Below are 44,050 nucleotides of genomic sequence, written 5' to 3'. Positions count from 1 at the left end.
AGATTGCATGGTCAAATTGTTAAAGAACAATACTGATTGGTTAGCGGCTTAAGTTGCCGTGCTCCGTGTCAGTGAGGCGGCATTATAGAGACTTGATTCATCCTGACAAGGGTTTTCTTTAAAAAAATTTCCACCTGCCGATTATTTCAACTAATGTGAGATAAACGGCTCTAATTTCAACATTAGAGGGCCGTCACACTCACAATCTAGCAATTCCAAGTCAATGAAAGTAATATCAATGTGACTTTGTTGTTAAAATAACCAATAACGCCTTCTTTCTTTTTTCTTATGACGATGTAGTTAACTTATGAAATTATCCAAACAATCTCTTATGCCGGTTCTCGCAATCGCCGTTGTTGGGGGCTTAGTATTTAGTTTTCTCCCCATCTATCCCGGAATAGCCTTCGCGCTTGGTGCTATTTGTACTGCTTATATCCTGCCGCTTATTCCTACCCAATCTTCTTCTGCAGAATCAAATACCGCGCAAGCCAGTAAAACCCTCTATGTTGGCAACCTGCCATATCGGGCTAATGAAAGTGAAGTAAAGAAACTATTTTCCGAACATGGTGAAGTCTTTGCTGTCCGCTTAATGAAAGATAAGCGAACAGGTAAGAGACGAGGATTTGGTTTTGTTGTAATGAGCAGCAACGATGCTGATAACGCTATTGCTCAATTAAATGACAAGGAATACGGCCAGCGCACATTGAAAGTCCGTGAAGCCAATGAACCTAAAGGCGGGGATAGTGAAGAGTCTTAACAGGCTCTAGCTGCATTGCTGCCAAACTACTATCAAGTGCCGCTGTGTTAATACCAGCGGCACTGTTGTATGTCAGGTTTGGTTCAGCACTGCTTGTTGTGACATCTCCCAGCAGATCTTTCACTCTATTGGCAATCGCACGCCCTGAATCGACAATCGTGACATCTCCATCCAGCGCTAAAGTGATTTCATCTTTAATTAATGGAAAGTGGGTACACCCCAAGACAATACAGTCAACCACGTTGCGCCATGGCTTTAATATCTTTTCAAGCTCTGCAATCGAAATAGCCTGACCGCGAAGTTTTTGCTCGGCCATTTCAACTAACCGTGTAGAGCCTATTCTCAGTACTTCGCAATGGCTAGCAAACTGACTAATAAGTAGCTCGGTATATTCACGCTGTACTGTTGCCGGTGTTGCCAATAAACCAATCACTTTTCGCTCACTAAGCATCGCAGCCGGTTTAATAGCAGGTACGACACCAACAACCGGAATAGCTAATACATCACGTAATGTTGGTAACACAATCGTGCTTGCGGTATTGCAAGCGACAACGACTAAGTCGATAGAGTGACGCTCGACTAACAGTGAAACAATATGACGGGTGCGCGCGATTAATTCATCCTCAGGTAATTCGCCATACGGAAAAGCTGCATCATCAAATGCATAGATATATTGAACGTTAGGCAGTTGCGCATATATTTCCTGATATACGGACAACCCACCCACTCCGGAATCAAAAATCAGTACCCGCTTCACTCTTATTCTCTGTCGTACCACCCTCAAGGAGCAACATCATACTGTGAATTGTGGACATCACCAAAACAACGGCGATATTTTTAAGTTAGACAATAGCGCTGGTAATGAAAACGGCTCTGCTTTTCTATTTCGGTTAATTTAAGTTTCAATGTGCCATCGAAACATGGCGCCTCGACAACGAGGGTATGGAATTCACCGTCCTCCCCGCAAGGATCCACCCCTTTGGGTAGCGCTCCAAGAAGAGCCTCGCTATACCACTGGCCACAGAAGCCTCCATCTAGCTGAAGGGTATCAATGGTTGTCAGTAGGGTTTTGATCCCGCGCTGGAGTATTTCATCTGCCAACGCACGGCTGTCTTGTCCCATTAGAGGAAATACACACTGCCAACCGGCCGGCTCTATATAGCTACGGCGGTAGTCAGCAACACCGTTACAAAACATATCCCCGAAGGCGACAGCCTCAACCTCCAACCCGCTAGTTCTCAAACCATCAATCACCAGTGATTGATAGACATCATTTGGCGGGAACACCTCTGGTAAGGGTATTGCTACCAAAGGTAAACCTGTCAACGCTGCCTGGGCACGGACAACATCCAAAGGAGTTGCCTGAAACGGAACTTCATTTTCCACATAGGTGGTATAGAGACCTACTACCTCATACCGGGGATCTTCCAAGAGTCGAATAAGGGTAAGGGTCGAGTCTTTACCGGAAGACCAGCTGACAATAGTTTTAAGGGGATGGGTTTTAAGTGGATACATCACTACGACTCCCAAAATGGCTCCAAGAAAAAAGCCACCAGCAGGTGGCTTTTTGCGAGATTAGAACTGGTAGGTAACGGTGGCGTAATAGCTACGCTCTTGGACGTTATAAGTTTCCTTAGCTACGTAGTCTTCATCAAACAAGTTTGCCACGCGCCCGCGTAGGATCAGGTTATCACTCCAGTAATAACTGGCGGCTAAATCCACCAAGGTAAATGCATCCAAGCTATTTGTATTGGCCGCATCTTCGTAACTCTTACCCTTGTACAAAGCACTGACATCGAACTGCCATTGATCAAGTAAATAAGAGACATTCCACTTGGCATTATGCTTAGAGCGGCGGATCAATTGCTTGTTAGTGCTGCTATCGACTGCATCTAAGTAATCATAACTAATATCGTGATAAAGCGGGCCGGTATTAAACCCTGCTGTAAACTCAACCCCTTTGATCTCGGCTTCGTCGACATTCATCGGTTTCCATACCGCACTGCCAGGCTCGATAGGTGCCCAAGCAATTAGCTGATCAATCTCAGACTGATAGGCCGTCACCCGCCAATCAACCAATTGGTGTGAGCCCGATAATGACACTTCGTAGTTGGTTGACTCCTCTGGCTCTAGATCCGGGTTACCGGAGTCTGGCCAGTAAAGATCATTAAATGTCGGTGCTTTGAAAGCGGTACCCACATTGGCAGAGATCTGATAGTTAGAAAGGAAAGAATAGGCAGCAGCTAACTGCCAAGTGTTATTGCGTCCATAACTATCGTTATCGTCTGTCCTCACACTACCTTCAAGCTGCAAGCCCATATCGTTACGGTAAATAGAAGTCAGGTACAGCGCTGTATTGTCACGTTCATCCTCGGACAGGACTGTCGTGCTGTTGGATACCGAATCGCGGTACCACTCAAAACCACCACCAAACTCCAGCTCTGAATTGAATTGGTAATGATTTTGCCAATTCACCACATCACGCTTGGTTTTAATCTTGCTACCGGCACTGATATCGCTGAAATTACGGGCTTCATCCTGGTTCTGAGCAATCGTCAATTCACTAATAAAGTCATTAGCTGTGTAACCTACTTTAGCTGCTACGTTATATAGGGAAGATTCACTTTGTGCATTTGGGGTTGAAATGAAATCACCAGTGACAAAGTCGAAGTACCCGTCATCGTAGTCGCTTTCACCATCATGGTAATAACCCTGAAGGCTTATCTTCCAGTTGTCATTTAACTGAGTGCCGATTTCTGCCACGACATTACGGTTCTTGAAACCATCATCGTCTTGCTCGTAGGGCTCCTTACGGGCAGAGAAACCATCCGCCTGCTCACCTTTAAGTGCAATTTTACCCCAGCTGTTTTGGCCTATCGCTCCGGCAACCGAGCCGCCCAACTGATAGTAGCCATCACTACCCGCTCCAGCACTGAGCTCAGCCAGTGTCTCTCCCGGCTGATAGGCAGTAATGATATTAAGCACACCACCGACCGCATCTGAGCCATACAATGCCGCCCTTGAGCCACGGATAAACTCGATTCTTTCAATGCCGGTCAATGGGATCTGGCTGAAGTCAGCGCTACCTAGCGTAGCACTACCAATACGCACACCATTAATCATCACCAATAGATGGCGAGATGTGGTGCCGCGAACATACACTTCCGTGTTCTGGCCATAACCGCCGGAGACAACCTGCACACCCGGCAGACGACGCAAGACCTCAGCCAAGGACTTGGCCTGGATAGCATCAATGTCTTCTTTGGTGACGACAGAGACAGGGGCAATGACATTTTTGACAGATTGCTCAAATCGGTTGGCGGTCACTACCATCACTTCTTCGGTTGAGGTGTTGGCATGGACCATAGACGGTAGGCACACTTGTGCCAACGCCACTGCTATAAGCGTTTTTTTCATTATTTAGATACCTTAAGTCGCGTTGATTACTGAGCTCTTGGGTGGCTCAATACACTGGTCGGTCTTCGGACTTAAGAGCGTGGCCGGACGGCCGCCTAGGCAACAACTTCCCACTTCAGGCACCTGCATTGCGCAGACTGTAGAAGCAGTGTTCGGAACTGAACGTCCATGTGCTTTCGTTCTCTTTCACCGCTGCGCGTCAGTCACGGAATTTCACCGTGTTCCCCAGCCTGCAAGCAGGCTAACCAGCGCAATTGCATGCTAATTATCCTACATTCGAATGTCTAGTGGTTATTGCCGCAGAGGCAAAATATAGAGGTATTCACTATTTTATCTGGCGCAACACTGGACATCGGTCAACAATGCAATAAAATCTGGCGCTCTTATTTTGAGCAGTTTGAGGCAACCGTTATGGCAACCACCACAGTCAATCCAGCTGAGTACCAACCACAGCTAGATGAAAAGGCAGCGCGTATTCAAAATATCTTTGCCGATTTTGATACACCTGAGCTTGAGGTGTTTGCCTCTCCTGCCGAACACTACCGTATGCGTGCTGAGTTCCGCGTATGGCATGAAGGTGAAGATCTTTACTACATCATGTTCAACCAAGAGACACGCGAAAAGTACCGCGTGGATCAGTTCCCGGCAGCCAGCCGTCTGATCAATGACCTGATGCCGCTATTGGTTGATGCACTGAAACCGGTAAAAGCCCTGCGCCACAAACTGTTCCAGGTAGACTTCTTGTCTACCCTCAGCGGTGAGATTCTGGTATCCCTGCTGTACCACCGCCAGCTAGATGCCGAGTGGGAAAAAGAAGCCAAAGCACTGAAGCAGCGTCTGAATGACGAAGGCTTTAACCTGAACTTCATTGGTCGTGCACGAAAGCAGAAAATTGTCTTGGACCAAGAATTCGTGATCGAGAAGCTGCAAGTAAACGATCGCGTGCTGACTTACAAGCAAGTAGAAAACAGCTTCACCCAGCCAAATGGCGAAGTTGCCCAGAAGATGCTGGAATGGGCAGTTGACTGCACCCAGGAAAGCCAAGGTGATCTCCTGGAGCTGTACTGTGGTAACGGTAACTTCTCACTGGCCCTTGCCCAGAACTTCGAGCGAGTCCTGGCAACAGAGCTGGCCAAACCATCGGTAGACTCTGCACAATACAACATTGCCGTGAACAACATCGACAATGTACAAATCATCCGCATGTCTGCGGAGGACTTTACCGATGCAATGGAAGGTCGCCGTGAGTTCCGCCGCCTAAAAGATCAGAACATCGATCTGCAAAGCTACAACTGCAACACGATTTTCGTTGATCCACCACGCGCCGGCATGGATGAAGGTACCTGCCGTATGGTTCAGGGCTATGACCGTATCATGTATATTTCATGCAACCCGGATACGCTGAAAGACAACCTAGAGATTTTGTCTGAAACGCACCGTATTACTCGCTTTGCTCTGTTTGATCAGTTCCCATATACCCACCACATGGAAGCAGGGGTACTGCTCGAGCGTAAGTAACGCAATACAAACAAAAAAGGCGCCAACCAGCGCCTTTTTTTATGTCTATGTCTAGGGCAATTAAGCTTCAGACTGTGATTTTGGAGACATGATACCAAGCTTGTACGCCACCCAGATAATCAAGCATAGCGATACGATCAACTGGAAGTAGTTCGACCCCATATCCGGTACCTGGGCACGGACAAAACCAGAGTAGCCAAATGCACCAACGAGGAAACAGGCAAATGCAATTGCAGGGGTACCTTCAGCCATTGGCTTACTCAGGTACTCCTGGTACAGGCAGTACAGAGCCAATGCGAATGCAATCACTGGGAAGATAGAAAACGCCACTGCGCTTGAAGTAAATACTGACAGTGTCGCACTACCACACAGGCCCGCTAGCAATGACAGTACCAGCGTTTTGCGTTCAGCTTTAGTTTGTTCCTTGTTCATATCCTTTCACCAACATTATAAAGTTAGAGTTTTTGCCTGAGCTCTCTGCGCTCACGCTCTTTACGGTACCAATAAGCACCTTTTGCAATCATTCTTAATTGCATAATCAATCTTTCTGCATGCTCACCGCGGGCTTGATTGTCCAAATCCAGTGCCTCTGCGCCTGAACTGAAAACCAGAGTCACCGAGGCTTCTGCCTGGGTAAACGCTTCTTCATGGGTCACGCCTGTTTTGGCCACGAGGTATTCCGTTAGTTCCGCGACAAAGTGCTGGATCTCTCGGGCTACAGCGGCACGAAATGCCGGTGAAGTACCGGAACGCTCACGCAGCAGCAAACGAAATACATTCGGGCTGCTATCGATGAACTCCATGAAAGTTTCGACCGATGTCCGGATCACACTGCCTTCTTTGGCAATGCGCTGACGGGCTTGGCGCATAAGCTGGCGTAGGATCAAGCCACCTTCATCAACCATTGTCAGACCAAGCTCATCCATATCTTTAAAGTGGCGGTAAAACGAGGTCGGCGCAATGCCTGCTTCTCTGGCCACTTCCCGCAAGCTTAAATTAGAAAAGCTGCGTTCAGCACTTAATTGATTGAAGGCAGCATCAATCAGTGAACGGCGGGTTTTTTCTTTCTGCTGAGCCCTGATTCCCATGGGGTTTTTGTTTCTCTTTGAGTTATCTTGCGTCAAATTGATAGTCACTATACGCGCTTTTTCACTGCCATCAAAACATAGTAAATCCTGACTGGCGCTTAATCAAAGCCGTTCTTACTAGTTTTTCTAGTCGCTCACAAACTCCACCACCAGCTGGCGGTAAACAAAACCTCCACCTACCTCCAACTTTTTCGGCAAAAATAATGCAGCAACGTGATCGTCCGCTCCCTATCGCAGCGCACTCATTCTACCTTGCTTTAGAAGAAGTTAAAATAACGCGGTAGCAATGTTGCAAGGATGATAAATAAGGCCAAGCATGACGAAAAGCAAACACTCTTCAACCCAACACTTTGATGCCATTATCATTGGCAGCGGTCCAGGTGGAGAAGGGGCGGCCATGGGGCTGACCAAAGCCGGGTTCAATGTGGCAATCATTGAGCGTGAAGACAGTGTTGGTGGCGGTTGTACCCACTGGGGAACCATTCCTTCCAAAGCACTGCGCCATGCTGTCAGCCGGATCATCGAATATAACCAGAACCCGCTCTACTGCAAGAATAACTCCACCCTGCACAGCACCTTCAGCCAAATCCTCGGCCATGCCCAAGACGTGGTCAACAAACAGACCCGGATGCGCCAGGGCTTTTATGACCGCAACCAATGTTCAATTATTTTCGGTGAAGCCAGCTTTACCGGCAGCCACAGTGTGGTCGTGAAAAAGCCCGATGGCAGCCGGGAGCACTACAGTGCCGACAAGTTTGTTATCGCCACCGGATCGCGTCCTTACCAGCCAAGTGATGTCGACTTTAGCCATAGCCGGGTTTATGACAGCGATTCGATTCTGCAGCTCAAACATGATCCCCGCCATATCATCATCTATGGAGCTGGCGTGATCGGCAGTGAGTATGCCTCGATATTCCGTGGTCTTGGGGTCAAGGTGGATTTGATCAATACCCGGGACCGCCTGCTGGAGTTCCTCGACAACGAAATCTCCGATTCTCTGTCCTACCATTTCTGGAACAGCGGGGTGATGATCCGCAACGGGGAAGTCTACGACCAAATTGAAGGGACCGAAGACGGGGTGATCCTGCACCTTAAATCCGGCAAGAAGATGCGTGCCGACTGCCTACTGTATGCCAACGGACGTACCGGTAATACCGATAAGCTTAGCTTGGACAAAGTCGGCCTGGCACCCGACTCCCGTGGCCAACTCAAGGTCAACCAGAACTACTGCACCGATGTTGAGCACATCTATGCCGTCGGTGATGTGATTGGCTACCCTAGTCTTGCCAGTGCCGCTTATGACCAAGGCCGTTTTGTGGCGCAGGCCATTGCCAGTGGTGCCGCCGAAGGCCAGCTCATAGACCATATCCCGACCGGGATCTACACCATTCCGGAAATCAGCTCAGTGGGTAAAACCGAACAAGAGCTCACAGCGGAAAAAGTCCCCTACGAGGTGGGTCGTTCGCAATTCAAGCACCTTGCCCGAGCCCAAATAGCGGGGACAGAAGTGGGCAGTTTGAAGATCCTTTTCCATCGTGAAACCCGAGAGATCCTCGGGATCCATTGCTTCGGTGAGCGTGCTGCAGAGATCATCCATATCGGACAGGCGATCATGGAGCAAAAAGGGGAAGGAAATAGTATCAACTACTTCGTCAATACCACCTTTAACTACCCGACGATGGCCGAAGCCTTCCGGGTCGCTGCGTTAAATGGCCTAAACCGACTGTTCTAGTTACCTTTCACTTGGCAGAGCAGCCTCAAATAAAAACGGAGCCACTTTGGCTCCGTTTTCTGTTTTCTGTTTTCTGTTTACTGTTCGCTGATTTCCATCAACCGATTATCCGGCGTCAATATCGATGACCACGGCAAGCTCTCATCACCCAAGGTGATAAAATTAGGATTCTCCAGTGTATCGCGCTCATTGTAGGACAAAGGCGCCAGGTGGGTATTGAGGATACGCCCTCCCGCTTCTTCAACAATACACTGGGTCGCAGCCGTATCCCACTCGCCTGTCGGTCCAAGGCGTAGATAGCAATCCACCGCCCCTTCAGCCACCAAACAAGACTTAAGCGCAGCAGAACCAAGTGGTACCAAGTCATAGTTAAGGGCAGGATCCAGCCGGTTGGTAATGGCGCTAATGTCCTGACGACGACTGATCGCAACAGCTATCGACTGGGTTGGCAGTTCATGTTTATGGGTAGAAATACGCACCGTCTCGCCTTCCGGCGTCGTTTTCCATGCGCCTTTACCGTTATAGGCGTAATACACCACACCGGATACCGGCGCATAAACCACGCCCATTGTCGGCGTATTGTTATCGACCAAGGCAATGATAGTCGCGAAGTCACCGCTTCCCGCAATGAACTCCTGGGTACCATCGAGCGGATCCACCAGCCAGTATCGCTGCCACTTGGCACGTTCGGTCAATGGCACATCGGCATCTTCTTCCGACAATACCGGAATATCTGGCGTTAATTCCGATAGACGCTGGACAACCAACTTGTGCGCAGCCAAATCAGCGCTGGTAACTGGGGTGTTATCATTTTTTACTTGTTTTTCAAACTGGCCGCGTTGGTAGATATCCAAAATCACTTGCCCAGAAGAGCGGGCAATATCGATAACTTGTGGTAACAAGTGTGATAAGTCCATATTCGCTCCTAATTTCCAAGTTGCTTCAGGGCCAGGAACAAGGCGGTGATGCTTCTTGCTTCGGCAAAATCCATATGGTGCAGTAACTCTTCCGCTTGGCTTAATGGCCAGCGCACGATTTGTAATGGCTCTGGCTCATCACCATCGAGTTGTTCCGGGTAGAGATCCTGCGCCAAGAACAAGGTCATTTTGCTCGAGAAATACGACGGTGCCAGCACGACTTCCTTTAGCGGTTGCAGCGCCTTGGCGCCAAAGCCGATTTCTTCCTTTAATTCACGGTTTGCCGCTTCGGCTGCCGATTCACCTTGGTCAATCAGCCCTTTGGGGAAGCCAAGTTCATAGCGCTCGGTCCCGGCAGAGTACTCTCGGATCAGTAGCAGATCGCCCTGCTCGGTCACCGGCACAACCAACACCGCATGGCGCCCCGATGGTTTCATCCGCTCATAGGTGCGCTCGACGCCATTGGAAAAGCGTAAGTCGAGCGACTCAATCTTGAACAGTCGGGATTGGGCAACGACTTCTGTTGCCAAGATTTCAGGTTTGTTGTGTTCCGCAGCCATGTAATGTCCTATTCCTGGGAAAGCGGGCTACCGCCATTGAAGCGGTAACCAAGACAATAACTGCTATTTAATGGCAAGCCGCAAAGGAAATAAAGTAGTTTGTGGGGAAAACGTTAACCCGACTAACAAAGTCGGGTATTACGATTATAGGCGTCCGTTGTACGAAATTTTGTACTGTCCTTTAGGATCGGGATTACCCAACCACTTGAGTTGCTCGCCGAGCTGAGGCGGGAACTGTGCCCCTGGTTTGAACCAACCCGACAACGAATAGGTATTGCCTGGTGCAAGGGAAGCCTGCCATTCACTGGCCACATCATCCGAAGACTGGGCAACATCGGCGAGCAACTTACCTTGGTCACAGGTCAAGTCAGCGATAACCGGCCCAGGCTCTAATGACCCAAGCGGTGAAGAGACTTGAGCGGCAGTCCACGCCATTGCGCCATCTAGTTGGGCACAATATGGTGCTGCAAATTGGTAGTTGCGAAGTGTCAGCTCCAGGTTTCCGTTTACGACAACCGGCAACGCCGTTGGAGAGTACTTGATGACTTCACTGGCTGGCATCGAAACCAGTAGGTTCTCGGCAAATGGCCCATTGCCGCTATAACCCACCAACCCGCGGCCTTGCAGGTTCATTTCACTGCCCTGACCAAAACGGATATCCATTTTCACTTTTCCGGTCAGCAACGAGAGGATTTGCATATCCCACTGCACCCGGCCAAAGTTCTTTCCCTGCCAGCGGATCTGGCTGGCTGTTCCCTGCCACGGGGTGCCGCGGATGCCAGAGATATCCAACCCTTGGATTGTCGGAGCCTGTTGCCATACCCAGCTTGCGGGAATATGAGCCACCAAGCTTCCTACCAACACCACGCCAAACGAGGCACCCAGTAATAACTTATATTTCACGCTTACCCCCGCCCTAACTGCAAGCGGTTAACTTCAACAACACCAGTACGATCGGCTTTCGACACATCCAAAAACTGGGCATCAATACCGTGCTCATCACGCAAAAAGGCCAGCCAGTTAATCAAGGTGTTAAACGGTAATGGCTGCACCCATACCTGAACGGCTTCACTACGCGGTTGCATACGGATCAATTCAATATTGAACTGGCGAGTGGTTTCATTGACCACCTGATTCAGCCCTTTATCACTGACCGAGCCCGTGGAACCCGTTGACGCTCGCAATGACAAGATTTCATCCGCTTTAGTCGATACCCAACTCAGCAACTGTCGTTCCGTCTGCAAACGGCGCTCGGCATTCTCGGCGTTGGTTGCCAGTGGCTGCCATATCCCCCAATACAATACGGCGATAATCAAGGCAATGCCGCCGCCCAGCACCAATCTCTGCTCGCGCTGGCTTAAGCCTTTCCACCACGCATTCATGATTTTCTCCTTAACACGATGGCACCGGTTACCTGATTCCCCTCGCGGTTCAACTGACCCAGCTCGACGTCAAAATCTTCATCTAACAAGGTTCTGAGCTGTTCAAAATGCTGGAACTCTGAGGCTACCGCCTGAAAGCGCATTTCATTGCGATTCTGATCATAACGGAAGTTCTGCACCGACAACTGCGTAACCTTCGCCAGTGATGGCTGCAACTCGGCCAGCCAATACAAAATACCTTCCGTGCTGCCGCCACCGCCCAAACGGGACAACTCACTTTCCATTTGTCGTCTGAGGTAGCTCTGCGACGGGACACGCTGGAACTGAGGCAGTACCTGGCGGAAAATACGCTCGCTTTCTGCCTTGTAAGCTAGTGCCTGCGCTTCCATCGCCTGTACGGAAATAACATGCTCTGCGACCAGCACCGACAACAATACCCCAGCAGCGATAGCCACCTTGCGCCAAGGCTTCAGGTATTTGCGCCATGCCGGCTGTTGCTTGTACTGACCCGACAGCAAATTCACCTTACTGTCTGCCGCTCCCTGTGCAAGAAGCTGCATCACCAGCTCTGGCGTTTCCGCCTGCCAGACGCCCGGCATTCCCTCAGGAGCCTGGGTGTAGTAATGCACCACGAGTTCATCACTTGCCGGCTCATCATCTTCCGGTGATTCCTGATCGTCAGTGGCTTCACTAACGTCTTCATCCACGGCTGCCGCGACCATCTGTGATTGCAGCCAAGGTGCTAACCAGGATCTATCCGCCCCGACCCCCAGAGATTCCGATTGACGGATCAGCCACATGCCATCGAGCTCTGCGGCAGTGAAGCCATTGTCAAATAGCGGTAGGCACAGGCAGTCCGGGATCAGCGCCTTGATTTCGATGCCGGCATCATCCAATGCCGTCAACCACAAGGCGACTTTTTGATGTTCAACCACCGCCACCTGCGCCATATCACCGCTTTTCTGTAGCAGGTGAACATGCAAATTATCGACATCCTGAGCCAGCTCTTCTTCCAATAAGAATGGCAATACTGCAGATAACTGCCGACTACTTCCAGCAGGGATAGCAACCTGTGTCATCAATACATCAGCAGCCGGTACCAGTGCGTACACAATACGTTGGCTAGCATAGTCCGCGATTTCGTTGAGCTGGCTGATGGCATCCAGCTGACCCGATGCGATAACTTCTTTTTGTTGTGGCGACCAGACAAGCCATTGCAGCGGCTGGTCAGCACGGCTACTTAGCCTGATTGTCAGAAATTCGCTCACTAATTCCTCCATAACGGCGACGTACAACCGTCACCGTGTCTTCACTATCTCGTTTGAGCAAGGCCACCAGCCTCACCCTAGATCGATCGACCAATACCTCGGTATCCATCTGAAAATAATCACTGCTGATCGCCAAAAACTCCTTGGCCTGATCTTTTATCGTGGCATCAATACTGCCTAGCTGAGACACCCCTAGGAAGTCATCCACACTATCCCAACCGTCATAAGGCCGGTCGGCAATCAGTTTCTGGGCATCTGACAATGACAATCGTGATGAAAACAGTGCCACCAATATTGGCGCTTGGTGCTCATAGAGCGTATTGACATTAATGGCTAATGTGGTAGATGGAATCGCACATACCTGATGACGGACCTTGTCAAAAATCGCAGCCGTAACCCCGTTGACTGCCCGCAGTTCACTGGCATCAGCCATCCAATCTCTTGGCGGCAAATAAGGCGGACGGAAACCCTCATAGGTACTGTCACCCGCGCCAAAGGCGGCATTGACTCTTTCGTCGGTATCGACATATTCCCATACCGAATCGGCCACTACCTCAGCATCGTAGCTATCGACACCGGTCTCTTCGATAAGAGTCTGCAAAACGGTCACGATATAAGGCTTGGTGCTACTTCCGGTTGTTGGCTGCACGCCCGATAAAGCATTCAAGTTAAAGCACGCCTGGCGATCGATGATATCGCCGATAGCCTCGCCGCCATCGAGTGGATAGCGCTGGCCCTGAGTCGCCCAGGCTTGGCTCAAGTTGACCGTGTCGCTGTCGTCGATCCCCTGCTTGATCGCCACCTTGGCCAACTCTTCCATCCCCTGGGCATACCAGTAGGCCTGCTGGTTCTGAATTTGGTTTTCGACCCGATAGAAATTGAGGTGCAACCTTTCGGTCATCTGCACTGCCAGCAAGGTCATCAGTGACAGCAGCAACAGCACCACAATCAAGGCTACTCCTCGCTGTTGTTTAGGCGGAGCACATTTACGTGTCATTGCTCGCCTCCAATGCCGAAGTTGGCAGCATGTAGACCCGTTCAATTTCACCGTAGTCTTCAAGCGTCAGTTTGATCATGACACCTTCCGGCAAGGCCGCTGGCTTATCCCAGGTCTCCAGCCATTTTTTCTCACTGTAGAAGCGGAACGACATTTCCTTGACCCCAGGCAAAATCGGCCTGATCAAGGCTTCGGTACCGACCACACTGTCAGGGTAGCGGAACCAAACCCGCTCTAGCTGCTCCTCGACAATCCGGTAGCCCACCTTGACGTTTTCGCCTCGCGGAAACATCTGCTGCGGATTCTGCCAACCGGTACGGGTGAACAAAATGCCATAGCTCGATGAGTCCAGCAGATACTCACTGCTCTGGAAAATGCGGTCGCTGACCGTCTCACCCTGATTGCGGACCCTACGAGCCACCACCTGACGGAAATCATTATCCATCATGACCATCGCCCGCTGGATATCCTTGAGCCGCTCACTGTGCTCGCGAGATTGTTCGTCACTGCGCTGCACGCCGTTCATCACCTGATAAGCCGACAGGCTCAGCATGGCAAACACCGCAATCGCGACCAACACTTCCAGCAAGGTAAAGCCCGCTTGCTTGGTCCTATTCAGGCGAGGGACTCGCTGGCCGGAAGTCGTTTTAATTCTCAACATAAGTTCTCAGCGTTACTACCGACTGCTTGCGTGCTTCATCTGTGGTTACCGTGACGTCCAATGCACGCAAAAAGCCATCTGCCGTCTGGGTGCTGGTTATCGACCAGTACCACTCGCGTCCAGCCAGCTCAGATTTGCCACGTTTGGCCGATGTCGGGATCTCTCCCGACAGCCTTAACTTGGCCATTTCGTTGTCGGCAACCATGGCTGCAAAGGTCTTTTCCTCAAGGTAACCCAAGGTATTTAGGTGCTGGCTGACCGCCTTCATCACACTCAATGCGGCTGTCGCAAACACGGCCAATGCCACCAACACTTCCAGTAAGGTCAGACCCCTAATACGCCTCGGTGAAGAAGATAGATGCCTCATAGTTGGGCCTTCTCCTGCACACTGGCAATGGTCTCGCCCGGTGGTAACAGGAACAATTGCCCCAGCTCATCGGCTTGTACCCGCCAAAACTGGTTTTCACCCGTCACTTCAAACTCCAAGGTAAAAGGGGTGTACTCACCACTGGCCATCACGACCACCTGAGGTGGTTTTATCTTGTCTTTGTCAGTTTGCTCAGCAAACAAGTCTTCATTAAACAGTGACCCCGGCTTGAACAAGCGATCCTTGTCCTGCCAGGAGTAACTGCCGATCTCGACCACCAAACGGACATCTTCCGGCATTTCCACCTCGGTGAAAAACTTGGAAGACTCCAGCGGTTGCCAATCCTGACTGGTTAGCTGAAGAAACTGGTACCGATTACGCTCAACCCGAACACCATAGTCGTACCCATTGAGCAAGGCATCCTCGCCCAGCAACTGGACGAGGTGGTGGAAGCGCGCAGCTTCTTCCCTGACTTTATCTTCCTTGCTCTCGGGCAAGGCAACAATGACTGCCACGGCGCTGGTTGCCAACAGCACCAGCACCAACAGTATTTCAATCAGGGTAAAACCCGCTGCACGCTTACTCATCATCACAGCTTAGAAGTCCAGCATATTCCAGTTACCGATATCGGTATTCACACCTTCACCACCTTCCTGGCCATCAGCACCCAGGCTGAAGATATCAACCGCACCATGCTCACCCGGCATCACGTACTGGTATGGGTTACCCCATGGGTCATTAGGCAGACGGCGGATGTAGCCACCATCACGGTAGTTACGTGGCTCAGGGCTTGAAGAAGGCTTGCTGACCAGTGCTTCAAGGCCCTGATCTGTGGTTGGGTAGACGCTGTTGTCCAGCCTGTACATATCCAGTGCCTGCTCCAGCGCACTGATATCGGTCACGACTTTCTGCTGGTCAGCTTTTTCCTTGTTACCTAGTAGGTTAGGTACGACCAAGCTGGCCAACACCCCAAGGATTACGATTACGACCATAACTTCCAGCAGCGTAAAGCCGCGTTGTTTGCGTTGCATTGAAAAAACCTCCAAAAATTACATTCCGACCATATTGTTCAAAGCAATGATCGGCATAAGGGTAGCAATAACAATAAACATCACGATGCCAGCCATCGCGACGATCAATAGGGGTTCAAAAATCCCCAGCGCCATATTGACCAAGGACTCAAAATCACGGTCCTGGTTATCGGCTGCACGGGTAAGCATCTGCTCCAATTCGCCACTGCGCTCGCCACTGGCAATCATGTGCAGCATCATAGGGGGAAAGAGTTTGGTTTGCTCGAGTGAGACCCGCAGGCTCGAGCCCTCACGCACTTTGTCTGCCGCTTCCCGGATCTGCTGATTGACCCAGGTATTGGTCATGACATCCGAGGCGACCTTCATCCCTTCCAACAGGGGAATGGCACTGGACGTACAGATAGACAGGGTGCGGGCAAAACGAGAGGTACTCAGGCCCCGAGCGACTTTACCGATCACCGGCAACCGCATAATCCAACGGTCCCATTTAAGCCGGAAATCAGGACGCTTGAGCGCCATCTTGATGATCATGAACAAGGCTGCAATTACCAGCAGGACCACCAGCCCCCAGTTCTGGACAAAGTCACTGGCCGCGAGCAAGACCTCAGTGATATTCGGTAACTGCTGGCCCATCTGGACGAACTGGTCGACAATCTTCGGTACCACCGTCGCCAGCAAGAAGGCCACTACCGCTATCGCAATAATGGTCAGCATGGTCGGGTAGATCATCGCCTGCATCAACTTGCTGCGCATTTTCTGGCGATTCTCGGTGTAGTCAGCCAAACGGTTCAATACCGTGTCCAAGTGACCGGATTTCTCACCGGCGGCCACCATGGCCCGGAACAGCTGATCGAAAATATGCGGATATTCAGCCATCGAATCCGACAGGGTATAGCCTTCCACCACCCGCGAGCGTACTGCCAGCAGCATGTTCTTCAGCCTTGGTTTTTCATTTTGCTCAGCTACCGCTTTCAGGCATTCCTCAAGCGGCATCGATGCCTGAACCAGCGTCGCCAGCTGTCGGGTGATAAGAGAGAGCTCTGTGGTACTGATCCCACGGCGCAGCTGAAAGCCGCCTTTGGCTTTTTTCTTCTCACGCTCGTGGGTTTGCACCACTTCGACCGGGATCATCCCCTGATCACGAAGCTGCTGGCGGATCTGCCGCGCGGTGTCCCCTTCGAGGACCCCTTTTTTCTGGCGCCCTTTGGCATCCAGGGCTTTGTATTCAAACGCCGCCATCGGTTAGCCCTCCTTGGTCACCCGCATCACTTCCTCAAGGGTAGTGATACCGGCCTTGACCTTGGCCAAGCCATCATCACGGATACTTGGGGTATGGGCTCGAACGGCTTTTTCAATCGCCATTTCACCAGCCTCACCGTGGATCAGCTCCTGCACCTGATCATCAATCAGCAACAGCTCATGAATACCAGTACGACCGCGATAGCCCTTGTTGTTACAGGCTTCACAGCCCTTGGCATGGTAGAGAGTCAGACTCTCTTCTGCCGAAGCCCCAAACAGTTTCTTCTGTTCAGTATCCGCTTCATACGGTTCACGGCAAGTCGGGCACAGGGTACGGACCAGACGCTGGGCCAATACGCCAAGCAAGGAGGAGGACACCAGGAAGGGCTCGATGCCCATATCACGCAAACGCGTGATGGCACCGACCGCGGTATTGGTGTGCAGGGTCGACATCACCATGTGACCGGTCAGGGATGCCTGTACCGCAATCGACGCCGTTTCGAGGTCACGGATCTCACCGACCATCACCACATCCGGGTCCTGACGCAAGATAGCACGCAGACCACGGGCGAAAGTCATGTCCACCTTCGGGTTGACCTGGGTCTGGCCAATACCGTCGATATCAAATTCAATCGGATCTTCAACGGTCAGGATATTACGCTCCTTGCCGTTGAGTTCCTGCAGACCGGCATACAAGGTGGTCGACTTACCCGAACCTGTCGGGCCGGTCACCAGGATAATCCCGTGCGGGCGCTCGATAATATGGCGGAAACTGGCATGGTTGGCTTCGGTCATCCCGAGGCTGTAGAGATCCAGGCGGGTCGCGTTCTTATCCAGAAGACGCAATACCACCCTCTCGCCATGAGAAGACGGCATGGTCGATACACGCACATCGACCGCACGACCACCGATACGCAGCGAGATACGGCCATCCTGCGGTACCCGTTTCTCGGCTATATCCAGCCTTGCCATTACCTTGATACGTGAGACCAGCAGCGGTGCCAGTTTACGGCTCGGCTGCAGTACCTCACGCAACACACCATCGACCCGGAAACGGATCGACAGCACTTTCTCGAAAGTTTCGATATGAATATCCGATGCCGCCTCTTTGATGGCCTCGGCCAACATGGCGTTGATCAATTTGATGATCGGCGCATCGTCTTCCGATTCAAGCAAGTCTTCAGTTTCCGGCAGCTCTTCGGCTAACGAGAAAAAGTCATCGCTATCCGAGCCCAAGTCCTCCATCAACTGACGGGCTTCAGACGAGTCACGCTGGTAGGCTTCGGTCAACTTAAGCTCGAATGCCTTGTCTTCCAGTGCATGCGGGACAAAACTGCTCCCCGCGACCCGGCGGATTTCCGCCAGTACCGCACCTGACAGCTGGCCGCTGTAATACAAGGCGACATCTTGTTCCAATGCCTCAAGCACCACCCGGTGGCGCTTAGCAAAAGAGAAAGGCAGCCGGAACAGCGGCTGCTTATCCTGTTCCTGGCTTACATCATGCATTACTGATCGTTCTCCAGCTGGGCGACAAAGGCACGTACCTCTGGTGGCAACGAAATATCTTCACCGTATTTCGGCAATACCGGGATTTCTGTTTCCGGCATCAGGCGTAACCCTTTATCAGCTTTATACAACTGTTCGGCACGAATGTAATTGTACTTACGCTGGGTGATGCCATCTGCCGTCACCCCATCACGGATAATGGTCGGCTTTATGAAGACCATCAGGTTGGTCTTACCCGTGGTGGTGTTGGTTGACTTGAACAAGTGGCCCAGTACCGGGATATCACCCAGAATCGGGATTTTCTGCTCACTTTCGTTGGTCTGCTCCTGGATCAAGCCACCTAGTGCCAGCATTTGGCCGTCCTGGATCAGAACATTGGTGGTCAACTGACGCTTGGAGAAGCGAACATCGACCGCACCATCGGCACCCAGTACGTTGGAGACTTCCTGCTCGATTTTGAGCTGGACCGAGTCACCTTCGTTGATTTGCGGGGTTACGTTGAGCTTGATACCTACTTCCTTACGCTCAACGGTCTGGAATGGGTTGTCGTTGTTCGAACTCGAGGTCGAGCCGGTTACGACAGGGACCTCTTCACCGACGATAAACGAGGCTTCACCGTTATCCATCACGGTAATACTTGGCGATGACAGGATATTGGAGTTTCGATCCGAGGCAACCGCATTGACCAGCATGGTCCAGTCGCCCATCACGATACCCAACGCAGCACCGTTTACGCCCCCGAGCACGGAAGCCAGAGTGCTGAAATCACCATCTTCCTCGATAGTACGGGTCTGCTCGATACCATTGGCATCGAGGTATGTTTCGGTTCGGGTTGAGCTTTGCGCTTCTTCCAAGCCGATTGCGTACTGGGAGATCGGGACGCCGGAGTTACCGAACTGGATCACCCCGCCGTCAGTGGTTCCCCACTGGACACCGAAGTTGACGCCATCACCCTCAGCTAGTTCAACAATCATGGCCTCGATAAGCACCTGGGCTCGACGGATATCCAGCTGGGCAATGATATTTTCCAGTGCGCGCATGATATCTGGCGGCGCCGTCAGGATCAGCGAGTTGGTATCAACGTGGGCCGAAATCATCACCTGAGAGTTAGTGTTCGCAGTCGCCTTGGCATTACCCTGCTTCTCTGCCTGCAGGTTATCAGAAACCCCTTTAAGGACATCCACCATCTCCTCGGCATTGGCATATTTCAGGTACACCACGCGGTTGTTACCGGATGAGGCCATCTCAACATCCAACTGGCGGATCAAGCGGCGCAGACGATCACGCACCTGCGGGTCGCCAGATAGCAATACCGAGTTAGTACGGTCATCGGCAACTAGCTTAGGCTGCAAGAATTCTGGGGTAGATTTAGCATCGGCAGTCTTGTTCAGCGCTTCAACGATACGAACCATCTCTGCTGCCGAGGCATTGCGCAGCTCAACCACATCGATTTCTTTATCGCCAGCACGGTCAACCCGCTCGATAATTTCTGCCAAGCGGTTTACGGTAGCGGCACGGCCGGTGATCATAATGATGTTGGCAGGGTCGTAGTGCACTACGTTACCAGCACCAGCGTTGTCGTTTAGCTGGCGCAGTAACGGAGACAACTCACGAACCGAGACATTGCGCACTGCGATTACGCGGGTTACAACCTGATCACCGGTGATATTGCTGTTGTCACCGACAACAGGAATGGCCGAAATCTTGGCATCCTTATCACGGACTACCTTGAGCACACCGTTATCCATCTCAACCACGGCGAAACCATAGACTTCGAGCACATTGAGGAAAAACTGGTAGTACTGCTCGTCATTGAGCAGATCATAGCTACGAACATTGACCTGACCACGCACCGCCGGATCCACGATGATGGTTTTCTGCAGGTTACGCCCAACGATGTTGATAAATTCCTGAATATCTGTTCCTTTAAAGCTGGCACTAAACTCGCTGGCCAATGCAGAGCTGCACATCAAGCTGCCTAATAACCAGAGGGCACTTTTACCCATCCATTTTTTCACAAAAAACTCCTGCGCTATCGCATGTTCGCTTTGGGCTACTATTGCAGCTCAATATAAATATCGTGTAACTGACCCTCTCGCTCGACGGTCAATGTAAAGTCTGTGGCGCTCGAAAGCTCGGTCCACAATTTTGCCATCACAGCAGCGTCAGTCAGATCATTGCCGTTGAGACTAACGGCCAAGTCATTGGCCTTTAGGCCCACGGCGTCGAACAACGCCCGCTCTTTACCAGGGTTAACCCGGTATCCCACCAACTCGCCATCCCGCTTCACTTGGGACAGGCGAATATAGCTAAATAAGGTTTGCGGTTTTTCGAGAATTTCTTGCTTGATTCGGCTCAGATCAGAGGTTGGCTCTACCGGCTCGGCTTGTCGAGGTTCTGGCTGGCGGGGTCTTGCGGTGCTTTGCGATGCCTTGTTGAAGTCGACGCCGTCGAGCATCAATGTTTCATCACGGCCACTGTTACGGATGATCACCCGGTCCGGGTAGACAGCCTGCAACGTTGCGCGGGTACCTTCAATGGCCTCATTCAGGCCATAGGTATTTTGTTTGCCACGATGGGTAATGACCGCAAGAGCGGTTTGCGGGTTAGAGCTGGCGACCAAACCAACCAGAGTCAGGCTAAGGCGGGTCTGGGGGGCATCCTGTTTCACCGGCTGCTTGCGCTCGACCACCGGAGCATTTTCCTGAAAACGACCGAAAAGGTTCATATTTAGTACCTTGGCCACTTCAGAGCGATCGCCGCCCGCGTTGGATGACACAGATACCGTTGAGGCCTGCCAGTTAGCAGGGGCTTGGGTCGGCTGCAATGCAAGCCACACCATTCGGCCTACGACCCAAGCAAGGATCACTACCAGCCCCCACGTAAGGACGCGGGTCAATGAAGAGATTGAGATCTTGCTCTTGGACTGCAAGCTCCCTAACCAATTTGCTGTAACCATGAAATATCCATCATCCTGCGGAAATAAAACTAGCGCGTTATATCAAAAGGTAATATCAAAACGTATTACTTACTTGTCGAATCGTTTAATTATCGTGAGTAGTCTACCAAAATGCATGAAGAAAAGTTTCTACTACTATCAATAGACTAGCTATTTTCTGTGATTTATTCCCGATTTACTGTTGAAATCCCGATCCCATATCACCATTTATTATCTCTCAACGCCTGCTGACGCTCTGTCGGCAATGTGGTACTTTTAGCGCCCTTATGGGTTAAGGAGCATACTGTGGGCCAACAAACATCGCATCCAGACAACATTCAGGTCCGTCTCGATAAGTGGTTATGGGCGGCACGCTTTTACAAGACCCGTTCTATTGCCCGCACCATGATTGATGGCGGCAAGGTGCAATACAACGGCCAACGCTCCAAGCCCAGTAAACTGGTTGAAGTGGGTGCTGAGATCCGTTTACGTCAAGGTAATGACGAAAAAACCATTATTATAGAGAAACTCTCAGACACCCGCCGTGGTGCACCTGAAGCACAAACTCTATATCGAGAGACTGAGGAGAGCGCAAAACGCCGTGAAGAGCACGCCCAAATGCGTCGTATTCATGCCTATGGCAGCCCTAGTCCCGAAAAGCGCCCTGATAAAAAGCAGCGTCGCGATATAATTAAGTTTAAAAGTCATTCCGACTAAGGGTATTAGTTCAGTGTAGCGCAGAAAAGTTTCGTTATGTTGACGCAAAATACCAAAAATAGGTCTATTAGATACCTGCTGGAGAAATCAAGCTAATGACAAAAGATAGTCTATACCGTTACCTGTTTGACGGTGTATCCGTACGTGGTGAACTGGTTCAGTTGGGCGAAACCTACCAACAGATCATTTCCAGCAAGGAATACCCAGCCCCGGTGCAGACCCTGTTGGGTGAACTGCTGGTTGCCACAAGCCTGCTGACAGCCACATTGAAATTCGAAGGGTCAATCACCGTCCAGCTGCAAGGTGACGGCCCGGTTAAGCTCGCTGTCATTAATGGCGACCACAACCAAAAACTTCGCGGTGTTGCCCGTTGGGATGGCGATGTCCCAGCCGAAGGCAATATCCATGACCTGATGGGCAAGGGCCATATGGTGATCACCATTACCCCAACCAAAGGCGAACGTTACCAGGGTGTCGTGGGTCTGGAAGGCGACAGCCTTGCAGCATGCCTTGAAGGTTACTTCGAAAACTCAGAGCAGCTGAAGACCCGTATTTGGCTGCGCACCGGCGAGCACGAAGGCCAGGCAAAAGCAGCCGGCATGTTGCTGCAGATCCTACCGGACGGCCAGGGCCACGAAGGTGATTTTGATCATCTTGAGCAGCTAACAGAAACGGTGAAGAACGAAGAGCTATTCGGTCTGGAAGCACAAGATGTCCTTTACCGCCTGTACCATCAGGAAACCGTTAAGCTGTTCGACCCACAGGATGTTGTCTTCCAGTGTGGCTGTTCACGTGAGCGCAGCGCGTCAGCAATCTGCTCTATCGAGCGTGCTGAAGTGGATCGTATCGTTGCTGAAGAAGGCAAGGTTTCCCTGCATTGTGACTACTGTGGCACCAGCTATGACTTTGATAGCATTGACGTTGCCGCACTGTTCGAAAAAGCAGCAACCGACAACAGCAACCAGGTGCATTAATTATTCTTCATAATTAAGCCTGAAACTAACTTACAAAAGCCGGACATTGTCCGGCTTTTTTTCTACCTGAAGCACACTTTTCTTGCTCAAGATGTAAGCAAATAACATGCTAACCCTCGCTTTTTTCAGGAAAAATATTAATTTTTAGAGCTAGCGCAAACACTTCACATCACGATAAACTTACCGCCTACAATATATTTAAGACTTTTACCTAACCTTAACTTTTTAATGGTTAATTTTTGATAAACCTCCCTGAATTACCCCTTTAGGGTTGCTAGCATGGTCAACAGTTAAACAACATCTTACCCAAGGAGCACCTATGACTGTCATGAACGTCGATAAAAAGGTTGCAAAAAAATTAGATCTATCTCAATACGGTATCAACAATGTTACAGAGATTGTTCGTAACCCAAGTTACGAAGTTCTGTTCGAAGAAGAGACCAAGCCGGGCCTAGAGGGATACGAAAAAGGTATCGTTACTGAGCTTGGTGCCGTCGCCGTTGATACAGGTATCTTCACTGGCCGTTCCCCTAAAGATAAGTTCATCGTAAAAGATGACACTACCCGCGACACTATGTGGTGGGCAGACCAAGGCAAAAACGATAATAAGAGCATTGGTGTCGAAGCGTGGAACGATCTGAAAAAGCTAGTGACAGGACAGCTATCTGGCAAGCGCCTGTTTGTGATTGACGGATTCTGTGGTACCAACCCAGATACCCGCCTATGTATCCGTATCATTACTGAAGTGGCTTGGCAGGCTCACTTCGTGAAGAACATGTTCATCCGTCCAACGGAAGAAGAGCTGGAAACCTTCGAGCCTGATTTCGTAGTGATGAATGGTGCCAAGTGCACCAACGAGAAGTGGAAAGAGCATGAAATGAACTCCGAAAACTTCACGGTGTTCAACCTGACTGAGAAGATGCAGCTTATCGGCGGTACTTGGTACGGTGGCGAAATGAAAAAGGGTATGTTCGCTATGATGAACTACTTCTTGCCGCTTCGTGATATCGCATCGATGCACTGTTCTGCCAACATGGGTGAAAACGGTGATGTCGCGGTGTTCTTCGGCCTATCAGGCACAGGTAAAACGACTCTGTCTACCGATCCTAAGCGCGCCCTGATCGGTGATGACGAGCATGGCTGGGATGATGACGGCGTATTCAACTTCGAAGGCGGTTGCTACGCGAAAACCATCAACCTTTCTAAAGAAGCCGAGCCGGACATCTACAATGCGATCCGCCGTGACGCTCTGCTAGAAAACGTTACGGTACGCAGCGATGGCGCTATCGACTTCGATGATGGCTCGAAAACAGAAAACACCCGTGTTTCTTACCCGATTTACCACATCGAAAACATTGTTAAGCCAATCTCCAAGGGCGGCCATGCCAACAAGGTTATCTTCCTATCGGCTGATGCGTTCGGCGTACTGCCTCCGGTATCGAAGCTAACTCCTGAGCAAACCAAGTACCATTTCCTATCTGGCTTCACTGCCAAACTGGCCGGTACTGAGCGTGGTATCACCGAGCCAACGCCGACTTTCTCGGCCTGTTTCGGCAATGCGTTCCTGACACTGCACCCAACCAAGTACGCTGAAGTACTGGTTAAGCGCATGGCAGCGGCAGGTGCTGAAGCTTACCTCGTGAACACCGGCTGGAACGGCTCTGGCAAGCGCATCTCTATCCAGGATACCCGTGCCATCATCGACGCTATCCTAGATGGCTCTATCGATAACACAGAAACGAAGAATATCCCAATCTTCAACTTGGAAGTCCCAACATCGCTACCGCATGTTAACCCAGAGATCCTTGACCCGCGCGATACCTACACCGATCCACTACAGTGGGAAAGCAAAGCGAAAGACTTGGCCGAGCGCTTCATCAACAACTTCGAGAAATACACCGACAATGCCGAAGGTGCCTCTCTGGTTGCTGCAGGCCCACAGCTAGACTAACCGCTAGCAGCTAACCGTAATATCTAAGCCCCTCTTGTGAGGGGCTTTTTCGTTAAATCAACGCCAAAAATCCTGCCCAGTGCTTGCAGCCGGGATGAAATTGCCGCCTAATGATCATTGCCTCAGATACAGATGTACTGAGAGCGATTGACTGGGAGTTGTCGGATGCTGGGAGCCTCTATGCGTTTTATTGGGAAGATTATCGCTACGATTGTTGTGCTCGTGGCACTGGGAGTCACCGTCATTCTGACCCTGCTGCATACCCCATATGCCGCGCCCATGCTTAGCCAGGCAGTTAATTGGCTTACTCCCTACACCTTGACCCTCAGTGAAGCACGTTATCATATCCGAGATCCCTGGCACCTTTCGCTGCTCCAACCGTCATTGGCCCTGACTGACGAACAGCCACCGATAACCGCTAAACGAGTCTCGCTTTGGCTCAGCACTGATTCACTGACCCAGCTGCAATGGCAATTTGACAGCTTGCTGATTGATGGCCCTGTCGTTCCTCTGCAGATGCTTCCTTCACAAATGCTTCCTCCCCAAGCTCTAGCCAGCGCCATGCTGCCCGAACTACGCAGCCGACGCCTTGCGATCAGCCAATTAAATGTTGCGACCAACTCGATATACCTTGAGAAGGGAGAGCTCCAGCTCGATAATTGGCATTACCACCCCAATAATTCGGCCCCTTGGTGGCAGCAGTTCAGTGGAAATTTCCAATTAGCGGCCGACAGTGCCCAGTGGCAGCAATGGGAAACCAAGCAATTACTGCTGGACGGTAGCCACCATGGCAATCTATGGAAGCTCAAGGGCTTTTCTTTTGATTGGCAGCATGCCAGCATCAATGGCCAGCTCGACTTGGCAACTGACAAAAAAACGCTGGATATCCACCAGCTCACACTGTCCGGACTGCAACTACAAGACAGTGAGTTAACCCAAACCCTCCAGCACCAGCTCGATAGCTGGGCCTCTGAGCAATGGCAGGCCACACTCAAGCGGGTTGATATGCTCGACAGCAGTATCGAACTGCCTGCCGTGAGCCTCAACCACGCCAATCTATCCCTAACCGACTGGCACTGGCCCAGCTCAGCGTACTCACAGCATAACGCCTGGCTATCATTCAATGCGGACAGTGGCAGTTGGCGACAACAACCATTTACCGATCCCCTATTGGATCTGAACTTCATGCCCAACGCCATTACCCTCAATGGTGCTTCCGTCAACGCACTGGAGGGATACTGGCGTGCAGAAGGCAAAATCTCCCCAGATACGCTGCAATTGGACAACCTGACCAGCAAAGGGATCAAATGGTTCTTACCCGCCGATTGGGCTAGCCATTTCTCGCACTCACTCTCTTCTTTCAAGCAGATCAATATCCGGTCACTGGATATCGGCTATGCCCAACTGACGGCAGCCGAAAGTGAGACCCCATGGTATATCAATGGGCTAAACGTCAGCGGCAAAGACTTGTTGTTCCAGCCACAGCCCTATTTCGCTCTATGGCAAGGCAATATTGCAGCGACCGCTACGCAGGTGAGCCTCAATACCGTCGACTTATTCGAACCGCTTATAGAGATGACCAGTGAGCAAGGCCAATGGCAATTGAACCAAGCCTTCCTACCGTTCAAGGATGGGCTGCTAGAAGCGACGGGGCAAATTGATCTGAGCAAAGAAGGGTTGCCGTGGCAGGCTGCACTTCAGGGTGATAGCCTGCCAGCACATGTTTTGCCGCAATGGCTATCTGTGCCTTGGCCGGCCAGTGGCCGCATCGATATGACGGCTGCCATACAGGGTCTCGGCCAGAACTATACCAGCCTGGCCCATAGCCTAAACGGCGAGCTACGGGCAACATTCCGGGACAGCGTCGTTGAGCAAGGAGGCCGTTCACTATTCAATGCCTGGCGACAGGCTTCTGCATCTGAGACATCTTCAGCAGAGGCCTCCCCTGTCGCCAAGACAACAGAGACGGATAAGCCGACACCATTGGTGATCACACCACTTAAGATCACCAGTGACCGGGGTCGAATGACCATTGCACCGCTCAGTATTACGGGCAAGGATATAGACGCGGTTTTAAAAGGCCAGTGGGATTTGGCGACGCCTGCCAGACAGCAACTGGAGCTGGAAGCGAAGATAAGTTGCCAGCACCTGATCAGGCGCTGGCAGGAAGGTCAGCAAACGGTATCCGGCTCGCTGTGTGACGGCAGCAGCATATAAGTACCGGAGAAGGTCGAAGCCAGCTCATCGCCGCTATAGACATTCACCTTGACGATGGCCCTGCCTTTGCGATGGGTCGCCAGCCGCTCGACGTCACCCTCGAGATCTTCCACGGTGACCACTGCGCGCGGGCGCTCCTTGACCGGGGAGCGATAACGGATATGGCTATCAACCAGAACGATATCGGCTTTGTACTTGCGCTCTTTGAGCAGCATCCAGACAAAGCCCCAGCCTGCCAGTGTCGCCATGGTGAAGATACTGCCGGCGAACATATTGGCTTTGGTATTGAGGTTGGCGTTGATCAGAGCGCTGACTTCAAACCGGTAGCCGGTGTACTGGCTGATCTTCACTCCCATCCGCTCACTGATGGGGATCTGGGATTGCCACAATTCCTGTAGCTCCTGGCACCAATCCGGATGGCGCACCACTTCAGTAAGCGGGTCGAGGTGCTTGAGCATTTGCTGGTGCCGTACCGGCCCTTTTTCTTCACTCAGCTCACCTTGGTTGGTAAAGCCGCTACGCAAGTAGAACGGGATCGCATCCTCGCGGGCATTACAAACCAACCGCTTTGCCCCTTCCTCACGGGCCAATGATTCCAACGCCATCAGCACTATCGCCCCCATCCCCTGGTGGCGATGATCCGGGTGGACCGCCATGTAGCGGATCTGACCGTCGTTGTCCGGGGTCATGTACAAACGGCCAATCGCGATAGTCTGGCCGTTATCACTGACAATCATCCGGTGGCTACTCAAATCATCATAGGCATCACGCTCTGAGCCCACCGGCATATGCCAAGGCTCACGCAGCATCCGCCAGCGAAAATCATAATAGCTAGCCAGCTCTTCTTCGGTTTGGGGGGTGACAAGTCGAAACATGAAATCCTTCTCCAGCGTTCCTGAGGCAAAGCTGCCTATTTAATCATTATACCTGCAACCAGAAGGTTACCGGGCCATCGTTGAGCAGTGCCACTTTCATATCAGCGGCAAAGATGCCCGTTTCCGTCTTGATCCCTGTTTCCTTGCAGCAATCAACAAAATATTCATACATGCGCTCGGCATCTTGCGGTGCCGCACCATTGGAAAAGCCCGGGCGCATCCCCTTCTTGGTGTCGGCTGCCAGGGTAAATTGCGACACCACCAACACACTGCCGCCGGCTTGCTGGACATTGAGGTTCATCTTGCCCTCTTCGTCCTCGAATACCCGATAGCCCAGCACTTTTTCGCGCAGGCGCTTGGCCTTGGCTTCATCATCGCCTTTCTCGACGCCAAGCAGAACCAGCAGGCCTTTGCCGATAGCCCCGGTCACCCGGCCATCAACTGTTACGCTCGCTTCGCTCACCCGTTGGATCAGTGCAATCATTTGTTCTTACCTTTTCCTACTATCTGTTGAGAGGCTGCTTGCTCACTCTCGGTCTGAGGATCCACAGCCTGTTGAATATCCGACAATTCAGCCTGAGTGGGTACCGTCGTTTGCCACCTCTTGGCCTCCGGGTGCCAATGGCTCTTCTCGCCAAGGCTGGCCGTAATTTCGGCTCCGAACAATACAATACACCAGCACAGGTAAACCCAGACAAATAAAATCGGCACCACCGCCAAGGCACCGTAAATCACCTGATACGAGGGGAAATTGGTAATATAGAGGGCAAAGCCTTTCTTACTCAGTTCAAACAGGATACTGGCAATCACCGCGCCGACCAAGGCGTGGCGGAAGCGTACCTTGGTATTGGGCACCAACAAGTAAAGCCCCAAGAAGGCACAGCTCGACATCACCACCGGCAACCAGCGCAGTGAGCGCTGCAGCAAACCATTAACCGCATCGCTGCCGAGCAAGTTTAGCGAGCCGAGGTAAGAGCTGACCGCTAGGCTCGAACCGACCAAAATCGGCCCGAGGGTCAGCACCATCCAGTATATCGAAAACGAAATCACCGGGCGGCGTTTTTCATGCACCCGCCAGATATAGTTAAGGGCTTGGTCAATCGACGATATCAGCATCATCGCCACCACAAACAAGGCCGCGATCCCTACCGCGGTCATTTTGCCGGCATTGGCCACAAATTCATTGAGGTACTGCTTGACGACCTCACCGGCTGCCGGGACAAAATTCTCTATCACGAAGTTCTGCAGTAGTTCGCCCAGCTCGGCAAAAACAGGAAACGTCGACAGGGCTGATAACACCACGGTGATCAGCGGTACCAAGGACAGCAAGGTGACGTAAGCCATCGAACCGGCTGTCACGGTCAGCCGATCATGGCCAATACGGTGGATCAGGTAGCCGGTAAACGCCACGACGCCTTGCGCCTGCTGGCGCCATATGTGCTTGCTCAATGTTGGTTTGTCAGCCATAGTCATGTCATTATTTGCTTGTATTTACTATTACTTTACACTTATTAGGACACATGGAGTCAACTATGCCCTATCTGCTAGCGATCTTTCTTAGCCTCACCGCCCTGACAGGTTGCCAGAGTGCCTACTACTCGGCCATGGAACAGGTCGGCATCCACAAGCGCGATATCATGGTCGACCGGGTCGAGGATGCCAATGAAGCCCAGCAAGACGCCCAGCAGCAATTTACCAGCGCGCTTGATGCCCTCAAGGCACTCACCCAATTCGACGGCGGCGAGCTGGAAAGTGCCTATAACCAGGTCAATGACCAGTACGAAGCCAGCAATGATGCTGCCGAGAAAGTGCGCGAGCGCATCGCTGCGATTGAAGATGTCGCCGACGCCCTGTTCGACGAGTGGCAAGAAGAGCTGTCGCTCTACAGCAGCAGTAAACTGCGCCGCGACAGCGAGTCCAAGCTCAGCAGTACCAAGGCTTCTTACCAACGGATGCTCAGTGCCATGCACCGCGCCGAACAGAAAATGGATCCGGTACTCGATACCCTACGCGATAACACTTTGTACTTAAAGCATAACCTCAATGCCGCCGCGATAGGATCTCTACAAGGAGAATTCCAGTCCCTGCAGCGCGATATCCAACGGGCAATCACCGATATGGAAGCGGCGATTACCGAATCCGAGCGCTTTATTTCCCAGCTGCAACGCAGCTAGCCTGCAGATTGCAGCCTTTAGTCCTGCTTAAGCCGGGCCAGTAACCAGCTGGCCCGCTCTTCAATACCATTCCACGGTATATCGACCACCTCGTAGCCCAACCCGCGATAAGTCTCGATAAGTTGTTGATGGATTTGCTCAGCCTCGGCAAAGCTATGCGGGCGCTCTTCATCCTGAACGTAAATATCAGCATGCGGCGCGCAAACAAAGACCGTCGGGAAGTAGCCCTTGGCCATGGTTTGGTAATGCTCTTCCACGTCGACGCCACCGATAGTCAAATAGGCACAGATATCGCCGATTGCCCGGTCAACAAAAGCCGGCATGGTCCCACGCTTGGCCTGCTCACGCTGGCTGCTCATCCTATCAAGGCAAAGTGCGGCAAAGCGGGGCAAGTCCGTCCAGGGCAGTACACCGCCAGGCAGGGCTGCCTGCTCGCGGATCAAGGCACGGGACACCTCGGGGAAAGTCATATACCCGCGCCGAGCCAAGACATCGAGCAACGAGGTTTTCCCCGCCCCCGGCCCCCCGGTAATAATGATGGGTTGCATAATCGTTCTTCTTTTTTTGTAGGGTTCAGATACAACAATCCCCCCATGGTAGCACCGATGGGGGGATGGTTTAACGGCTAACAGCTAGCAATTATTTTGCTGCGCGGCTTGCACGCTTACGATCAGTTTCCGTAAGTAGTTTCTTACGGATACGGATGCTTTCAGGTGTTACTTCCACTAGCTCGTCATCATCGATGAACTCCAGTGCTTGCTCAAGCGTGTACTTGATCGGCGGAGTCAGCACCTGCGCGTCATCGGTACCCGATGCACGAACGTTAGTTAGCTGCTTACCTTTCAGGGCGTTAACCGTCAGGTCGTTGTCACGACTGTGAATACCGATGACCATACCTTCGTATACTTCTACACCGTGGCCGATGAACATGCGACCACGCTCCTGCAGGTTGAACAGGGCGTTAGTCAAGGCTTTACCCGCTGCATTAGCAATCAGTACGCCATTGTTACGCTGACCGATGGTACCGCCTTTGTGCGGGCCGTAGTGGTCAAACGTGTGGTACATCAGGCCAGAACCAGAAGTCAAAGTCATGAACTCAGTCTGGAAGCCGATCAGGCCACGAGAAGGCATCATAAAGTCCATACGCACACGACCTTTACCGTCTGGTGCCATGTCAGTCAGCTCACCTTTACGCAGACCGATGTTCTCCATAATACCGCCCTGGTGCTCTTCCACAACGTCGATAGTTACGGTTTCGAACGGTTCCATCAGCTGACCATCTTCTTCTTTGATGATAACTTCAGGACGAGATACCGCTAGCTCGAAGCCTTCACGACGCATGTTTTCGATCAGGATAGACAGGTGAAGCTCACCACGGCCAGATACGCGGAACTTGTCCGGATCTTCAGTTTCTTCAACGCGCAGAGCAACGTTGTGTACCAATTCTTTCTGCAGGCGCTCAAGGATGTTACGTGAAGTGACGTACTTACCTTCTTTACCCGCGAATGGAGACGTGTTTACCTGGAACGTCATGGTTACGGTTGGCTCGTCAACAGACAAAGCAGGTAGCGCTTCAACCGCGTTCACGTCACAGATAGTGTCAGAGATCTTCAGCTCGCCAAGGCCAGTGATTGCGATGATGTCGCCGGCAGTCGCCTGCTCAACTTCGTGACGCTCAAGGCCAAGGTAGCCAAGGATAGTGCCCACTTTACCGTTGCGGGTTTTGCCGTCTGCACCGATAACGGTCACTTGCTGGTTCGGCTTCACGCTACCACGGGTAACACGGCCTACACCGATAACACCCACGTAAGAGCTGTAGTCAAGCTGAGAAATCTGCATCTGCAGGGCACCGTCAACATCAACGTCAGGTGCAGCAACGTTGTCAACGATAGCCTGGAACAATGGTTCCATGTCATCGCCAGTCTCGCCTTCTTCTAGTGTTGCCCAGCCGTTAAGCGCTGATGCGTAAACGACCTGGAAGTCTAGCTGTTCGTCGGTTGCACCCAGGTTGTCGAATAGGTCGAAAACCTGATCCATCACCCAATCAGGGCGAGCGCCTGGACGGTCGATCTTGTTGATAACCACGATTGGCTTCAGGCCGTGGGCAAACGCTTTCTGGGTTACGAAACGCGTCTGAGGCATTGGGCCGTCAACGGCGTCAACGATAAGCAGTACAGAGTCAACCATCGACATGATACGCTCAACTTCACCACCGAAATCGGCGTGTCCCGGGGTATCTACGATGTTGATGCGGTAATCATTCCAGTTAATCGCTGTGTTCTTGGCAAGAATGGTAATACCACGCTCTTTTTCGATGTCGTTGGAATCCATTACGCGTTCTTCAACTTCACCGCGAGACTCTAACGTGCCAGACTGCTGAAGCAGTTTGTCAACCAGGGTGGTTTTACCGTGGTCAACGTGCGCAATAATTGCGATATTTCTTAATTTATCGATCTGTGGATTAGACATGGATTCACATTCACTCAGAACATGCAGCGACCGGATGGCGCTACTTGGTTAAAAAAACGGCTCATAATCTAACAGATTTTACGCCAAAACCCACGTAATATGTGATTTATATCACCGCCTTTTTCTTTCTGACTGCTCTATCCAGGCATTTTACTGCCCGGCAAGACCACAAACCGCTCTGATAGCCCTCTCTATTCCCTGCCTTTATCTCTCCTGACCAATTGACAATATGCTGCGGTGGGCTAATGTAGTTACGCGCACCATAAAAGGGATAATTACATCAATCGCACCAAAATGGTGCAAGATATCCCCAAAAAGGTGCAAAGCATGGACTTATTCAGCCCGGAATAGCCGCTAAGTGCGCTAATTTGGGGCTTTTAAAAGTTGGCACGGTTATAGCATTGTATTAGAGCAATAGAGCAGAACACGCTCATTCCTAATTTGTTGTGGCCAATGCCCAACCTAACACCGGAGGTTACTCAAGATGTCAGTAGAAAACGTACTTGCGCTGATCCAGGAAAACGAAGTTAAGTTTGTTGACCTACGCTTTACCGATACCAAAGGTAAAGAGCAGCACATCTCTATCCCAGCCCACCAGATCGATGCTGACTTCTTCGAAGAAGGCAAAATGTTCGATGGCTCTTCTGTTGCTGGTTGGAAAGGTATCAACGAATCAGACATGGTTATGATGCCGGATGCAGCGAGCGCGGTACTAGACCCGTTCACAGAAGATGCAACGCTAAATATCCGCTGTGACATCCTAGAGCCTTCTACTATGCAGGGCTACGACCGTGACCCACGCTCTATTGCTAAGCGTGCGGAAGACTTCATGCGTGCAACTGGCGTTGCTGACACCGTGCTTATCGGTCCTGAGCCAGAGTTCTTCCTATTCGACGACGTGAAGTTCGCAACCGACATGTCTGGTTCTTTCTTCAAGATCGACGACGTAGAAGCAGCTTGGAACACAGGTTCTGATTTCGAAGGCGGTAACAAAGGCCACCGTCCAGGTGTTAAAGGCGGTTACTTCCCAGTAGCTCCTGTTGATTCATCACAGGACATCCGTTCTGCCATGTGTCTAATCATGGAAGAAATGGGGCTGGTTGTTGAAGCGCACCACCACGAAGTAGCGACTGCGGGACAGAACGAAATCGCAACCCGCTTCAACACGCTTACAACTAAAGCTGACGAGATCCAAATCTACAAGTACGTTGTTCACAACGTTGCTCACGCATTTGGCAAAACAGCCACCTTCATGCCTAAGCCACTAGTAGGTGATAACGGCAGCGGTATGCACGTTCACCAGTCATTGGCGAAAGACGGTGTTAACCTATTCGCAGGCGACAAGTACGGCGGCCTGTCTGAAATGGCACTTTACTACATCGGCGGTATCATCAAGCACGCACGTGCAATCAATGCTTTCGCTAACCCAGCAACAAACTCGTACAAGCGTCTTGTTCCTGGCTTCGAAGCACCAGTAATGCTGGCTTACTCTGCACGTAACCGCTCTGCTTCTATCCGTATCCCAGTGGTACCAAGCCCGAAAGCACGCCGTATCGAAGTTCGCTTCGGTGATCCAGCAGCTAACCCATACCTAGCATTCGCAGCAATGCTAATGGCCGGCCTGGACGGTATCCAGAACAAGATCCACCCGGGCGAAGCGATGGACAAAGACCTGTACGACCTACCAGCAGAAGAAGCAGCAGAAATCCCAACCGTTGCAGAATCGCTACAGGGCGCACTGCAGGCACTTGACGAAGACCGTGAGTTCCTGACAGCGGGCGGCGTATTCTCTGACGACTTCATCGATTCATACATCGGCCTGAAGTCTCAGGATGTTGAGAAAGTCAACATGACCACGCACCCACTAGAGTTCGAACTGTACTACTCAGTTTAAGCAACTGATAAACAAGTCGACATAATAGATTTAGGCCAGCTTCACAAGCTGGCCTTTTTGATCTTGTCCACATGACACAATACTGCTGACAATAACCGGAACACCCATAACCCAAGAGAAACCATGTACCGGTTTTCCCCTGTGCTCGCGGCTTTTTTAGTGATTTGGGCCTTACATCCCTCCCCCACCTCGGCCTCCCAGATCTATACCTGGCAAGACGAAGACGGCACAACCCATTTTTCCGATCAGCCCCACACTGGTGCAGCGGTACTCGATATCCAACTTCCCGCGCCACCTGCTCCTCTACCCGTGGGGAATGCGACGACATCAGCGGACTCTTCTTTCATTGATGATCAGCCATCCCCGGAAGAGCAGCTATCCAACGGATCTGCACTGCCAGAACCAAGCATCCAAATCGACAACCCAACAAATCAACAAACCCTTCGCGACAATCAGGGAAACCTGACCATTACTGCCTCTGCCAACCGCAAGCTCAACCAAGGCCACAATGTACAGTTGCGTCTAGATGGTGAAGTATACGGTCGCCCCCAAGCCCAGCTTAGCTGGCCCCTCACCAATATTGATCGCGGCAGTCATACCCTACAGGTAGAATTGCTCAAACACGGCAAGGTTATTGCATCATCTGAAAAAATAACTGTCTTCTTGCACCGTGCCCGTATCAACCAGCGCCCGGCGCCGCTCCCGGTGCCCAAATAACAGGCGCTCGCCATTTTTTCGTTCACGATACCAGACAGACAGGCTACACTTGATTGCACCAACATGGTGCATTGGCAGTTCGATGCACCATGATGAACTGCACCAACAAGGATGGTAATTGTGACGGCTGACTTTTCTTCCCTGATCCTGGACAACCAAGTCACGGCAATCGTATTGCTCGATGAGTCGCTGACCATACGCTATGTCAATCCGGCAGCGGAGCAACTGCTGTCGTTCAGCAAGCGCCGGCTCAGCAATACCCGTTTCTCGGATCTGCTCCAGCATACCTCACTGGACTTGAGCCTGATCGCCGAAACACTGCAAAGCGGACAGGGATTGGCTGACAGTGATGTGACGTTTGTGATTGACGGCCGCCACCACACCCTCGAGCTCAATGCCAGCCCATTGTCATGGCAACGCGAGCTGCTGATCCTGCTCGAACTCAAACCGATTGACCAGCAACGGCGGATCAGCCAGGAGCTGAGCCAGCATGCCCAGCAGCAGGCTGCAAAGGAACTGGTTCGCGGGCTGGCCCATGAAATCAAAAACCCGCTGGGCGGCCTGCGTGGTGCCGCCCAACTACTGGAAAAAACCCTGCCCGATCCGAGCTATACCGAGTATACCCAGATGATCATCGAGCAGGCCGACAGGCTGCGTAACTTGGTCGACCGCCTGCTCGGTCCGCAGCGCCCCGGCAGCCGCCAGCAAGACAATATCCACGTGGTACTGGAAAAAGTCCGCCAGCTGATCAGTATCGATTGCGGCGAGAATATCCACCTACACCGCGACTATGATCCCAGCCTGCCCGACTTCACCATGGATGCCGAGCAGCTTGAACAGGCCATTCTCAATATTGTCAGCAACGCCTCGCTGGCCCTCAGGCAGCACGGCGGTGGCAATATTACCCTCAAGACCCGTACTGCCCACCAGGCATTGATCCATGGCAAGCGCTACCGGGTGGCCGCCAAAATCGACATCATCGACGATGGCCCCGGGATCCCGAGCGATATCCAGGACACCCTGTTCTACCCGATGGTAACCGGGCGCGAGGGCGGCACCGGGCTGGGACTTTCCATTGCACAGAATCTGGTCGACCAGCACCAAGGCAAGATAGAAGTTGTCAGCTGGCCGGGCCATACCAAATTCACCTTGTATTTACCGATTATGTAGAGGATTAGCATGAGCAAAGGACTAATTTGGGTCGTCGATGACGACAGCTCGATCCGCTGGGTACTGGAGCGGACCCTCAACGCAGCCGGATTGAAATGTGAAACCTTCGCCAACGCCGACAGTGTGGTCGAGGCACTAGAGCGCAGTGTCCCTGACGTGCTGGTCTCCGATATCCGCATGCCGGGCATGGATGGCTTCTCGTTGCTCAAGGTGCTACAGGCCGATTACCCGACCCTGCCGGTTATCATCATGACCGCCCATTCGGATCTCGATGCCGCGGTCAATGCCTATCAGGAAGGGGCTTTCGAATACCTGCCCAAGCCATTTGATATTGACGAGGCAGTGAACCTGGTCGAGCGGGCCGTCACTCACAGCCAGGAGCAGAAGCGCCAGCAACAACCTGAAACCATTGAGAAGAATGCGCCGGAAATCATCGGTGAAGCGCCGGCTATGCAGGAAGTTTTTCGCGCCATCGGCCGCCTGTCACGTTCATCCATCTCGGTACTGATCAACGGTGAGTCCGGTACCGGTAAAGAGCTGGTGGCCCACGCCCTGCACCGCCACAGCCCGCGCAGCCACAAGGAATTCATTGCCCTCAACATGGCTGCGATCCCCAAGGACTTGATTGAATCGGAGCTGTTCGGCCACGAAAAAGGCGCGTTTACCGGCGCCAACAGTGTCCGCCAGGGCCGCTTCGAGCAGGCCAACGGCGGTACCCTGTTCCTTGATGAAATCGGTGATATGCCATTGGATATCCAGACCCGCCTATTGCGGGTGCTGGCCGACGGTCAGTTCTACCGGGTCGGCGGCCATTCACCGGTCAATGTCGACGTCCGGATCATTGCGGCGACCCACCAGAACCTCGAACGCCTGGTGGCCGAGGGGGACTTCCGCGAAGACTTGTTCCACCGCCTCAATGTGATCCGGGTACACCTGCCAGCACTCAAAGACCGCCGCCAGGATATCCCGCAGCTGACCCGCCACTTCCTCAAGCGCGCCTCCGATGAGCTCGGGGTCGAAGTCAAAACCCTGCATCCGGATACCGAAGAAGCCCTGACGACTCTGGACTGGCCGGGTAATGTCCGCCAGCTAGAAAATACCTGTCGCTGGCTTACGGTCATGGCTAGCGGCAAGGAGATCCTGCCTGCTGACTTACCTCCTGAGCTATTGGCCCCGAGCGAGCCGGAAACCAGTGAAGGCGGCCTCCAGCACTGGCACCATGCGCTGGAAAAGTGGGCGTTCGATAATTTACGCCAAGGCCACCAGAATCTGCTCGGTGAAGCCTTGCCGGAATTCGAGAAGATCTTGCTGGAGGCGGCACTGGAACATACCCACGGGCACAAGCAGGAAGCCGCACGACTGCTCGGCTGGGGTCGCAATACCCTGACCCGCAAGCTCAAAGAGCTCAATGTCGTGACCGACTAGTTTGCTTTGCTGTGCGGAAGGAAGCGCAACCACAAACCGGGCTTCCTTTCGTACTTCCTTTCGCACAGTGGTTTCATTAAAACCCATCCAAGTAAACCGGCGGTAGCGGCAGAAATTAAATCCCAATTACTGGCCATTTTTTGACCTGCCCCCATTCCATCTTCGCTCATTTTGCGTACAATACCCCCCGACTTCGGCCAACGCTGAAGCCACACCACACGACGCAACATAACACCAAGAACACAGTGGAATCCCACCATGCTGGAAAGTCTATTTTCATTCAGCGTGGCAATACCTGCTGTCAGTGAGATCGCAGCCAATGGCCCGGGCCATTTTGCTGCCGGGATCCTGGCACTGATTGCCGCGGTGAACATGTTTAACGGCTGATACCCGAGATCGGCCGCTACAAAAAAGCCCTCGAACCAAATGGTGTGAGGGCTTTTTGCTTATCTCGGCATGCGTTCTGATGAGCGTTAGATAACCCGGGAGAACTGCTGCTGACGGGCACGGTGACGCAAGTATTTGTCAAAGCACATACAAATATTACGGATCAGCAAGCGGCCTTTAAGCGCAACATCTATCGCATTATCGCTCACCTCAACCAGACCATCATCGATAAAGGTCTGCAGCAGCTCGATATCTTCAGCAAAGTAGCTGTCGAACTCGATACCAAACTGCTGTTCAATGGTTTGCTTATCTAAGTGGAAATTACAAATCAGCGACTTGATGACCTCGCGGCGCAATAGGTCATCACTATCAAGCGATACCCCTTTCCATAGCGCTTCACGCTTCTCGTCGACGCTTGCGTAGTAATGCTTGAGCTCTTTCTGGTTCTGGGCATAGCAATCGCCAATCATCGAAATGGCAGACACACCAAGGCCCAGCAGATCGGTATCGCCCTGGGTAGTATAGCCCTGGAAGTTGCGGTGCAGGATCCCCTCTCGCTGGGCAACAGCCAGTTCATCTTCCGGCAGGGCAAAGTGATCCATACCAATAAACTGGTAACCGGCTCCGGTCAGGGTCGCAATGGTCTGCTGCAAAATCGTCAGCTTCGCATTGGCTTGAGGCAAGTCCGCCTCTTTGATCTTGCGCTGGGCCGCAAACAACTTCGGCATATGGGCGTAATTGAAAACCGACAAACGGCCAGGTCGCATGGTCAGCACCTGCTCCAGGGTTTGGGCAAACAGCTCAGGCGTCTGCTTCGGCAGACCATAGATGAGATCCAGGTTGGTCGAGCGGAAACCCAGCTCGCGGGCACGCTCTACCATGGCAAAAATAAAGTCTTCATCCTGCTCACGGTTAACCAGCTTCTGGACTTCCTTGTTGAAGTCCTGCACCCCGATGCTCAGGCGATTGAAACCCTCGCTGCGCAGGTGGTCAAGCATATCGAGTTCGATTTCACGCGGGTCAACCTCGATGCTGATCTCGGCATCAGGCGCGAAGGTAAACAGCTCGCGCAGCAGCCCCATCAAACGGCTTACCTGCGGCTTGGTCAGGAAGGTGGGCGTACCACCGCCCCAGTGCAACTGGCTAACTGTGCGCTCACCCAACAGTGCCGCACGCTGGCGGATTTCCTGCTCCAGCGCATCAAGGTACTGATCAGCCTTGTGCTGGTGACGGGTGATGATCTTGTTACAGCCACAGTAGTAACACAGCTTGTGGCAGAACGGGATATGAACATACAGCGACAGGTTACGCTCAGGATACTGGGCGCACGCCATGTCAAATTCCGCTGGCGTGAACGCTTCGTGGAACTCCAGCGCCGTCGGGTATGAGGTATAGCGCGGCCCCGAATAGTTATATTTTTCGATTAAGGCCTGATCCCAAACAATTTGCTCATTTGACATGACTTACTTCCACTAGATTAGAGGGGAGAGAAACTGACCACCAAGTTTGACACAACTTGGTAAAGATGTAGATAGGAGATAACTAAACTGCTAACCCGATCAGCCTTCCCCTGCCTGTGAGTATAGACAGGAGAAGACAACTATCGGTATCAGGCTGTTGGCTTGGCAGCCAAGATCACATCCAGCTCAGACTTGATGGTCTCCTGGAGACGGGCTTCGGCTTTCATCCGGATCAGATCCAGCTGCATACGCTCTTTCTTGGCCAAGGTCTTGCGCTGATCGCCACGTGGCATATCTTTCACCACCTGGTAAAGCTCATGCATGGCCGGATAGTGGCAGGCAAAGTCCACCCGGTGATCACCCTGAAGGACTTCCATCAGCTTGTACAAACGAATCGCGATTTCAGACATATCGCACTCGTCCTGCTTGCCGGCCTCAGCGATGATCAGCACGCTTTCCATGATATTGGCATTGCGCTGCTTGATCCCTTCTTCCTGCTGGCGCTGGGCCCGGGCAAGAAAAGCCTTATGGCGTTGGGTCTGCTTATACAGCTTAAACAACAAGTAACCGGCATAGCTTGCCAGTACTGCCACAATCAGGCCGGCCAGTCCTAGCCACAATGTCATATCCTGCAAGGCTTACTCCTTGTCTAAACCGTCAAATTCCATGTTTTCGAACTGATCGAGCAAGTCATCATCGGAGCGAGGGCCGCTTACCGCTTCCTCATCCATTTCTGGCTCGTCTTCGTCAAGCAGGCCAAGCTGGTTCATCAGCTGCTCAATACGATCCAGCTTCTGGTCAACTTGCTTCTGCAGGCCAGCCCCTAGCTTCTCGCCCGCTTCGATACGGTCAAGCAAAATCATTAGCTGAGCATCATTTTCCAGCATCTGCAGCTCTTGCTCAGCAGTCATGCGACGCTGTTGCTTGGTCATCGGCTTTTTCGGCTCGACAATCAACGGGATCGCTTTCTTGCTGCCGTGGCGCGGATCTTTACGCTGGGCGGCCTTGCGGGCATCTTCTGGCGTTACCATTGAGTGGCGGCTACCAGATTTAAGGCCTTTGCGCTTACGATCTTTTTTGCGCTGCAGACCATCAAGGTCGTGCTGGGTGCGGGTCTTTACAGTGACTACCTGATCGGACATCCCGGTAGTACGGCTTCTTTTCTTACGGGTCATTACTGGGTTTTCCTCAGCAAAATTACATCATTCCCGACAAATTCCACATCCAGGCCGTCTCGTTGGGCCAAATACTGGAATGTTTCGCGACTGAAAAAGCTCACGTGGGTCGGGTCGTTCTTGTAATGCCATTGCGCAAAGGCATCTGCATCTCGTGCCAGTTTGGTCATCAACCCCAGCCAACCACCGGGTTTTATCATACCAACCAGCTGCCCCCACTCCTTCGCAGGCGTATAAAAGTGTTCGATCGCTTCGGTGCAGGTGACAAAATCATACTGCACTTCCAGCACTGCCGGCTCAGCGGCGAAATACGGGTCATAGACCGCCATATTATGGCCAGACTCCGCCAGCATCAGCGACAGGGTTGGGCCCGGGCCGCAACCAAAATCCAAGCCATTGAGTGCTTGATCCCCCAAGCGCTCCGTTAGCGGGTCGGCAAGGCGAGCAAGAAAACGTCGGTACCCCATATCTTCCGGGTTGTTTTCATGCAAATCATAGTGCGCTTTCTCTTCCTGCGGCGACAATCTCGACGCAGGATCGGCAAATATCAATGCACACTCACCACAGCGGAGATACTGTCGGCGCTTATCTTCAAAAAACAGCGCACTGTCTTGGCTATGGCACAGCGGACAAGGGATCATTATCGCTCTCCAGTTAAGTCTAACGCACAGGGCAATGCCACGGCGCACAAATGAAGCCGGGTATCATAGCAGATTTGATGGAGAAATGTGCACTACAAAGCGCGCGAGGGAAAAGCGCCAAACAAGAAAAAAGCGACAGGTTGTCTAACCTGCCGCTCTGTGGGGTCGCCATTGCTGGCTATATCCTGTCTAGTCTGTCCTTAACCAGTTAGTAACATCCCGGTCTGGCAATATCCATTTGTTATTAGTGCTTCCGTGCCAACTTGTTGTTTTTCATCATCCTGATGAGTTTTTGTGTCCTTAGACGCTTATCCCTGTCGTATCGGCCATCCTTAACCGGCTTTTCCATCAGCATGTTGCCATCAGGCAACCAGTCCACCATCCGTGTGTGCACCCCGTCCCTAGAATGCTGCTTCCTATGTTGTGTTTTCTTTTCCGTAAGGGTCTTTCCTGACAGTCCTTACCACATCTTGCGGTCTACCCGGCTCCTTGCCGGACATCCTGTATCCTTCGGGCCTCGTGCCCATGCCATCAGTGGCGCTTTCCTTCCTGTGCCGACTCCCTGTCGACAAGGCATACTCTACGCCGATTCTGGCCTGAAACAATGGAGCAAATAAGGAGGGCTTGGCTGTAACTTTATTTCAACACACACAAGGCATTGTTTTGAATATACTTTAATGCATACAGTATTAATAACTTCATCAACATCGACCGATACGAATAGCTGATCTCTCACAAGCCACCAAGCATATTGCTTTCTAGCCAGAGAAAACTGTCATTTTCTTGCAGGGTCAACATAAAAGACGGCAATAAAAAAGGCAGCCGAAGCTGCCCCTTTCTCACCACCGACTGGAAGCCAGGCTGAAGGAAAACTTAGTGCAAGCCGCCAACGTACTGGGACAAGGCGGTAATTTCGTCGTCGGTAAGCTTGGCTGCTACCGCACGCATCATGGCATTCATGTCATTGACACGCTGACCATCGCGGAATTTCTCCAGCTGTAGCTTAACGTATTCGGCATTCTGGCCAGAGATTTTCGGGAACCCGGACAGGCTGGTGCCATTACCACGTGGGCCGTGGCAAGCGGTACAGGCAGTCACACCCCGTTCGGCATCACCGAAACGGTATAGGGTCTGGCCGATCTCAATCGACGATTCAGATGTGGTGTTATCAGAGATAGGTAGTGAGGCATAATAGGCTGCTAGGTCGGCCATATCCTGCTCGGTCAGTGGCATAGCCATGCCACCCATAACAGGATCGTTACGTCCTTGCGCACCACCGCTGCTCATCGCAAGCTTGAAATCTTTGAGCTGTTTTTCAAGGTAACCTGCATGCTGGCCGGCGATCTTAGGGTATTGCGCCATAATAGCGTTACCATCTGCACCATGGCAGGCGGCACATGTTGCGGCTTTCGCCTTTCCGGCTTCTGCATCTCCCTGGGCCCAGGCTGAGCAACTGGCCAGCAGAGTCAATATCAGTGCTAATTTCTTCATGACATTCCGTTTATAATTATAGAGCTTCCAGTACCACAAGTAATGCTCAGTAACATGGTATACAATGCGACCACTAACCGAGCTCGGTTTTCGTACATTTTACACAATTTCACATAAAAGTAATCAGTCGACTACATCAAGACTTGACGGAGTTAACAGTGAATCAACCTCTCAACTATAGAAACACAGGATTTATCACAAGTGCGCCGACTATCCGACACTTGCCAAACGACACAGGCGTTGAGATCGCATTTGCTGGCCGCTCCAATGCAGGTAAGTCGAGTGCCCTAAACCGCATCACCGACCAAAAGAGCCTGGCCCGTACCTCTAAAACGCCTGGCCGTACCCAATTGATCAATATGTTTGAAGTGGTACCGGGCTGTAACCTGATTGACCTTCCAGGCTATGGCTATGCCCAGGTTCCGCTGGAAATGAAACTGAAATGGCAGGAGTCGCTGGGTGAATACCTACAAAAACGTGAATGTCTGCAGGGCCTAGTGGTACTGATGGATATCCGTCACCCGCTCAAGGATCTGGATCAGCAGATGATCATGTGGGCGATCGAAAGCCGCCTGCCAGTGCTGGTTCTACTGACCAAGGCAGACAAACTCAAGAGCGGTGCCCGTAAGCAGCAACTGATGAAAGTACGCGATAACGTCAAGACCTTCGGTGGCGACGTACAGGTCGAAGCTTTCTCATCACTCAAGGGGATCGGTGTGGATCAAGTCCGCCGCAAGCTGGACGAGTGGTTTGCCCCTGAGCTTGAGCGTCAGCTGGCAATGCTCGAAGAAGACGAGGCGCAAGACGAAGAATAAACCTTCGCCCCGAACAACAACCAACGCAAAGCTCCCAAACGGGTAACACCGATCAGTTAAGCCATTGATCAGTTGAATGATCCTACGGTTGAGTGAAAATACCCTCAGACATTAAGTTTG

At 51.9% G+C, this 44,050-nt stretch carries 43 protein-coding genes and 1 riboswitch; of the genes, 14 read left to right on the top strand and 29 right to left on the bottom strand.

All coding sequences use genetic code 11. From position 1 onward, the window contains the following. The first annotated feature begins 307 nt into the window (after window positions 1–307). Window positions 308–757, top strand: a complete 450-nt coding sequence (locus R2X38_RS25170; RefSeq protein ID WP_317525096.1) for an RNA-binding protein — start codon at window positions 308–310, stop codon at window positions 755–757. Here R2X38_RS25170 and murI read toward each other — a convergent pair. From murI to R2X38_RS25155, 3 genes are all read right to left on the bottom strand, one after another. Continuing rightward, the gene (gene murI, locus R2X38_RS25165) at window positions 729–1,514 is read right to left on the bottom strand and encodes a glutamate racemase (protein ID WP_317525095.1); all 786 of its coding nucleotides are present in this window, start codon (window positions 1,512–1,514) and stop codon (window positions 729–731) included. The two genes, R2X38_RS25170 and murI, sit on opposite strands and share 29 nt — an antisense overlap. A gap of 80 nt (window positions 1,515–1,594) precedes the next feature. Continuing rightward, window positions 1,595–2,272 (bottom strand): ATPase, encoded by a 678-nt coding sequence (locus R2X38_RS25160; RefSeq protein ID WP_317525098.1) that lies wholly within the window; start codon window positions 2,270–2,272, stop codon window positions 1,595–1,597. A 60-nt stretch (window positions 2,273–2,332) separates the two neighbouring features. Then, on the bottom strand, window positions 2,333–4,174 hold the full coding sequence (locus R2X38_RS25155) for a TonB-dependent receptor domain-containing protein (protein WP_317525094.1): 1,842 nt from the start codon (window positions 4,172–4,174) through the stop codon (window positions 2,333–2,335). 38 nt (window positions 4,175–4,212) lie between these two features. Further along, a riboswitch (cobalamin riboswitch) is annotated at window positions 4,213–4,439 on the bottom strand. Between the two features lie 146 nt (window positions 4,440–4,585). On the opposite strand from R2X38_RS25155, the gene trmA reads away from it, so the two are divergent. Then, a complete protein-coding gene (gene trmA, locus R2X38_RS25150) occupies window positions 4,586–5,692 on the top strand; it encodes a tRNA (uridine(54)-C5)-methyltransferase TrmA (protein ID WP_317525093.1) in 1,107 nt (368 codons plus the stop codon). A 60-nt stretch (window positions 5,693–5,752) separates the two neighbouring features. Here trmA and R2X38_RS25145 read toward each other — a convergent pair whose 3' ends face one another. Both R2X38_RS25145 and fabR read right to left on the bottom strand, forming a co-directional pair. Next, a complete protein-coding gene (locus R2X38_RS25145; protein WP_317525092.1) occupies window positions 5,753–6,124 on the bottom strand; it encodes a YijD family membrane protein in 372 nt (123 codons plus the stop codon). A 23-nt stretch (window positions 6,125–6,147) separates the two neighbouring features. Further along, on the bottom strand, window positions 6,148–6,780 hold the full coding sequence (fabR, locus tag R2X38_RS25140) for an HTH-type transcriptional repressor FabR (protein ID WP_317525091.1): 633 nt from the start codon (window positions 6,778–6,780) through the stop codon (window positions 6,148–6,150). Window positions 6,781–7,096: 316 nt separating this feature from the next. Between fabR and sthA the strand changes: the two genes are divergently transcribed. After that, the gene (gene sthA / locus R2X38_RS25135; protein WP_317525090.1) at window positions 7,097–8,512 is read left to right on the top strand and encodes a Si-specific NAD(P)(+) transhydrogenase; all 1,416 of its coding nucleotides are present in this window, start codon (window positions 7,097–7,099) and stop codon (window positions 8,510–8,512) included. 77 nt (window positions 8,513–8,589) lie between these two features. Here the strand turns inward: sthA and cysQ are convergent, their stop codons facing one another. The 14 genes from cysQ to gspC all read right to left on the bottom strand — a co-directional run bounded on the left by cysQ (window position 8,590) and on the right by gspC (window position 21,399). Then, entirely contained in the window at window positions 8,590–9,429 is an 840-nt protein-coding gene (cysQ, locus tag R2X38_RS25130) for a 3'(2'),5'-bisphosphate nucleotidase CysQ (RefSeq protein WP_317525089.1), read from the bottom strand. A gap of 8 nt (window positions 9,430–9,437) precedes the next feature. Continuing rightward, a complete protein-coding gene (gene nudE / locus R2X38_RS25125; protein ID WP_317525087.1) occupies window positions 9,438–9,989 on the bottom strand; it encodes an ADP compounds hydrolase NudE in 552 nt (183 codons plus the stop codon). A gap of 144 nt (window positions 9,990–10,133) precedes the next feature. After that, entirely contained in the window at window positions 10,134–10,892 is a 759-nt protein-coding gene (locus R2X38_RS25120; protein ID WP_317525086.1) for a type II secretion system protein N, read from the bottom strand. 2 nt (window positions 10,893–10,894) lie between these two features. Beyond that, a complete protein-coding gene (locus tag R2X38_RS25115; RefSeq protein WP_317525085.1) occupies window positions 10,895–11,371 on the bottom strand; it encodes a type II secretion system protein M in 477 nt (158 codons plus the stop codon). Further along, window positions 11,368–12,639: a type II secretion system protein GspL gene (gspL, locus tag R2X38_RS25110; protein ID WP_317525084.1), complete on the bottom strand. Its 1,272-nt coding sequence runs from the start codon at window positions 12,637–12,639 to the stop codon at window positions 11,368–11,370. Before gspL ends, R2X38_RS25115 begins: the two co-directional genes overlap by 4 nt. After that, the gene (gspK, locus tag R2X38_RS25105) at window positions 12,608–13,636 is read right to left on the bottom strand and encodes a type II secretion system minor pseudopilin GspK (RefSeq protein ID WP_317525083.1); all 1,029 of its coding nucleotides are present in this window, start codon (window positions 13,634–13,636) and stop codon (window positions 12,608–12,610) included. The genes gspL and gspK overlap by 32 nt, the downstream gene beginning before the upstream one ends. After that, a complete protein-coding gene (gene gspJ, locus R2X38_RS25100) occupies window positions 13,626–14,297 on the bottom strand; it encodes a type II secretion system minor pseudopilin GspJ (protein ID WP_317525081.1) in 672 nt (223 codons plus the stop codon). The genes gspK and gspJ overlap by 11 nt, the downstream gene beginning before the upstream one ends. Next, on the bottom strand, window positions 14,284–14,664 hold the full coding sequence (gene gspI / locus R2X38_RS25095) for a type II secretion system minor pseudopilin GspI (RefSeq protein WP_317525080.1): 381 nt from the start codon (window positions 14,662–14,664) through the stop codon (window positions 14,284–14,286). The genes gspJ and gspI overlap by 14 nt, the downstream gene beginning before the upstream one ends. Next, window positions 14,661–15,251 (bottom strand): type II secretion system minor pseudopilin GspH, encoded by a 591-nt coding sequence (gspH, locus tag R2X38_RS25090; protein ID WP_317525078.1) that lies wholly within the window; start codon window positions 15,249–15,251, stop codon window positions 14,661–14,663. The genes gspI and gspH overlap by 4 nt, the downstream gene beginning before the upstream one ends. A 9-nt stretch (window positions 15,252–15,260) precedes the next feature. Continuing rightward, on the bottom strand, window positions 15,261–15,695 hold the full coding sequence (gspG, locus tag R2X38_RS25085; protein WP_317525077.1) for a type II secretion system major pseudopilin GspG: 435 nt from the start codon (window positions 15,693–15,695) through the stop codon (window positions 15,261–15,263). Between the two features lie 18 nt (window positions 15,696–15,713). Then, the gene (gene gspF / locus R2X38_RS25080) at window positions 15,714–16,934 is read right to left on the bottom strand and encodes a type II secretion system inner membrane protein GspF (protein WP_317525076.1); all 1,221 of its coding nucleotides are present in this window, start codon (window positions 16,932–16,934) and stop codon (window positions 15,714–15,716) included. A 3-nt stretch (window positions 16,935–16,937) separates the two neighbouring features. Next, window positions 16,938–18,440 (bottom strand): type II secretion system ATPase GspE, encoded by a 1,503-nt coding sequence (gene gspE / locus R2X38_RS25075; RefSeq protein ID WP_317525075.1) that lies wholly within the window; start codon window positions 18,438–18,440, stop codon window positions 16,938–16,940. Beyond that, the gene (gspD, locus tag R2X38_RS25070; RefSeq protein WP_411185960.1) at window positions 18,440–20,458 is read right to left on the bottom strand and encodes a type II secretion system secretin GspD; all 2,019 of its coding nucleotides are present in this window, start codon (window positions 20,456–20,458) and stop codon (window positions 18,440–18,442) included. The genes gspE and gspD overlap by 1 nt, the downstream gene beginning before the upstream one ends. 38 nt (window positions 20,459–20,496) lie before the next feature. Beyond that, window positions 20,497–21,399 carry a type II secretion system protein GspC gene (gspC, locus tag R2X38_RS25065; RefSeq protein ID WP_317525074.1) on the bottom strand — a complete coding sequence of 301 codons (903 nt, stop codon included), beginning with the start codon at window positions 21,397–21,399 and terminating at the stop codon, window positions 20,497–20,499. 285 nt (window positions 21,400–21,684) lie between these two features. Here gspC and hslR point away from each other — a divergent pair, with 285 nt between their 5' ends. From hslR to R2X38_RS25045, 4 genes are all read left to right on the top strand, one after another. Further along, window positions 21,685–22,095 (top strand): ribosome-associated heat shock protein Hsp15, encoded by a 411-nt coding sequence (gene hslR / locus R2X38_RS25060; RefSeq protein ID WP_317525073.1) that lies wholly within the window; start codon window positions 21,685–21,687, stop codon window positions 22,093–22,095. Window positions 22,096–22,190: 95 nt separating this feature from the next. After that, on the top strand, window positions 22,191–23,069 hold the full coding sequence (gene hslO / locus R2X38_RS25055; RefSeq protein ID WP_317525072.1) for an Hsp33 family molecular chaperone HslO: 879 nt from the start codon (window positions 22,191–22,193) through the stop codon (window positions 23,067–23,069). Window positions 23,070–23,388: 319 nt separating this feature from the next. Beyond that, window positions 23,389–25,020 carry a phosphoenolpyruvate carboxykinase (ATP) gene (gene pckA, locus R2X38_RS25050; RefSeq protein ID WP_317525070.1) on the top strand — a complete coding sequence of 544 codons (1,632 nt, stop codon included), beginning with the start codon at window positions 23,389–23,391 and terminating at the stop codon, window positions 25,018–25,020. 180 nt (window positions 25,021–25,200) lie between these two features. Continuing rightward, entirely contained in the window at window positions 25,201–27,237 is a 2,037-nt protein-coding gene (locus tag R2X38_RS25045; protein ID WP_317525069.1) for an AsmA family protein, read from the top strand. Here R2X38_RS25045 and R2X38_RS25040 read toward each other — a convergent pair. Genes R2X38_RS25040 through R2X38_RS25030 form a run of 3 tightly spaced genes read right to left on the bottom strand, consistent with a single transcriptional unit; the run spans window position 27,192 to window position 29,579 of the window. Beyond that, a complete protein-coding gene (locus tag R2X38_RS25040) occupies window positions 27,192–28,112 on the bottom strand; it encodes a bifunctional GNAT family N-acetyltransferase/hotdog fold thioesterase (protein ID WP_317525068.1) in 921 nt (306 codons plus the stop codon). The genes R2X38_RS25045 and R2X38_RS25040 overlap by 46 nt on opposite strands. Window positions 28,113–28,158: 46 nt before the next feature. Then, window positions 28,159–28,596, bottom strand: coding sequence for a D-aminoacyl-tRNA deacylase (gene dtd, locus R2X38_RS25035; protein WP_317525067.1), 438 nt, complete (start codon window positions 28,594–28,596; stop codon window positions 28,159–28,161). After that, window positions 28,593–29,579, bottom strand: a complete 987-nt coding sequence (locus R2X38_RS25030) for a virulence factor BrkB family protein (RefSeq protein WP_317525065.1) — start codon at window positions 29,577–29,579, stop codon at window positions 28,593–28,595. Before R2X38_RS25030 ends, dtd begins: the two co-directional genes overlap by 4 nt. 65 nt (window positions 29,580–29,644) lie before the next feature. On the opposite strand from R2X38_RS25030, the gene R2X38_RS25025 reads away from it, so the two are divergent. After that, window positions 29,645–30,286 (top strand): DUF2959 domain-containing protein, encoded by a 642-nt coding sequence (locus R2X38_RS25025; RefSeq protein ID WP_317525064.1) that lies wholly within the window; start codon window positions 29,645–29,647, stop codon window positions 30,284–30,286. 17 nt (window positions 30,287–30,303) lie between these two features. On the opposite strand, the gene R2X38_RS25020 is transcribed toward R2X38_RS25025, so the two are convergent. After that, on the bottom strand, window positions 30,304–30,834 hold the full coding sequence (locus R2X38_RS25020; RefSeq protein ID WP_317525063.1) for an AAA family ATPase: 531 nt from the start codon (window positions 30,832–30,834) through the stop codon (window positions 30,304–30,306). 91 nt (window positions 30,835–30,925) lie between these two features. After that, window positions 30,926–32,755 (bottom strand): translational GTPase TypA, encoded by a 1,830-nt coding sequence (typA, locus tag R2X38_RS25015; RefSeq protein WP_317525062.1) that lies wholly within the window; start codon window positions 32,753–32,755, stop codon window positions 30,926–30,928. 484 nt (window positions 32,756–33,239) lie between these two features. Between typA and glnA the strand changes: the two genes are divergently transcribed. From glnA to R2X38_RS24990, 5 genes are all read left to right on the top strand, one after another. Then, entirely contained in the window at window positions 33,240–34,649 is a 1,410-nt protein-coding gene (glnA, locus tag R2X38_RS25010) for a glutamate--ammonia ligase (RefSeq protein WP_317525060.1), read from the top strand. A gap of 123 nt (window positions 34,650–34,772) precedes the next feature. Further along, entirely contained in the window at window positions 34,773–35,366 is a 594-nt protein-coding gene (locus tag R2X38_RS25005; RefSeq protein WP_317525059.1) for a DUF4124 domain-containing protein, read from the top strand. Between the two features lie 120 nt (window positions 35,367–35,486). Beyond that, entirely contained in the window at window positions 35,487–36,536 is a 1,050-nt protein-coding gene (gene glnL / locus R2X38_RS25000) for a nitrogen regulation protein NR(II) (RefSeq protein ID WP_317525058.1), read from the top strand. 9 nt (window positions 36,537–36,545) lie between these two features. After that, complete coding sequence (gene glnG / locus R2X38_RS24995; RefSeq protein WP_317525057.1) at window positions 36,546–37,961, top strand: nitrogen regulation protein NR(I); 1,416 nt, start codon at window positions 36,546–36,548, stop codon at window positions 37,959–37,961. A 258-nt stretch (window positions 37,962–38,219) separates the two neighbouring features. Continuing rightward, window positions 38,220–38,348, top strand: a complete 129-nt coding sequence (locus R2X38_RS24990; RefSeq protein ID WP_255526741.1) for a hypothetical protein — start codon at window positions 38,220–38,222, stop codon at window positions 38,346–38,348. A gap of 86 nt (window positions 38,349–38,434) precedes the next feature. Here the strand turns inward: R2X38_RS24990 and hemN are convergent, their stop codons facing one another. The 5 genes from hemN to R2X38_RS24965 form a co-directional block, all read right to left on the bottom strand. After that, window positions 38,435–39,808 (bottom strand): oxygen-independent coproporphyrinogen III oxidase, encoded by a 1,374-nt coding sequence (hemN, locus tag R2X38_RS24985; protein ID WP_317525056.1) that lies wholly within the window; start codon window positions 39,806–39,808, stop codon window positions 38,435–38,437. A 149-nt stretch (window positions 39,809–39,957) separates the two neighbouring features. Beyond that, complete coding sequence (locus R2X38_RS24980) at window positions 39,958–40,443, bottom strand: DUF2489 domain-containing protein (RefSeq protein ID WP_317525055.1); 486 nt, start codon at window positions 40,441–40,443, stop codon at window positions 39,958–39,960. A gap of 3 nt (window positions 40,444–40,446) precedes the next feature. Beyond that, entirely contained in the window at window positions 40,447–40,983 is a 537-nt protein-coding gene (yihI, locus tag R2X38_RS24975; protein WP_317525054.1) for a Der GTPase-activating protein YihI, read from the bottom strand. Then, window positions 40,983–41,624, bottom strand: coding sequence for a class I SAM-dependent methyltransferase (locus R2X38_RS24970; RefSeq protein WP_317525053.1), 642 nt, complete (start codon window positions 41,622–41,624; stop codon window positions 40,983–40,985). The genes yihI and R2X38_RS24970 overlap by 1 nt, the downstream gene beginning before the upstream one ends. An 873-nt stretch (window positions 41,625–42,497) precedes the next feature. Further along, entirely contained in the window at window positions 42,498–43,115 is a 618-nt protein-coding gene (locus tag R2X38_RS24965; RefSeq protein WP_317525052.1) for a c-type cytochrome, read from the bottom strand. Window positions 43,116–43,273: 158 nt separating this feature from the next. On the opposite strand from R2X38_RS24965, the gene yihA reads away from it, so the two are divergent. Further along, a complete protein-coding gene (yihA, locus tag R2X38_RS24960; protein WP_317525051.1) occupies window positions 43,274–43,930 on the top strand; it encodes a ribosome biogenesis GTP-binding protein YihA/YsxC in 657 nt (218 codons plus the stop codon). The last annotated feature ends 120 nt before the right edge of the window (window positions 43,931–44,050 follow it).

The sequence above is a fragment of the Photobacterium rosenbergii genome (assembly GCF_033022775.1).
In the GTDB taxonomy this organism is placed as follows: Bacteria; Pseudomonadota; Gammaproteobacteria; order Enterobacterales; family Vibrionaceae; genus Photobacterium; species Photobacterium rosenbergii_A.
Note: the sequence above shows the minus strand (reverse complement) of the source record. Positions and strands in the feature narration are given on the sequence as shown.

What these genes read in the sequence shown, in the direction of transcription:
- R2X38_RS25155 (WP_317525094.1), bottom strand. Translation starts at nt 4,174, where the DNA reads ATGAAAAAAACGCTTATAGCAGTGGCGTTGGCACAAGTGTGCCTACCG.
- yihI (WP_317525054.1), bottom strand. Translation starts at nt 40,983, where the DNA reads ATGACCCGTAAGAAAAGAAGCCGTACTACCGGGATGTCCGATCAGGTA.
- R2X38_RS25160 (WP_317525098.1), bottom strand. Translation starts at nt 2,272, where the DNA reads ATGTATCCACTTAAAACCCATCCCCTTAAAACTATTGTCAGCTGGTCT.
- sthA (WP_317525090.1), top strand. Translation starts at nt 7,097, where the DNA reads ATGACGAAAAGCAAACACTCTTCAACCCAACACTTTGATGCCATTATC.
- typA (WP_317525062.1), bottom strand. Translation starts at nt 32,755, where the DNA reads ATGTCTAATCCACAGATCGATAAATTAAGAAATATCGCAATTATTGCG.
- gspG (WP_317525077.1), bottom strand. Translation starts at nt 15,695, where the DNA reads ATGCAACGCAAACAACGCGGCTTTACGCTGCTGGAAGTTATGGTCGTA.
- hslO (WP_317525072.1), top strand. Translation starts at nt 22,191, where the DNA reads ATGACAAAAGATAGTCTATACCGTTACCTGTTTGACGGTGTATCCGTA.
- gspK (WP_317525083.1), bottom strand. Translation starts at nt 13,636, where the DNA reads ATGACACGTAAATGTGCTCCGCCTAAACAACAGCGAGGAGTAGCCTTG.
- gspI (WP_317525080.1), bottom strand. Translation starts at nt 14,664, where the DNA reads ATGAGGCATCTATCTTCTTCACCGAGGCGTATTAGGGGTCTGACCTTA.
- pckA (WP_317525070.1), top strand. Translation starts at nt 23,389, where the DNA reads ATGACTGTCATGAACGTCGATAAAAAGGTTGCAAAAAAATTAGATCTA.
- gspC (WP_317525074.1), bottom strand. Translation starts at nt 21,399, where the DNA reads ATGGTTACAGCAAATTGGTTAGGGAGCTTGCAGTCCAAGAGCAAGATC.
- gspE (WP_317525075.1), bottom strand. Translation starts at nt 18,440, where the DNA reads ATGCATGATGTAAGCCAGGAACAGGATAAGCAGCCGCTGTTCCGGCTG.
- R2X38_RS24990 (WP_255526741.1), top strand. Translation starts at nt 38,220, where the DNA reads ATGCTGGAAAGTCTATTTTCATTCAGCGTGGCAATACCTGCTGTCAGT.
- R2X38_RS25115 (WP_317525085.1), bottom strand. Translation starts at nt 11,371, where the DNA reads ATGAATGCGTGGTGGAAAGGCTTAAGCCAGCGCGAGCAGAGATTGGTG.
- R2X38_RS25005 (WP_317525059.1), top strand. Translation starts at nt 34,773, where the DNA reads ATGTACCGGTTTTCCCCTGTGCTCGCGGCTTTTTTAGTGATTTGGGCC.
- R2X38_RS25145 (WP_317525092.1), bottom strand. Translation starts at nt 6,124, where the DNA reads ATGAACAAGGAACAAACTAAAGCTGAACGCAAAACGCTGGTACTGTCA.
- hemN (WP_317525056.1), bottom strand. Translation starts at nt 39,808, where the DNA reads ATGTCAAATGAGCAAATTGTTTGGGATCAGGCCTTAATCGAAAAATAT.
- R2X38_RS25020 (WP_317525063.1), bottom strand. Translation starts at nt 30,834, where the DNA reads ATGCAACCCATCATTATTACCGGGGGGCCGGGGGCGGGGAAAACCTCG.
- nudE (WP_317525087.1), bottom strand. Translation starts at nt 9,989, where the DNA reads ATGGCTGCGGAACACAACAAACCTGAAATCTTGGCAACAGAAGTCGTT.
- fabR (WP_317525091.1), bottom strand. Translation starts at nt 6,780, where the DNA reads ATGGGAATCAGGGCTCAGCAGAAAGAAAAAACCCGCCGTTCACTGATT.
- R2X38_RS25030 (WP_317525065.1), bottom strand. Translation starts at nt 29,579, where the DNA reads ATGGCTGACAAACCAACATTGAGCAAGCACATATGGCGCCAGCAGGCG.
- glnA (WP_317525060.1), top strand. Translation starts at nt 33,240, where the DNA reads ATGTCAGTAGAAAACGTACTTGCGCTGATCCAGGAAAACGAAGTTAAG.
- R2X38_RS24965 (WP_317525052.1), bottom strand. Translation starts at nt 43,115, where the DNA reads ATGAAGAAATTAGCACTGATATTGACTCTGCTGGCCAGTTGCTCAGCC.
- gspJ (WP_317525081.1), bottom strand. Translation starts at nt 14,297, where the DNA reads ATGTTGAGAATTAAAACGACTTCCGGCCAGCGAGTCCCTCGCCTGAAT.
- gspH (WP_317525078.1), bottom strand. Translation starts at nt 15,251, where the DNA reads ATGAGTAAGCGTGCAGCGGGTTTTACCCTGATTGAAATACTGTTGGTG.
- trmA (WP_317525093.1), top strand. Translation starts at nt 4,586, where the DNA reads ATGGCAACCACCACAGTCAATCCAGCTGAGTACCAACCACAGCTAGAT.
- R2X38_RS25040 (WP_317525068.1), bottom strand. Translation starts at nt 28,112, where the DNA reads ATGTTTCGACTTGTCACCCCCCAAACCGAAGAAGAGCTGGCTAGCTAT.
- R2X38_RS25025 (WP_317525064.1), top strand. Translation starts at nt 29,645, where the DNA reads ATGCCCTATCTGCTAGCGATCTTTCTTAGCCTCACCGCCCTGACAGGT.
- glnG (WP_317525057.1), top strand. Translation starts at nt 36,546, where the DNA reads ATGAGCAAAGGACTAATTTGGGTCGTCGATGACGACAGCTCGATCCGC.
- R2X38_RS24970 (WP_317525053.1), bottom strand. Translation starts at nt 41,624, where the DNA reads ATGATCCCTTGTCCGCTGTGCCATAGCCAAGACAGTGCGCTGTTTTTT.
- R2X38_RS25045 (WP_317525069.1), top strand. Translation starts at nt 25,201, where the DNA reads ATGCGTTTTATTGGGAAGATTATCGCTACGATTGTTGTGCTCGTGGCA.
- gspF (WP_317525076.1), bottom strand. Translation starts at nt 16,934, where the DNA reads ATGGCGGCGTTTGAATACAAAGCCCTGGATGCCAAAGGGCGCCAGAAA.
- R2X38_RS25170 (WP_317525096.1), top strand. Translation starts at nt 308, where the DNA reads ATGAAATTATCCAAACAATCTCTTATGCCGGTTCTCGCAATCGCCGTT.
- cysQ (WP_317525089.1), bottom strand. Translation starts at nt 9,429, where the DNA reads ATGGACTTATCACACTTGTTACCACAAGTTATCGATATTGCCCGCTCT.
- dtd (WP_317525067.1), bottom strand. Translation starts at nt 28,596, where the DNA reads ATGATTGCACTGATCCAACGGGTGAGCGAAGCGAGCGTAACAGTTGAT.